This window comes from Mycobacterium sp. (assembly GCF_035274705.1).
Lineage (GTDB): Bacteria > Actinomycetota > Actinomycetes > Mycobacteriales > Mycobacteriaceae > Mycobacterium.
This window is the reverse complement of sequence record NZ_DATENY010000059.1, coordinates 1-56,980: the sequence shown is the minus strand read 5'-3', so window position 1 is coordinate 56,980 and position 56,980 is coordinate 1. Positions and strand designations below refer to the sequence as shown.

The window sequence follows — 56,980 nt, the reverse complement described above, 5'->3', positions numbered from 1 at the left end:
GTCGCTGGCCAGCCAGCACACCGCGTCGGCGATATCCTCGGGCTCGGCCGCCCAGGTGGGAAGAAGCGGTGTGATCATCTGCGCCAGCTGGGGATTGCTCTCGAACGTGCGCCCTATCGCGGCAATCATGTCGCCACCTCCCATCGGGCTGTTGACCGCCCCCGGGTGCACGCTGTTGACGCGGATCGAGTGCTTGCCCAATTCGGCTGCGAATGCACGGGCCATCCCGGTGACCGCGTGCTTGCTAGCGGTGTAGTGAATCATGAACGGCTGCATCTTGATTCCCGCGGCAGAGCTGATCAGGATGATCGACCCGCCGCGGCCGCCGTCGATGATCTGCTGCGCCCCGGCCATGACGGTGTTCCACGTGCCGATCACGTTGATGTCCGTCACATCGCGGAAGTCTTCGGGAGTGATCTCGTTCCAGATCTGGGGAGCGGAGACGCCGGCGTTAGCGACGATGATGTCGAGCCGGCCAAGCTGGGCGACGCCATTGTCGACGGCTTCTCGAAGCCCGTCGAAGTCGCGGGTGTCGACGACGGAGGCAAGGATGCGGCGTCCGGTGGCTTCGACGAGCTGCACTGTTTCGGCGAGGTCTTCGGGAGTGGCTGGATCGTAAGGAACACATGCCGGAAGCTTGCCGGCGATATCGATGGCGATGACGTCGGCACCCTCGTTGGCCATCCGCACGGCATGCGCGCGACCCTGACCCCGCGCCGCCCCGGTGATGAAAGCCACCTTGCCTGTGAGCCGTCCGCTCATTTCTTTGCCGCCTTAACAAGATTCGATCCGATGATGAGCCGCTGGATTTCGCTCGTGCCTTCGTAGAGGCGCAGCAGGCGGACGTCCCGGTAGATCCGCTCGACGGGCACTTCGCGCACGTAGCCGCTGCCGCCGTGGATCTGCACCGCGAGATCGGCTACCTTGCCGGCCATTTCGGTGCAGTACAGCTTGGCGGCCGACGGCGCGATCCTGCGGTCCTCGCCGCTGACCCAGAGCCGTGCGGTGTCGCGGACAAGGGCGCGGCCGGCCAGCACACCGGTCTGCTGATCGGCAAGCATCGCCTGCACGAGTTGGAAGTCGCCGATCGGGATGCCGCCCTGCGTCGCGGTCGCAGCGTACGAGACGGATTCGTCGAGGGCGCGCTGAGCAGTTCCGACGGCCAGTGCAGCGATGTGGACCCGGCCGCGCGCCAGAGAGATCATGGCGGCCCGATAGCCGATGTCTTCGGCACCGCCGATCAGCGCCGCGTCGGGAACGCGGACGTCGTCGAAGCTGACGTCGGAGGTCCATGCCCCTTCCTGGCCCATCTTGGCGTCCTTGACACCGACCGCGACTCCTGCTGTGTCTGCGGGCACGAGGAAAACCGCGATGCCGGGGCCGTTTTCGTCGGCGGGCCGGGTGCGTGCGAACACGATGAACAGGTCGGCGACGGGCGCGTTGGTGATGAACCGCTTCTGCCCGTTGATGATCCAATCACCGCTGTCGCGCACGGCTTTCGTGCGCAGACCCGACGGGTTGGATCCAGCGCCCGGCTCGGTCAGCGCGAAGGATGCGACCACGTCGCCTGACGCCATCGGCTCGAGCCAGCGCGCTTTCTGCTCGTCGGTGCCGAACCCGACGAGCACCTGTCCGGCGATGCCGTTGTTGGTGCCGAACATCGACCGCAGCGCCAGCGACGTATACCCGAGCTCCATCGCCAACTCGACGTCCTGAGCCAGGTTCAGCCCGAGGCCGCCCCAATCCTGAGGGATCGCGTAGCCGAAAAGCCCCATCTTCTTTGCCTGCTCGCGTAGGTCATCGGGAACTCGGTCCTCGGACAAGATTTCCTGTTCACGGGGCACGACCGCAGTGCGGACGAAGTGGCGGGTCTGGCCAAGGATCTCATGGAAGTCGTCGTCGCTGACTTCGGTGGTCATCGCGCTCCTCTTTCAGCGCGAGCAGACGGAAATAGCCCCGACACGCCGCGGAAAGTGGGGCTTTTGTGTCTGCTCGCGAGGCCAACGGTCCGGGAAATCATATATGAAATATGATGTTCGACTGATGGGGCCCCTACCAGGGTCCGACCAGCGAAAAGGGGTGATCAGGTGTCATTGCTGTCCGGTCAGACCGCCGTCGTCACCGGCGGTGCGCAGGGGCTGGGGTTGGCGATCGCGGAGCGGTTCGTCGCCGAGGGCGCGCGGGTGGTTCTGGGCGATTTGGACCTCGGCGCGACGCAGACGGCGGCCAAGCAGCTTGGGGGCGACGAAGTGGCGCTCGCCGTGCGCTGCGACGTGACCAAGGCCGACGAGGTCGAAGCCTTGGTGGGCGCAGCAGTGGAGCGGTTCGGCGGTCTGGACATCATGGTGAACAACGCCGGCATCACACGCGACGCGACGATGCGCAAGATGACCGAAGAACAGTTCGATCTGGTCATCGCCGTGCACCTGAAGGGCACCTGGAACGGGACCAAGGCGGCCGCCGCGATCATGCGCGAGAACAAGCGCGGAGCGATCGTGAACATGTCGTCGATCTCGGGCAAGGTCGGTCTGGTCGGCCAGACGAACTATTCGGCGGCCAAGGCCGGCATCGTCGGCTTGACGAAGGCCGCCGCAAAGGAACTCGCGCACCTCGGGGTGCGGGTCAATGCGATCCAACCCGGATTGATCAGGTCTGCGATGACTGAGGCCATGCCCCAACACATTTGGGATCAGAAGTTGGCCGAGGTGCCGATGGGCCGAGCCGGTGAGCCGGCCGAGGTGGCCAACGTCGCGTTGTTCCTCGCCAGTGATCTGTCGTCGTACATGACGGGAACCGTCCTCGAGGTCACTGGCGGGCGGCACGTATGAGCTTCCGAAGGCGAGCGTGAGTGAGGATCGCAGCGCAGCGAGGACCGGAGCGAGTGGGAGCCGAGGCATGAGTAAGCGTGAAGCCGTTATCTGCGAACCAGTTCGGACACCAATCGGCCGCTACGGCGGAATGTTCAAATCGTTGACCGCCGTCGACCTCGGTGTCGCTGCACTCAAAGGTCTGTTGGAGCGCACCGGAATCGACCCTGCCGCAGTGCAAGACGTGATCCTCGGGCACTGCTATCCCAGCAGCGAGGCGCCTGCGATCGGACGTGTGGTGGCGCTGGATGCCGGGTTGCCGGTGACGGTGCCTGGCATGCAGGTCGACCGCCGCTGCGGATCGGGCCTGCAGGCGGTTATCCAAGCATGTTTGCAGGTTACCAACGGGGACAACGACATTGTGATCGCCGGCGGCGCAGAGAGCATGAGCAACGTCGCCTTCTATTCGACTGATATCCGCTGGGGACCCCCCCGCGACGGTGTGAAGCTCCACGACTCGCTTTCGCGCGGCCGGACCACCGCAGGAGGGCGCCACTATCCCGTACCGGGCGGCATGTTGGAGACCGCCGAGAACCTTCGCAGGCAGTACGGAATCTCACGGTTGGAGCAGGACGAGCTTGCCGTCACGTCGCATCAACGCGCCGTGGCCGCTCAGAAAGACGGAATTCTCGCCGAGGAGATCATTCCGGTCGCGGTACGCACCCGCCAGGGCGAAGAACTGATTGACACCGACGAGCATCCGCGCGCCGACACATCGGTGGAGTCGTTGAGCAAGCTGAAACCGGTCCTGCTCGCTGATGATCCGGATGCGACGGTCACCGCAGGCAATTCCAGCGGGCAGAATGACGCCGCGTCGATGTGTGTGGTGACCACACCGCAGAAGGCCGACGAACTCGGCCTGACACCGCTGGTCCGGCTGGTCTCGTGGGGGTCGGCCGGTGTGGCACCGAACATCATGGGCATCGGTCCGGTGCCGGCAACCGAGGCAGCCCTTGCGAAGGCGGGCCTGAAACTATCCGCTCTCGATCTGATTGAACTCAACGAAGCGTTCGCCGCACAGGCCCTCGCGGTGATGCGGGAGTGGAACTTCACCGCCTCCGATCTCGACCGTACGAACGTGCACGGTTCGGGGATCTCGCTCGGTCACCCGGTCGGCGCAACGGGTGGCCGGATGCTTGCCACGCTTGCGCGCGAACTGAACCGCCGAGGCTGCCGCTACGGATTGGAAACCATGTGCATCGGGGGCGGCCAAGGCCTGGCCGCCGTATTCGAAAGGATCGGCGCATGACCAAGCTCGCCCAGACACTTGGACTCACCGAGTTTCAAACCGAAATCCTAGCCACGGTACGCCAATTCGTCGACAAAGAGGTCATCCCGAACGCACAGAAACTCGAACACGACGACACCTACCCGCAGGCCATCGTCGACGCGATGAAAGAGATGGGCCTGTTCGGGCTGATGATCCCGGAATCGTATGGCGGGCTGGGGGAGTCGCTGCTCACGTATGCGTTGTGTGTCGAGGAACTCGCGCGGGGATGGATGAGCATCTCGGGAGTGCTCAACACCCATTTCATCGTCGCGTACATGCTGCGCCAGCACGGCACCGATGCACAGAAGCAGCATTACCTGACGCGGATGGCGACCGGCGAGACGCGTGGCGCGTTCTCGATGTCGGAACCCGAACTGGGCTCCGACGTCGCGGCGATCCGCACCCGAGCCAAGCGCAACGCCGACGGCATCTACACCATCGATGGTCAGAAGATGTGGCTGACCAACGGAGGCAGCTCGACATTGGTGGCGGTGTTGGTGCGCACCGACGAGGGCGCCGACAAGCCGCACCGCAATCTCACCGCATTTCTCATCGAAAAGCCGGTCGGCTTCGGGGAAGTCGCGCCGGGGCTGACCATCCCGGGCAAGATCGACAAGCTCGGGTACAAGGGCATCGATACCACGGAGCTGATCTTCGACGGCTACGTGGCCCGCACCGAGGACATTCTGGGCGAAGTGGCGGGTCAGGGCTTCTTCCAGATGATGGACGGCATCGAGGTCGGGCGGGTCAACGTGTCCGCCAGAGCGTGCGGGGTGGGCATCCGCGCGTTCGAACTGGCCGTGCGTTACGCGCAGCAGCGTCAGACCTTTGGCAAGCCGATCGCCGAGCATCAGGCGATCGCGTTCCAATTGGCCGAAATGGCAACCAAAGTCGAGGCCGCGCACCTGATGATGGTCAACGCGGCCCGGTTGAAGGACTCGGGTGAGCGCAACGACGTCGCCGCCGGAATGGCCAAGTACCTGGCGAGCGAGTTCTGTTCGGAGGTGACCCAGCAGAGCTTCCGGATTCACGGCGGCTACGGGTACTCGAAGGAATACGAGATCGAGCGGCTGATGCGCGACGCGCCGTTCCTGCTCATCGGCGAGGGCACCAGCGAGATCCAGAAGAACATCATCAGCAAGCGCCTGCTCGCCGACTACCGGATCTGACAATGACCGCACCCGATTTCGCGTTCCGGCCACAGTTGGCCGATGACGTCGCGCGGTACGTGCGCAGGCGGATCTTCGACGGCACCTACACCGCTGGGCAGTACATCCGCCTGGACCAGTTGGCGGTCGAACTCGGTGTGAGTGTCACGCCTGTGCGTGAAGCACTCTTCGTCCTGAGCGCAGAAGGTCTGCTCTCACAGCAGCCGCGGCGCGGCTTCGTAGTCGTTCCGGTGACTGGGCGCGACCTCACCGATGTGTCGAACGTGCAGGCCCATATCGGTGGTGAACTCGCGGCGCGGGCGGCAGCCAACATCACCGACGACCAGTTGCGGGAGCTCGAAAAGATCCAGACCGAACTGGAGGACGCGTACGCCAGCGACGACGACGAGCGCGCGGTGCAGCTCAATCACGAGTTTCACAAGGCGATCAACGTCGCAGCCGATTCACCCAAGCTCGCGCAGTTGATGTCCCAGATCACCCGCTACGCACCGGAATCGGTGTTCCCGACCATTGAAGGCTGGCCCGAGAAGTCTATGGAGCACCATCGACGGCTGTTGGCCGCACTGGAGCAACACGACGAAAACCTGTCCCGCACAGAGATGGCCGAACACCTGGCTGCAGGCGCTGCTCCGCTGATCGACCATCTCAACCGCCTCGGTGTCGTCGAGAACGGTGGGCGCTAATGGGTGTGCTTGACGGCGTTCGCGTTCTCGATTACGGCAGATTCATCGCCGCACCGTGGTGCAGCGCGTTGCTGGCCGACATGGGTGCCGACGTGGTGCGCGTGGAAAAGCGGGAGGGCGGCGAGGACCGCTGGGTGCAGTCGGTCACCGAGAGTGGTGAGGGCGGCACCTTCCTGCAGTGCAACCGCAACAAGCGATCTCTGACTCTGGACTCGACGACGGAGGAGGGCGCGGCGATCACCCGAAAACTGGTGGCGCACTCCGACATCGTCATCGCGAACATGCCGGCCGCCGGGATGCGCGCCAGCGGACTGGATTACGACACGCTGCGCGCTGTCAAGCAGGACATCATCCTCGCGAGCGCCACCGCGTACGGCGAGGGTGGCCCGTACAGCGACCGTATTGGGTTCGACGGCGCCGGCCAGGTGATGTCCGGCGCGGTCTACCGGCAGGGGCTGCCCGACCAGCCGATCCGCACGGTCGTGCCTTACGCGGACTTCGGCACGGCGCTGACCCTGACGATCGGGGTGATGATGGCGCTGTATCACCGCGACAAGACCGGGGAAGGGCAGCATGTGGAGGGCGCGCTGCTGCCCACAGCGATGATGCTTTCGAACGCCTTCCTGATCGAACGCGAGCTGCGCGGCATCGACAAACCGCGGATGGGCAACCGCGGAACGTCGGTGGCGCCGTGCGATTTGTACCGGACAAAAGACGACGGCTGGGTGCTGTTGCAGGTGGCCGGTCAGCCGATGTTCAAGCGGTGGTGCCGCCTGGTTGGGCGTGAGGATTTGTTCGATGATCCGCGGTTTGCCGACGACGATCTGCGGTGGGAGCACGGGGATGTCCTCAACGACATCATGGCCGAATGGTGCGCCGACCAGACCAAGGCCGACGTCCTGCAACGGCTCGAGGCCGCGAAACTGCCTGCAGCGCCCCTGCATTCGACGCAGGATGTGCTCGACGACCCGCACGTGCAGGCGATGGGCTATCTCCAGCGCATGCCGTTTCCTGGGGTTTCCGGCGGGGTGCCGATCATCGAGACGCCGTTTCGCATGTCAGCCACACCCGGCACCATCCGCAGGCGCGCTCCGCTGCTTGGCGAGCACACCGAGGAGATCCTCGGTGAAATCGGCTATGGCTCAGACGAGATCGCCGGGCTGCGGACGCGCGGAATCGTCTGAGGCGAGCATCGCACGAAGGCCGCGCACGTCCACCTTGCCCGTCGGCAGCCGCGGGACGTCATCGTCGGTGTCGAGAAGCAGCCACACCGCAGGCACCTTGAAGGCGCTGAGCAACGATCTTGCCGTCGTGCGCAGCGCTTCGACAGTCGTTCCGCGCTCGCACACGACGGCTGCGCCGACGCGGCCGGAGACGTTGGTGACGAACGCCCCGGTGATGCCGTCGATCGTTCGCAGGGCGTCCTCGACCTCGCGCGGGTACACCGTGGCCCCGCTGACCTTGAACATGTCGTCGGACCTGCCGTGGTAGAACATGAAGCCGTCGGCGTCGAGGTGTCCGAGATCGCCGGTGGGATAGAAGCCGTCGGCCGTGAAGAGCTCCTCGCGGCTGCGCCGGCATACGCCCCGCATCACGTGTGGCCCGCGGATCTGGATCATACCCACTTCGCCTGCCGGTATCGGCTCGCCGCTGTCGGCGTCGACGATCCGAACCTGCATGCCGGGGAACGGTTTTCCGCAGCTTCCCCACGCCGATTCGGGCATGTCGGTGTCGGCAGGATAGCCGCAGTACGGGCCGAAAGACTCTGTCATCCCGAAGAGTGTGGCTCGAGCCCCCGGCCGCGACCGCAGTCTTTCTGGGAGCAGCGCGTCCAGACTGCCTGGCCGTAGGTTCGAAAGGTCGGCACCCACGTCCGCTGCGTGCCGGGCGAGCGCCTCGGCTTGATCGGGCCAGCCGCGGAACAAGGTGACGCGTTCCCGTTCCAGCAGCCGCAGCGTCCCTTCGGGCTGCGGGATGGGTTCGGTCACCAATGTCGCACCGGCCACCAGCGTTGACAGCAGGCCGCCCGCGAATCCGCCTACCCAGAAGAACGGCATCGGCAGGTACAGCCGGGTATCGGCGTCGATCCGGCGAGCCGCCAACCCGGACCGAACAGCGCCCAACGCGTTGCCGTGCGAGTGGATGACGCCCTTGGGTGCGCCACTGCTGCCCGAGGTGAACATCACCGCCAGCGGATCGCTCGGTCGGACGGTGGCCGACAACGCATCTGCCACCTGACCGGCGGCGGCGTTGCCGGCCAGCTGCCAGCCGTCATCGACCACCCACATGTTGCGAAGCGCAGGAAGCTGGTCCCTATCCAGGTCGTCGAGGTACTGATGCCCGCGGAACTCCGGCACCGAGATCAATTGCTGCACAGATGCCGTACGCAGATGTGCAAGCAATTCGCGAGGTTGCAGAAGCGTGCTCAGCGGGACGAGCACCGCGCCAATCCGCACCAGCGCAATGGCGATTCGCACCCACGGGATGCCGTTGGGCACGAGCAGGCCCACCCGTGAGCCCTTGCCGACGCCGGCGCCGACGAACCCGGCAGCCAGTGCGCGACTGCTGGTGTTTAGCTCGCCGTAGGTGATCCGTGCGCTCGGATCGATGACGGCCGGCTTGGCGGAGTGCCGTCCTGCGCAGGTCCGAATCAGATGCGCGACGGTGTCAGGCATCGAAAAGCTTTCGCAGACCGGCCATGTCGATCTTGCCGCTGGACAAGAGCGGCACGTCGGATCGCCGGATCACCGCTAACCGCCTCGGAATCTTGTACGCCGACAGCTCCCGACGCAGAGCCTCGCGGACCTCGGTCTCGTCAACGTGCGTGTCGGCATCGACCGCGACGACGGCGGCCACGAGCTGCCCTCGTTCTGAGTCCGGAAGGCCCAGCACGTGCGCCGTCGCGCCGTAATCGGCAAGGACTTTGGCAAGCACCTTTTCGACCTCGCCGGGCGACACGTTGGCACCCGCGGTTTTGATCATCGATCCCGCGCGACCGACGAAGTAGAAGAATCCGTCGGCATCGGCGCGCACGAGGTCACCGGTGTGGAACCAGCCATCGGCGTCGAAGCATTCCTCGCGGCTACGGCCGTAGTACCTCTGCATCAGGTAAGGCCCGCGGATACACAATTCGCCGACGGCACCCGGCCCCACGTCGCGGCCTGTGTCGGGGTCGACGATCCGTCCTTCGAACCCGGGCGCGAGGCGGCCGTAGGAGCCACGCCGGTGCTCCGGCTGGTCGGTTTCATCGCCGCTGATGAGCAGCACGCTGCCGGCTTCGGTCATGCCCAGCATGTTGTGCCGCAGTTCCGGGTCGGCAGGGCGTGCGACCGGGGCCATGGTCGGATAAAGATTGCCGCGCCGCATCGACGACAGGTCGCGGCGGGCGAAGCTCGGATGCCGGGCAAGATGCGCGATGCCCGCGGCGAAACCGTTGGTGATGGTGGGTTTTTCGGCTTCGAGCAGGTCGAGGGTCTCGCCGGCGTCGGTGGCGTTCGAGCAGATCAGCGTGGAGCCGGCGGCCAGCGTGGCCAACAGCCCGAAAGCGAAGCCGCCGATCCAGAAGAACGGTGAGTTGCTGAACAGCTTGTCTGTCGCCGTCAGGCCGCGAACCTCGTTGAGGTTGCGCTGATGCCCCAGCAAGGAACCGTGGGTGTGGAGCGCCCCTTTCGGGCTTCCCGTCGACCCTGAGGTGTAGATGATCGCCAATGCGTCGCAACCGTCGACGTCGGACTCCATTGCGGCGAGCAACGACTCACTGACGGCATCGGCGCGCCCGCACAGTCCATCGATGTCGAAGACGACGTGGCGCAGCTGCGGGGCGGCCGTGTTGAGCAGAGGTGTAGCGCTATCGAATTCAACGTCAGGCGACAGCGCGTCCGTCAGACGTTGCACGTAGTCATGCGAGCGATACGACGCCGTCGCGAGCAGGATCGTGACGTCGCTGCTGACCAGTTGTTCGCGTAGCTCCGGAGCGGTCGCGAACGTGGAGAAGGGGACGACGACGGCGCCGATGCGCGCCGCCGCAAGCATTCCAACGATGAATGCGGTGCCGTTCGGGTACAGCAAGCCGACGTGTGTGCCCTTCCCGACGCCGAGCGCGATGAGGGCACGGGCCAGCTCCGCGGAGCGCCGCTCGGCGTCGGCATAGCTGATGCGGTCGTGGTCGCAGACGAGGAGCGGATGATCGCCGCGCTGTCTGCGCTCACGAAGCACACCAGCGATCGTCATGTGACTGGTTGTGTGAAATGCTCGCGCACGGCGCCGAGATCGGGTTTGCCGGACGGCGTCCTAGGGATGGTGTCGACGATCGCGATGTCGGTGGGAATTTCGTAGCGCGCCAGCCGGGTTCGCAGGAAGTCGGTGAGCTCGTCGGGCCCGACGGTAGCGTGTGGGCGCAATTCGACCATGGCCACCGGTGTTTCCCCGAGTCGCGCGTCGGGGCGGCCGACAACAGCGGCACCGAGTACCGCGGGATGACTCTCCAGTGCCGTGCGGACGTCGTCGGGCATCACCTTGAAACCACCGCGGATGATCGCCTGGTCGGCCCGCCCCAGGATCCACAGGAACCCGTCGGCGTCGACGCGCGCAATGTCGGTGGTGCGCATCCACTCGGCATCCGGTCCGAGCTGGCCCGGCTTGACCTCCAGCAGCCCTGGCTCGCCGGGGCCGAGAACGTTGCCGTCGTCGTCGACCACGCGCAACTGGGCGCCGGGATTCGCTCTGCCGACACTGCCGCGTTTCGACTGCCAATACTTCTGGTAATCCGCCAGCGTCCAGCTGGCCACGCCGCCACCGAATTCGGTTGCGGCATAGGACGTCAGCACGGGTATTCCGAACTTCTCGGTGAATGCATCGGCGTCCTCGGCGGACAGCGGAGCGGTACCGGAGGTGACTGCTCGGACGCTGCCAAGGTCTTCGCGGGTGAGGTCGGAATGCAGCACCATGCGCAGCGCAGCAGGCACCAAAGACACCGCGCGCGGACGGTGTTCGCGGACCGCATCGGCCCACCGGTCGAGTTCGAACCGCTGCAGCAGGGCGAACGGACGCGCCTCGGCAATGCACAACAACACTCGGAACACCCCGCCGACATGCACCAGCGGCGAGTTCACGATCGCGACACCACGCCGCAGTTCCGTCGGAGCGCGTGAGGAGGCAGGGTCGTCGCCGATCACGCTGTGCGCCAACATGTCATAGGTCAAGTCGACGCGCTTGGGCGGCCCGGTGGTGCCGCTGGTGAGCATCCACACCGCGACGCCGGGCCGGCCTTCGTCGTCGCCTGGTTCGTTCGCAGCCGCGACGTTCGGTTGCCCGCTGAGATCGCCGATCATCACGATCGTGGTGGCGGCCGACGGCGTAACAAGCGATGCGATGTCGTCGGACGAGCCGATGATCAGGGGTAGTTGCAGCGTGGTGATGTCCGCGCGCGTGCGGTCGTCACCACGGGACGGGTTGATGACCACGACCGTCCCACCGGCCAACAACACACCGAGCATCGTCGCGACGTGGATCGGCGTGTTGCGCAGCATGATTCCCACCCGCGGATTCGCACCGTGCTGCGCAACGACTTCGGTGATTCGGCGGGCATACTCGCTGAGCTCGCCCCACGTGGACCATCGCCCCTCGTACTGAATCGCCCGAGCCGCCGGGTCGAGTGCCAAGACATCGGCGATCCTGCGGCGCAGCGGGTGTGTCATCAGCGGATCCTGGGTTTTGCTGACACGCCGTTGCCCCGGGCGGAGAGTTCTGCCTTGCCAAGGGGATTGCCAAGCCGGGTGTAGATCAGGTTCTGCTCGAGTGCCGCGCGATACGGCTTGTCCAGTGACTCCCAGATGGCCTTGACGGTGCCCTGGGTCGCCGACGGTGGTTTGGCCGCGATCGTCGACGCGATCTCGTGGGCGCGCGCCCAGAGCGCGCCCCGGGCGACCACCTCGGTCACCAGCCCCATCCCCAGTGCGGTATCCGCGCTGACGCGTTCGTCATTGCCCATCAACGCGATTCGCAGTGCCTGGCCGAGACCGACCTTGCGCATCAGACCGATCGGCTCAAGCGCGCATACCAGGCCCGCGGTGACATGGGAGTCGAAGAACGTGGCGTCGGTGGAGCAGATGACGACGTCGGCTTCGTTGATGAAGTAGAACGCGCCGGCGGTGCACATGCCCTGGACCGCGCACACGACGGGTTTCCACATCTTCTGCCATTTCGGGCTGAGCTTCTCGCCAGGGTCCTCGTGGTTCCACACGTTGTCGGGTTGTCCGTAAGACGCTTTGATGTCGAGGCCGGCGGAAAACGCGCGATCGCCTGCCGCGCGCAGCACCACCGCGTTCACCGAGTCGTCGAGTTTCACGATGCGCCATACCTCGGCCATCTCCTCGCACATGGTCCGGTTGAACGCGTTGAGCGAGTCCGGCCGGTTCAGTGTGATGGTGGCGACCCGGGCGGCGGCATCGACGTCAAGCAGGATCGTTTCGAAACTCATCGGCATTTCCAATTCGGTGCGCGCTTCTCGACGAAGGCGAGCGGGCCCTCGAGAGCGTCTTCGGTGCGGAGCACCCTTTCGCGGAACGTCTCGGCGAGAATCTCGCCCTCCAGCAGTGGCAGGTCCAGGGTTTTGTGGATAGCCAGCCGGGTGCCTCGGACCGCCAGTGGGGCATTGGAATTCACGATGTCAGCGATCTCATGGGCGCGCTCGAGTAGGCGGTCGTGTTCGACGACCTCGGTGATCATCCCAAGCTCGTAGGCGCGCTGCGCGCTCATCCGCTCGTGCTTGCCCATCAGCGCCATTCGCAACGCGACCGAGCGCGGCAGCGAACGGGCCAGCCGGACCATCTCGCGCGCGGCGACCAGGCCGATGCTGACGTGCGGATCGAAGAACGTGGCGTTGTCCGAGGCGATGGCGATGTCGCCGGTGGTGACCCAGTCCAGGCCCGCGCCGCAGCATATGCCGTTGATCGCCGCCAGAACGGGTTTGGCCATCCGGCGGAACGGAGGGGTGCCTTCCTGCGGTGCCTCCCACTGGTCGTACGTGGACAGGTATGGCCGCTCGTAGATGACCTTTCCGTCCCCGGGGATCTCCTTGACATCGGCTCCCGTACAAAAGGCGCGGCCGATGCCGGTCACGATCATCAGCCACACATTGTCGTCGTTCTCGGCCTCGTCGTAGGCGGCGCGCAACTCCGAGACCATGTGCGGGCTAAGGGCGTTGAGCGCATCCGGGCGGTTCAGAGTGATGGTGGCCTTATGGCCGTCGACTTCGTACTTGATCGTGTCGTACGAGTCAGTGGACATGGGTGTTTCCTTATCGTCGGGATCGTCTGGGTCTCAACGACCATCGAAATCCGGTGAGCGCTTCTCGCGGAATGCCGCGAGACCTTCTTTGAAATCCGCCGTACGGCAGGACATTTCGAGGTCGGAAAGCTCGTGGGTCATCGATTGGCCCAGCGTCGCCTGCAGACCGTAGTGGATGGCCTGCTTGGCCAGCCCGATCGCGACCGTCGGACCCGACGCCAGGTGTGCCAGCAGCGTGTCGGTCGTTGTGTCGAGGTCCTCGAGGTTCACGGCTTGATGGATCAAACCCCAGTCTGCGGCGTCGGCGCCGGACACCTTCTCGCCAAGTAGCAGCATGCGTTTCGCGCGGGTCAGGCCCGCCAGCCGCGGCAGCAGCCAGGTGGCGCCCGAGTCGGGACTGAAGCCGCGGATGACGAACGGTTCCCAGAACGTCGCGCCGCCGTCGGCGATGGTGAAGTCTGCGGCCAGTGCGAGGTTGCAGCCCAGGCCGACCGCCCACCCGCGCACGCTGCATACCACGGGCAGATGGATCGACGCGACCAGCTCGATCACCCTGTTCGCGGTGTGGGGGATGCGCCGCACGAGGTCACCGGTGCGGGGACGTTGTCCTCCGCTGTTGGTGGCGACCCAGTCGGCGCCGGCGCAGAAGTCCTCACCTGCGCCACCGATCCAGATCGCGCGCAGTGAATCGTCGGTGGCGGCGTTGGTCAGGATGGCGACGAAGTCGTCGATCATCTTGTGGCTGAGCGAGTTACGCCGGGACGGGCGGTCAAGAGTGATCTTCAGGACCGCGCCATCCCGGGACGGGATAACCGCGCCGTCGGCGGTGGCGTCGCCTGCCTGGTCACTCATCGCAGCCCCGCCCTTTCCAAAGCAATACGGTTAGCCATACAGTTGGCTATACGATTACTATCCTGTACAAGTTAGCAAGGAAAGCCCTCAGGGGAAAGGATGCGTGAGCATGGCGGATCGGAGTGTGCCGTTGCAGCGCATCCGCCAACCACGGGTCGCCGAGATCGTGGCGTCCCGTCTCCGCGACGACATCCTCGCCGGCCGGCTCAAAGAAGGTGACGTGCTGCCGACCCAGGAGAGCTTGTTCTCCGAGTTCGGCGTCAGCCCGCCCGCTGTGCGCGAAGCAATCCACATCCTGGAGTCCGACGGGCTCATCTCCGTCCGGCGCGGCAACGTCGGCGGTGCGGTCGTACACCTGCCCTCCGCAGAGCGCACCGCACACATGATCAGCATGGTGTTGCAGACGCGCGCTGCGACACCGGCCGACGTCAGTGGCGCGCTGATGCATCTGGAGCCGATCTGCGCCGGCATGTGTGCCGCGCGCGAGGATCGGATGACGGAGGTCGTGCCCTACCTTGAGGCCGAGATCGCGATCCAGACCGAGCAGTTCGACAGCGTGTCGCGATATGTGCCGAACGCAAGGCGGTTTCACGAGGCACTCGTCTCCCGGTGTGGCAATGAGCCGATGATCCTGCTGATCGGGTCTCTCGAGCTGATCTGGTCGGCGCATGAATCGTCGGTGTGGAGCGACGAAGGCGACCCGATGGAGCGCAAGACCATGCGAGCAGCGTTGCGAGACCATCGGCGACTTCTGGATGCCATCCGCGACGGCAACTCGGCACGCGCGGTGCGACTGGCGCAAGACCATCTGGCCGCGGCGCGGCGCAACACCCTGGCTGTCGGCAAGGACAAAACCATTGAGGCCAAACTGATTTCGAATACCAACCATCAGGAGTCCGTGAGATGACAGCGTCAGACGATCGCGTCCTATTCGCAGTGGATCCCGACAAACGGATCGCGACGATCACGTTGAACAACCCCGCACAGCGCAATTCCTACGACGCCGCCATGCGTGACGCGATCGCACGTCATCTGGATCGTGTCGCTGAGGACGACGACATCACTGTCGTGCTGATGCGTGGGGAAGGGGGAGTCTTCAGCACCGGGGCGGATATGAACAACGCCTACGGCTGGTACGGCGAGGGTCGCGACAAACCGGCCAACAGCCGTCCCAGCCAGCGGCGGCGCCTGACAGTGGACCGCAAATCGTTCGGCTTCTATCACAACCTGATGGGCTTCCCGAAGGTCACAGTGGGGGAGATCAGCGGCTACGCACTCGGCGGCGGTTTCGAGATGGCGTTGATGACCGACATCTCCGTCATCGGGCGTGACACGAAGATCGGGATGCCTGCGACGCGGTTCCTCGGGCCGGCGCTCGGAAGCCTGCACATGTTCTTTCACCGCCTTGGCCCGGTGCTGGCGCGTCGACTGCTGCTGACCGGCGACATCATCGAGGCAGGCACGATCGAGCACCTCGGCGTCTTCACCGACACCTGTGATGCCGCATCGGTGCCCGGGAGGGCCAGGTACTGGGCCGAGAAAGCCGCGAAGATGCCGGCGGACGGAGTGGTCATCGCCAAGGAGGCGTTCCGCCTCGTCGAACAGAGCCAGGCGTATCAGGGCGAGGAAGTGGCCAGCTATCTGTTCCACGCCTACGGGACGAACCTGCAGTTCTCGCCCGGCGAGTTCAACTTCGTCAAGACGCGGGCGCAGCACGGAACCAAGGAGGCGTTCCGGCTGCGTGACGAGCACTTCCATGTCCCCGAACCGACGTAATCGCCGTCACCTACTGGCGGCGATACAGTATCTGCTATTTTTGTAACGTCGAACTGTCGAAAATCGAGGTCTAGTTATGCTCACACCCGTCATCGTCGGCGCCACCAGGACAGCGATCGGTCGCTCCTTCAAGGGCACGCTGGTCAACACGCCGCCCGAAACGCTGATCACCACGGTGCTACCCGAAGTGGTTCGCAGAGCAGGCATCGACCCGGGCGCAATCGACGACCTCATCTTCGCCGAATCGCATTATGGTGGTGGCGATCTCGCTCGCTATGCGGCCGATGCCACTGGTATGCAACAGGTACCGGGTCAGTCGGTCAACCGGCACTGCGCGGGCAGCTTGACCGCGATCGGCAACGCCGCCGCGCAGATCGGATCCGGCATGGAGCGCGTGCTCATCGCGGGCGGCGTGCAGTCGCTGTCGATGACACCGTTGACGAACTGGCGCATCCCCGGTCCCGAGCTCAAGTTCGAGGAGCGGTGGATGCCGCCCACCCACGTCGAGACGCCGGACGCGCCGACAAAGGACATGTCGATCACGGTCGGGTGGAACACCGCGCAAGCGGTCGGCATCAGCCGCGAGGAGATGGACGCCTGGGCCGCGCGGTCACATCAGCGTGCGATCGCGGCGATGGACGCCGGCAAGTTCCTCGACGAGATCGTGCCGCTGAAGGTCGAGCAGTTCGACGGTTCGGTGATCGACTTCAGCGTCGACGAGCATCCGCGCCGCGACACCACCGTCGAGAAGCTGGCCGCTCTCAAGCCCCTGCATCCGGAGATCGACGGCTTTTCGATCACCGCCGGCAACAGCAGCGGAACCAACGACGCTGCCGCGGCGGTGGCGCTGGTCGATTACGGCTACGCCGACGCGGAGAACCTGACGAAGCTGGCCACCGTGAAGGCTTGGGCCGCTGCGGGTGTCGCGCCGAAGGACACCGGCCTCGGCGCGGTGAAGGCGATCGGCAAGGTGCTGAAGCGCGCCGGGCTGAAGCCGTCGGACGTCGCGCTGTGGGAGATCAACGAGGCCTTCGCATCCGTGCCGATCGCTGCCTGCCGTGAGTACGGGCTTGATGAGGAGTTGGTCAACTTCTCCGGAAGTGGTTGCAGCCTAGGCCATCCCATCGCCGCATCGGGCGCGCGGATGGTGACGACGCTCATCTACGAGTTGCAGCGGCGCGGCGGCGGCATCGGCGTGGCGGCGATGTGCGCCGGTGGCGGCCAGGGCGGCGCCGTCGTCATCGAGGTCTAGTTCGTAGCGCGAGCAGACGTAAAGGGCCCCATTTTTCAGCGTGTCGGGGGACTTTTGCGTCTGCTCGCCGTGAGTAGTTAGCGCGCGGCGGCCTTGCTTCGTGGGCGTGAGGCCGCTGCCTTGGTCGACTTTCGCGGGGACTTCGCTTGCTTCGCGCCGCCTTCGATGAGCCGGCCCGCATGGTCGAGGATGCACTCGAGCCCGAACTCGAAGTTGTTCTCGTCGGCCGCGCCGACGTGGTGGCCCTTCTCGGTCACCTGAGCCAGCAGTGGCGTGGATTCCGGGTCGATCGTCCACGTTTCGTCGATGTCGCTAGGACCCTCGTCGGCCGCACGGTTCTTCTCCCGAAGCCGCTGCAGCACCACCGATCCGCGGACATGAACCGACACGGCGGAATAGGTGTCGAATGCGTCCTCGGGTGAAAGTCCCGCCTCGACCAGGCTCTCGATCGCCTTCTCCACTTCCTGAACGCCAAGCTTCGCGGCCCGCGGACTCAGCGCCGACCGGATGAGAATCAGGTCGCACAGAATCGGGTTGCCCATGAAGGCCTTTCGCATCGTGCGCGCGTGGTTGCGCAACGTCTCGCGCCAGTCCTTCGCCTCGACGTAGGGCGTCGCGAAGACGTACTGGCGCAGCGCGCGGTCGGTCATCGCGTTGAGCAGATCGTCCTTCTTGCGGAAGTACCAGTAGATGCTCGTGACTCCGACGCCGAGGTGCTTACCGAGCAGCGGCATGCTCAAGTTGTCGATGCCAACCTCTTCTGCGAGCTCGAATGCGCCCTTGATGATGTCGTCGGGATTGATGGACCCGCGTTCGCGTCGCTGACGCTTCTCAGCGGTTGCCTGCTTGGCCACGAAATGGCACCTCCATCAACGTTTGGTGGACTCGAATCTACCGGCAGCTACCGTCTGAACTGCGTCTTCGCATGCGTGTCGCCGCTCGGCCGTTACCGTCAACCTTACCGGGAACCATCCCGTCGGTGGCCCCTCCGCCTTCTCGCTCTTCTACTGTAAGGCCTATAGTAAGCGTTTCTAGCAAAATGTGCGGAAGGTGAAGGGTCAAGGGTGTCGGACGAAATTCTCACGGAGCGCCAAGGGCGCGTGCTTGTCATCACGATCAACCGGCCGGACGCGCGGAACGCGGTAAACCTGGCGGTGAGCCAGGGCCTGGCCGACGCGGTCGATGAACTGGACCAGGACGCGGACCTGTCCGTGGCGGTGATCACCGGCGCGGGCGGCAACTTCTGCGCCGGCATGGACCTGAAGGCCTTCGCCGCGGGTGAGGTAGTGGCGATCCCCGGCCGCGGCATCGGCTTCACCGAACGGCCGCCGCGCAAACCGCTCATCTCCGCCGTCGAGGGCTATGCATTGGCCGGCGGCACCGAGGTCGTGCTGGCCACCGACCTCGTAGTGGCGTCACGCAGCGCCAAGTTCGGCATCCCAGAAGTCAAGCGCGGCCTGGTAGCGGCGGGCGGCGGACTGCTGCGCCTGCAGAAACGAATCCCGTACCAGAAGGCGCTCGAACTCGCGTTGACCGGTGACAGTTTCACCGCGGAGCAAGGCGAGGCGTGGGGCTTCGTCAACGTCGTGACCGAACCCGGCGAGGCGCTGGCCGGGGCGATCGAACTCGCCGAGCGCATCACGGCCAACGGGCCACTGGCGGTCGCGACGACCAAGGAGATCATGCTCAAGTCGGCGGATTGGAGTGAAGCAGAGATGTGGAAGAAGCAGCTCGAACACATCATTCCGATCTTCACATCCAACGACGCCAAAGAGGGCGCCATCGCGTTCGCCGAGAAGCGCCAACCCAAATGGACGGGCACGTAGAGACGCCGCATGGATCTCGGGCTGAGGGAGGCCACCGCTGTCGTCGTCGGCGGCGGTCGCGGCATGGGATTGGCCGCCGCGCGCTGCTTCGCTGAAGACGGCGCGCGAGTGGCCCTTGTCGGCCGCACGAAGGATGTGCTCGAGCAGGCGGCGAAGGAGCTGACGGACCGCGGAAGCCCCGATGCCATTGGCCTGGTGGCCGACACCACCGACGCCGAACACGTGCAGCGGGTGTTCGCCGAGCTGAGCGAGCGTTGGGGCGGCGAGCTCAATGCGCTCGTCAACGCGGTTGGACCGGGCGGTATCGGCACGTTCGAAGACCTCACCGACGACCAGTGGCGGCAGGCCTTCGACGACGGCGTGATGGGCATGGTGCACTGTGTGCGGTCGGCGCTGCCGCTGCTGCGAAAGGCCGAGTGGGCGCGAATCGTCAACTTCTCGGCCCACTCGACCCAGCGTCAGACTGTCATCCTGCCCGCCTACACGGCTGCCAAGGCGGCGCTGACGAGCATCTCCAAGAACTTGTCGCTGCTGTTGGCCAAGGACGAAATCATGGTCAACGTCGTCTCACCGGGCAGCATCGCGTCGGAGGCGCTGGTCGGATGGGCTGCCTCCGTCGGCGTTGACGGCAGCGATCCCTACGCGCTGATGGCCGCGATCGACAAGCATTTCGGGCACCCCGCGCATCTGCCCCGCGCCGGCCTGCCCGACGAAATCGGGCCGGTCGTGGCGTTTCTCGCGTCGCGGCGCAATTCGTACATGACGGGTGCCAACATCAACGTCGACGGTGGTAGTGACTTCACCTAAGGAGTGAATTATGGCGATTGCCAAGGAAGCTCGCGTCTGGGCACGGTCTACGTTGCGCGGAATCGGCAATAGCCTCTACACACCGTTCTGCGGCGATGACGGCGACGACATCGACTGGGACGCCTACCGAACGTTGGTGCGCTACTGCGTCGGCGAGCTACATCACCCGATGCTGTGGTGCACCAGCGGCATAGCCGAGTTCTGGTCGCTGACGCTCGATGAGCGAAAACGCTTGCTGGAAGTGGCGATTGAGGAGGGGCGTGCCGCCAATCCCGATGTCGTCGTGCAGGCGTGCACCGCCGCCATGTCGGCCAAGGATTGCCTGGAGTTGACGCGGCATGCCGAAGAGGCCGGCGCCGATGTCGTATACATCCAGACGCCGATGATGGAGGCCCACGGCGGAATCGGAGTTTTACGATTTTTCCGATACATCGCCGACCGCACCGACATCGCGCTCGGCATGTTCAACTCGCCGTCGTCCGGATACGTGTTGACTCCCGCCGAAAGTGCACGCATCTATGACGAAATCCCTGCCGTCTGTGCGACCAAGGAGGGCGCATTCCGGCCTGCCGCGAGCCGGATGTTGCACGAGCTCGCGCCCGAACTGGTGATCTGGGAGTGCGACACCACCGTCTACCGGGCCGGCTGGCTGCGCGCTGGGATCGTCGGTCCGGCGCAGTTGGGCACTGCCGGCTACCTGTACGAAACCCCGCAGCAGCCAATACTTTCCGAATATTGGGACCTGGTGTGGAGTGACAAGCTGATCGAGGCGATGGACTACGCCGAGAAGTCCGGACTGGACCAGTTCGGTGTCGACATGCGGTCGTGGTTCACTTGCTATCCCGGGCGGCCCGACTACTTCACGCACTGGGGTGGCGCATTCAAATACGCGGCCTCTCTGCTGGGTCTGCCCGTCGGCGATTACCCCCACTCGCGACCCCCGCAAGCAGAGCTGCCCGAGGAGGGACGGGCGCAGATTCGCACCGCTTATCAGCGCCTCGGATTGATCGACGAATAGCGTGGCCACGGCACCGTTCGGGCCATTGCGGAAAACACTACCGATAGATGTACAGTATGGGAATACATCGAGCTCGAAGCCACTCTCGAGGAGGTCTGCTGGGTGAGCGTGCCTGACCGTGTCGCGGAACCCCCAGTGACGTCGGACCCAGTCTTGTACGAGGTCCGCGAGAGCGGTGTGGCGGTGCTGACCCTCAATCGGCCCGAGCGAATGAACGGCTGGGGCGGTGGCCTCGCGACGACGTTCTACTCCCGACTCGACGATGCCGAGGCCGATCCCGACGTGCGGGCGGTCGTGGTCACCGGTACCGGACGTGCGTTCTGCGCGGGAGCGGATATGGGCGACCTGACCACCATCACGAACGCCAGCGTCGATGCCGCCGGTGAGACCGACGTCAGCAAGCTGGTCGGTGCTCGGCATCCGCACCACTTGATGACCATGCGCAAGCCCGTCATCGCCGCGATCAACGGTGCGTGCGCGGGTATGGGGCTGACGATGGCATTGGTCTGCGACGTGCGGTTCGCCGCGGAGGGCGCCAAGTTCACGACGTCATTCGCGCGCCGCGGGCTGATCGCCGAATACGGCATCTCGTGGATCCTGCCGCGCGTCGTCGGCTACGGGACCGCGCTCGACTTGCTGCTGAGCGGCCGGGTTTTCTATGCCGACGAGGCGGCGGCGCTCGGCCTCGTCAAGGAAGTCGTGCCGCCGGAGGAGCTCTTGCCGCGGGCCACCGCCTACGCCGAGGACATCGCCAAAAACTGCGCTCCCAGTTCTCTGGCGGTGATCAAGCAACAGGTGTACGCAGACACCATGCGCGATGTCTTCGAGGCGAGTGCGGTGGCCGAAACGCTTATGCACGAGTCGATGCTGCGCCCTGACTTCATCGAGGGCATCACAAGCTTCTTCGAGAAGCGTCCGCCCAACTTTCCGCCGTTGAAAGGACAGGAAGAATGACTGACACGCGAGAAGCACAGCCGATCGCGCAGACTTTGGACTACAAGGCGATTGACGTCGACAACCATTACTACGAAACGCTGGATGCGCTCACCCGGCATCTACCCAAGGAGTTCAAGCGCCGCGGCGTGCAGATGCTCACCGACGGCAAGCGCACCTGGGCAGTGATGGGCGAGAAGGTCAATCACTTCATTCCCAACCCGACGTTCGATCCGATCATCGAACCGGGCTGCCTGGATCTCTTGTTCCGCGGCGAGATCCCCGAAGGTGTCGACCCTGCGTCGTTGATGAAGGTCGACCGGTTGGCTGAGCATCCGGAGTACCAGAATCGTGACGCGCGAGTGAAGGTCCTCGACCGCCAGAACCTCGAAACGGTGTTCATGCTGCCGACATTCGCGTGCGGCGTCGAGGAGGCGCTCAAAGGTGACATCGAGGCGACGATGGCCTCGGTGCATGCATTCAATCTCTGGCTTGATGAGGACTGGGGATTCGACCGTCCCGACCACCGGTTCATTTCGGCGCCGATCATCTCGCTGGCTGACCCCGACAAGGCCGTCGAGGAAGTCGAGTTCGTGCTGGAGCGCGGCGCCAAGATGGTCCTGGTCCGACCCGCGCCGGTTCCGGGTGTGGTCAAGCCGCGCTCACTGGGCGACCCGCTGCACGATCGGGTGTGGGCGCGGTTGGCCGAGGCTGGGGTTCCGGTCGGCTTCCACCTCTCCGACAGTGGGTATCTCGCGATCGCGGCATTGTGGGGCGGAAAGGCGACATTCGAGGGATTCGGCAAGAAGGATCCCCTTGACCAGGTGCTGCTCGATGACCGCGCCATCCACGACGCGATGGCCTCGATGATCGTCCACCAGGTATTCACCCGGCACCCGAAGCTGAAAGTGGCCAGCATCGAGAACGGCTCGTACTTCGTGTACCGCCTGATCAAGCGCCTGAAGAAGGCCGCCAACACGGCTCCGTACCACTTCAAAGAAGACCCGGTCGAGCAGCTGAAGAACAACGTCTGGATTGCGCCCTACTACGAGGACGACGTGAAGCTGCTTGCCGCCACCATCGGCGTCGACAAGATCCTCTTCGGCTCGGACTGGCCGCACGGCGAGGGTCTCGCAGATCCCATGTCGTTCACCGCCGACATCCCCCAATTCCCGGAGTTCAGCGCTGAAGACACCCGAAAGGTCATGCGGGACAACGCACTTGATCTCCTCGGGGTTAAGGTATCGGCCTAGCCGGCCACGCACATGAGCGAATGGACCATAGGGGCGGTACTCGACGCCATCGCCGAGGCCGTTCCGGACCGGCTGATGACCGTCTGCGGGGACCGCCGGAGCACGTTCGCGCAGTCGGCGGACCGGAGTCGGCGGCTGGCCAACTTCCTTGCCAGCCAAGGGTTCGGCGCTCATCGGGAGCGCGATCAGCTCGAGAACTGGGAATGCGGACAGGATCGCGTCGCGCTGATCATGCACAACGACCTCTATCCCGACACCGTGATCGGTTGTCTCAAGGCGCGAACCGTCCCCGCGAACGTGAACTACAACTACACGCCCCGCGAGGTTGCCGAGCTCCTGGAGTACCTAAAACCGCGCGTCGTCATCTACCACCGGTCCTTCGGCCCGAAGTTCGCCGAAGTATTGCCCTCTGGCACTGCGGAACTGATGATCTCCGTCGACGACGGCAGCGACGTCGGCGAGCTGCCGGGGACGGTCACCCTCGACGATGCGCTGGCCCAAGGAGATACCGACCAGGACATCACGCCCTGGCCGGAAGACCTGATGATGGTATGCACAGGGGGAACGACCGGACGTCCCAAGGGCGTCATGTGGCGACAGAGCGACACCTATGTCGTGTCGATGAACGGCGCCGACCATGCGTCCGCTGACGAGATCCACGAAAAGGTGCGCCACGGCGGCCAGCCGTGGTTTGCGGTGTCGCCGCTGATGCACGCGGCGGGCATGTGGACGGCCTTCGCGGCCATTCTCAACGGGCTGACGGTTGTCTTGTACGACCGAACGAAGTTCGATCCGCCCGCCGTGCTCGAGACCGCGCAGCGCCACAAAGTCGGAATGATGACGATGGTCGGCGACGCCTACGCCGCACCCCTGGTCGAGGAGCTACGACGGGGTTCTTACGACTTGTCTTCGATGTTCGCCATTGGTACCGGGGGAGCGGCGACGAACCCGAAATATCAACGGGCGCTGCTGGAATTGCTGCCGCACATCACCCTGATCAATGGATACGGGTCGTCGGAGACCGGGAACGTGGGATTCGGCCGCAGTCAGCGCGGGACGGAAAAAGACACCTTCGAGCTGCGCGACGGGGCCTTGGTGGTGTCCGAGGATTACAGCCGGTTCCTGCAACCCGGCGAGCGGGAGATCGGTTACGTCGCGCGCGCCGGTCGCATCCCGCTCGGCTACTTCGACGATCCTGTCGCCACCCGCAAGACATTTCCGGTCGTGGACGGGCAGCGTGTGGTGATCTCCGGGGACCGCGGCTCGCTGGGATCCGACGGCACGATGCGCCTGTTCGGCCGAGACTCGCTGGTCGTCAACACCGGAGGAGAGAAGATTTTCGTCGAGGAAGTCGAGGAAGTGCTTCGTGCGCATCCGGCCGTGGCCGACGCGTTGGTGGTCGGCCGGCCAAGTGAGCGGTGGGGCCACGAAGTGGTCGCGCTGATCGCCTTGCGCGACGGAGCCCAGGCTTCCCACGAGCCGCTGCATGCGCATTGCACATCGCAGCTGGCGCGATTCAAAGCCCCGAAAGAGTTCATCGTCGTCGAGCAAGTGCGTCGGCTCGGCAACGGCAAACCGGATTATCGATGGGCGAAAAGCGTTGCGATACAGAAGGCAATGGCATGACAAGAGCAATTGACTGCCTGGTGAATGTGCACTTCGGCGAGACCGAACAACAGCCTTCGTTCATGCTCAAGGTGCGCGACGACTACTTCAAGGGCCCGAAGTCGATGTACGAACCCGTCGATCTGGCCGAACTCATCGACGAGATGGACGAGCAGGGCGTCCGCAAAGCCATCCTGATGGACAACGTGGCCAAACCATCGGTGACCGCGCGCAAGTTCGTCGAGGCGAAGCCGGAGCGGTTCGCGCTGGCGATGGGCGGTATCAACCTGCTCAAGCCGATGCCCTCACTGCGGGAGCTGACCGCGATCGTCAACGATCTGCCGGTGGCCTACGCTGTTGTGGGACCGAGCTTTTGGGGTGACGGCCAGTATCCGCCCAGCGATGCCGTCTACTACCCGCTCTACACCAAATGCGCCGAGATCGAGCTGCCGCTCTGCATCAATACGGGCATTCCCGGGCCGCCGATTCCCGGCGAGGTGCAGAACCCGATTCATCTCGACCGGGTGTGCGTGCGCTTCCCCGAGCTGAAGTTGTGCATGATCCACGGGGCTGACCCGTGGTGGGATGTCGCGATCCGGCTGATGATCAAATACCAGAACCTGCGCCTGATGACGTCGGCTTGGTCACCCAAGCGGCTGCCCGAGACGCTTCTGCACTACATGCGGACTCGTGGGCCGAACAAGGTGATCTACGCCTCGGACTGGCCGGTGTTGCGGATGCGACGCGTCGTGCCCGAGGCGCTCGCACTGGACCTGCCTGACGACGTGCTCGACAACTACCTCTACAACAACGCACACGAATTCTTCTTCGGGGGCGAAGGACAGGAGAACTGACGATGGATCGGTACGAACTGCGCAGGCTCGACTACAGCCTCACCGAAGATCACGAAGCACTGCAGGCCGCATACAAGGACTTCTTCAAGACACACTGCTCGATCGAGACTGTACGGGCTGCCGAGGCGTCCGGGTTCGACAAGAGCCTGTGGGAGCGGCTGTGTGCGATGGGTGCGACGACGATGGCGCTACCGGAATCGGTTGGGGGAGACGGCGCGACGTTGGTCGACCTGACGCTGGTGGCGGAGGAGATCGGCCGGTCGCTTGCGCCTGTGCCGTGGATCGACCATGTCGTCGCGGCACGTCTACTCGCCAGACTCGGCGCACTCGACTCCGATGTGGTCAACGGCAAGCAGCTTGTCGGGCTGGATCCGCAACAGGAAAGTGTGTCCGGCATCAGGTTGATTCCGGTGGGATCGATCGCCGACAACATGGTCGTGCGCGACGGCCACGACGTCGTACGGCTGACATTCGCCACCCGGCCGGCCACGATCGACAACATCGGCCGGCTGCCGATGGCGTGGGTCGATCCCAGCGCTGCCGACAGCCGGACGGTCGTGGCCAGCGGTTCTCAGGCGCTCGCGGAATATCAACGCGCGCTTGATGAATGGCGGCTGTTGACCGGCGCGGCTCTGGTGGGACTCGTCGCGGAGACGATGACCATCGCGGCGGAGTTCGCGAAGACCCGCTACACCCTCGGCGTGCCGATATCGACGTTGCAGGCGATCTCGCATCCGTTGGCCAACATCGCGATCACCGTCCAGGGCGGGCGCGCCCTTGCCCGGCGTGCGGCGTGGTTCCTCGACAACGAGCCCGACGAGCGACCCGAATTGGCGCCGTCGGCGTTCGTGTTCATGGCCGAGGAAGCATCCAAAGCCGCGACGATGTGTGTACACATCCAAGGTGGGCTGGGTGTTTCCGCCGAAGCGGCCGCCACCGCGTACTTGGTGCGTGCGCGCGGGTGGGCGTTGGCCGGCGGCGATCCAGGATCCAGCGCCAAATATATCGCCGAGATCGTCGCGGCCCGCGAGAGCGCACAGGTTTAGGAGCGAATTGATGGACTTCTCACGAGTCGAACTGTCCGACGACGACGCGGCGTTTCTCACCGAAGCGCGGGCGTTTCTGAAAACCCATGTGACCGAAGAGGTCATGCGCCGTGATCGTGAAACCGGCGACAACTTCGACGAAGGCGTGCACTTGGCGTTGGGCGCCGCTGGATACCTGGAGAAGGAGTGGAAGCCGGAATCCGACGGCGGCTTCAGCCGGGTGCGGCGTCGCATCTGGGAGCTGGAGAAGCGACGCGCGCATGTGCCGTGGGTGACATGGGGGACCACGGCGATGGTGGCGCGGTCGGTCGCATCGTTCGGCTCGCAGCAGTTGAAAGACGAGGTGCTGCCGGGAGTCTTCAGCGGTCACGTCCGGCTGTGCCTGGGCTACACGGAGCCCGAAGGCGGCTCGGACATCGCGACCTGCAAGACGCGCGCGGTGCGCGACGGTGACAGCTGGGTCATAAACGGGTCGAAGATGTTCACCACCGGTGCCCACAACTGCCGCTACGTCTTCCTGATCACCAACACGGACCCTGAGGCGCCAAAGCACAAGAGCCTCACCATGTTTCTGGTGCCGCTCGATTCGCTCGGGATCGAGATCCAGGGCATCCGCACCGTCGACGGCGATCGGACCAACATCGTCTACTACAGCGATGTCCGCGTCGACGACAAGTATCGACTGGGTGACGTCAACGGCGGCTGGACAGTTCTGCGTGAGCCGCTCAATACGGAGCACGGCGCGGTGGCGTCGGCTCCGGACGGCCTGCAGGACGTGTCGATCATGATGCATCAGGCCGGGTTCATGGCATATGCGGTCGACAAGGCCGCTGAAAAGGTCGCGCAGAAGGATCCGAACGGCCGCAGACTCGTTGACGACCAGTCGGTGTCGTATCGGTTGGGGCGCAGCGTCGCTCGCTTGGAAGCGGCGTTGAGTGCGCCGAGCATCTTCGGCCGGGTCGCGCTCGCACAGACCATGCGTGACATCTCTCCGGATCTGATGGACATTCTCGGTACGGCGGCGACGCTGCCGATCGGCACCGATGGCGCCGCGGACGACGGTGCGGCCGAGTACGTCTACCGCTTCGCACCGTTGGTCGGCATCTACGGCGGCACACTGGAGGTGTTCCGCAACATGATCGGGCAGCATGTGCTCGGCCTGGGCAAGCCGAACTACTCGCCGCCGGTCAAGAAGGCCTCCTAAATCGGCGAGCGTGCGTGTTCCCCACGCAAGCGGTGGGCCCAGCGGGCGACACGCCGCGCAATTACGCGAGTTTGCGCACGCTCGCGCTGCTTAGGCGGTGGCTAGTGCCGGCGGTTTAACGGCGTTCGGGTCCGGATTGGCGATCGGTAGGCCCATGAACCGGCGCGCGTTGTCACCCATGAAGTCATACGTGCGGCGCTCGTCCATACCCTCGGCGTACTTCCAGAAGCCCTTGGGTTCGGCGAGTCCCTCGGGATGCGGATAGTCGGAGCCGAACAGCACGCGATCCCAGCCGACGGTGTCCACGACCTCGGCGACGCAGCCCTCCCAGAACGGGCTGACCCAGATGTTGCGCCGGAACACGTCGTGCGGGTGTTCGGGGAAGTTCTGCGGCATCTTCTTGTAGAGATCTTCGAAATCGTGGAACAGCGGATAGATCCATGAGCTGCCGTTCTCGACACTGGCGATCCGCAGCTTCGGGAATCGGGTCAGCGTGCCGTGGCAGATCAGGCTTGTGATCATGTCGGCAATCTCGCGATGGCCCAAGACCATCCATCGGAAGGCGCTCTGCGCCATGAAGTTCTGGGTGTGCGGTGGTTCCCACTTGGCGACATAATCGTCGAGCGGGGGATAGCTGGCGTGCAGCACGATCGGCAGACCGGCGGCCTCGACGTCACGCCAGAACGGGTCGAACTCGGGCAGCGCAGGTGACCGCCAGCCGCGGATCCCCTTGACGGGCCCAGGTTTGATCAGTGCGACCTTGACGTCGTTGTCCAGAAGGTATTCGAGTTCGCGCTGGGCGCCGTCTACCTCGGAGAGGTTGATGATCGGCGTCGAGAACACCCGGTCCTGGTAGTTGTAGCTCCAGTGCTCGAGCATCCATTGATTGAGCGTATGGATGAGTGCCAGGGTGAGCTCGGGATCGTCGGCTGTGGCGTGCTCTATCAGACTGGCCAGCGTCGGGTAGTTCAGTGCCTCCGCCACGCCCTGGCGGTCGAGTTCCTTGACGCGATCGACGGGGTTACGCGTCGCGGCGGGTGCTTCGATGGCGGGTCCTTGCATCTCGCGCAGCGTGAGACCCTCGGTGTTCTCGCCTGCGAAGAACTTCTCGTGTGCACCCGGTGCCGCCACGCGCTCGAACGTCGGGTTGGGGATGAAATCGTTGACCCTGTTGTTGATGACGATGCGCGTCTGCCTGCCGAACTGCGCGAATTGTACGGCGCGCGAGTAATTCTCGGGAAGATACTTCGTCAGCGACTCGGCCGTCTCGTACATGTGCTGATCGGCGTCGAAGATCGGCGCCTCGGTGAAATGCGTCATCATTACCTCGTCAGGATCGTGGCGGCGGCGGTGCCTGGTGCGCCGTACAGCTGAGTGAAACCGACCTTGGGTTCGCCGGGCACCTGGCGATCGCCCGCTTCTCCGCGGAGTTGCCGGACGATCTCGTGGATCTGCCGCAGCCCGGAGGCGCCGATCGGTTCGCCGTTGGCGATCAGCCCGCCGTCGGTGTTGATCGGCAGTGAGCCGTTGATTTCGGTGGCGCCATCGGCCAGTAGCTTCTCCTGCTCGCCGTCGACGCAGAATCCGCACTCGGCCATGTGGATGATCTCGGCGCCGGCGTCGGTGTCCTGCAGCTGGATGACGTCGACGTCTTCCGGTGCCACGCCGGCTTTTTCGAAGGCCGCCCGTGCCGCGTACACCGTCGGCGCGACGTCCTCCTCGACGGGGGCGAACGTCGTGTTGACCTCATACGCGCCGTAGCGGCGGGTGCGGACCTCGACCGCCCGCAGATACACCGGCTTGTCGGTGTACCGATGCGCGATGTCGGCACGGCACATGACGACCGCCGCGGCGCCCTCGTCTGGTGCGCAGAACATGTATTGGGTGAGCGGGTAGTTCAGCATCGTCGAGTTGAGAATGTCTTCCTCGGGGATGGGCTTGCGCCGGAACGCGTTCGGGTTCCGCGCGCCGTTGCGGAAGTTCTTGGCCGCGACCTTGGCCAGCGTCTCCTGCGAGATGCCGTGGTCGTGCAGGTAGCGGTTGGCTTTCATCCCGAAGAACTGGGTGGTCAGATACTGCCCGTTCTCGGCATACCAGCTCGGCATGCCGACCAGGGCGGGGTCTTCGGTGAACGCGCCGTGCGGGTGCTTGTCCAGGCCGATGGCGATGCCGATGTCGTAGTCGCCCAATCGAATCCCGTCGGCACATACCTTTGCGGCACTGGCCGCGGTGGCGCAAGCGTTGAAGACGTTGGTGAAGGGAATCCCGGACAGCCCCACCATGCCGACGATCGCGTCTGGGTTGGCGACGGTCCAGCTGCCGCCGGTGGCGAACTGGATGTCCTTCCACTCGACGCCGGCGTCGCCGACCGCCGAGAAGATGGCGTCGACGCCCATCTCCATGGCCGACTTGCCTTCGAACCGGCCGAACGGATGCAGGCCCACGCCGATGATCGCGACGTCGTTCGTCATGTGCGGGATCCTCTCTAGACCGGTTGGAAGGCGAACGTGACGATCTCGTTGCCCTCGTCGTCGGTCGCGAAGGGCACCATGGTGAGCTCGACCTCCATGCCGAACTGGAGCTTGGCGGGATCGTTTTCGGTGAGGCGGCCTTCGACGCGGATCACGTCGTCGAGTTGCACCAGACCGACACCGAACGGGACGAAGTCTTTGCCCACGGGGCCTTTGTAGGGCGGCCCCGGCGGGAATCCCTGCGTCGTCCACGCCACGACCGTTCCGCGGCGTGGTAGCAGCACCTCGGACATCTCGCCGCGGCTGCACTTCGGGCAGCGCTGTTGAGCAGGAAACACCGTCGCACCGCAAGCCCCGCATGTACTGCCGATCAGCTGCGGGTTCGCATCGGGCCAGGTCGAGATCTCGGGTGCCAGCGCCTTCTGCATTGAGCGATCCTTTCCGTAATCGGGCGAAAGCATATAGCAACTGTAACGCTTACAGTAATCTTGTCCTGGTGATCGAGCACAAGCCGACGTTCTGCCGGATCTGCGAGCCGCTGTGCGGCATGGTGGCCACCGTCGACGACGGCCGACTCGTCGCGCTACGGCCCGATAAAGACCATCCGCTGTCATCGGGTTTCGCCTGCCAGAAGGGCATCGCATTCACCGAGGTGGTCAACGATCCCGACCGTGTCATCACGCCTCTGCGCCGCGGAGCCGACGGCTTCGAACCGGTCGGCTGGGAAGAGGCGCTGACTGATATCGCGGCGAAGCTGTCGGCGATCCACCGTCGTCACGGCTCCGGCGCAATCGGCTGGTACATGGGCAATCCGGCCGCCTTCAGCTACTCCCATCTGTTCGGCGTGATGGCGTTCATCAAGGGTGTGGGGCGGGACTCGCACTACTTCACCGCTTCGTCGCAAGACACGAGCAACAGGCTCGCCGCGAGCCAGTTCCTGTACGGGTCGCCGATGGCGGTTCCCATACCTGATCTGCTGCGCACCGATCTGCTGGTCATGATGGGCGCGAATCCCGTGGTGTCGCACGGCAGTTTCCTGACTGCACCGCGAATCAAGGATCGCATGCACGACATCGTCAAGCGTGGTGGGCGGGTCGTGGTCGTCGACCCGCGCAAGACCGAGACCGCCGCGGCGTTCGAGTGGATGGGCATCGTGCCCGACGGCGACGCCTACTTCCTGCTGTCGCTGCTGCAGGTGATGTTCGACGAAGGCCTCGTCGACCGGGGCCGCGTCGAAGCCCAGGCGACGGGCCTGGACTGGCTGCAACAACAGGCCACGCGGTTCAGCCCCGAGGCCACGGCCGAGCTGACCGGCATCGAGCCCGATGCCGTGCGCGCTCTCGCGCGTGACCTGGTGACGACGCCGCGCGCAGCCGTCTACGGCCGCTTCGGCACCTGCGTCGGACAAAACGGCACCCTGACCGCGTATCTGATCGATGCCGTCAATCTGATCGCGGGCAAGCTCGATGCTCCCGGCGGCAGCGTCTTCAGCACGCTCGGCATGCCGGGCCAACGATGGGTGACAACCCTGACGGGCGCCGGCGCGCGCCGCGCGTACCAGCGCAAGCGCTCCCGCATCGGGGGATTCCGGCCCGTCGCGGCCGCCGAGCCCGCCGCGTTGATGGCCAAGGAGATCTCGACTCCGGGGGATCGGCAGATCAAGGCGCTGTTCGTCAGTGCGGGCAACCCGGTGCTGTCGGTACCCAACGGTGACGAGTTGGAGGCCGCGGTCGCCGGCCTGGAACTGATGGTCGGGCTGGACTTCTACGTCACCGAGACGACCGCGCACTGCGACTACATCCTGCCGGTCACCACGATGTACGAACGCGACGACTTCGCGGTGACCTTCCAGACGTTCCAGGCGACGCCGTTTCGGCAAGCCACGGAGGCGGTCGTTGCGCCGGTCGGCCAGGCCCGTACGGAGTGGGAGATCATCGACGAGTTGATGAAGCGGACGGCGATCCGCGCTCCCGCCTTCGCTGTTCTGTCCGGTGCGCGAAAGCTGTTGGGCGCCTTCGGTGCACGGCTGCATCCCCGCCCAGTGATCGACATGATGATCCGCATGTCCGACGGTGGCAACCGGTTTGGCCTACGCCGCGGTGGACTGACGTTCGGCCGACTGACCCGGGAGCATCCGCACGGGGTTGTCGTTTCGCCGCACATCCGGACGGGCGTGCTGGGAGAGGTGGTGGCCTACCGCGGCAGCCGTGTCCGGCTGGAACACGAGGACATCGCCAGCGAGGTCGCCAACCTGTCGAAGCGCAACAACCCCCCGGATTATCCGATGCGAATGATCGGCATGCGTGAACCGCGCTCGGAGAACTCCTGGATGCACAATGCACCACTTCTGATGCGCGGCAACCGGGTTCATCGCGCGCTCATGCACACCAACGACGCATCTCAACGGCGCATCGCCGAGGGTGATGAGGTCACGGTTCGCTCGCCCTACGGTCAGATCGCGCTACCCGTGTCGTTGACCGCCGACATCGTCCCGGGCACGATCGCCGTCCCGCACGGCTGGGGCCATAAGGGCACCGGCGGCTGGCGGTTGGCCAACCGCGCAGGCGGTGCGAACGTGAACCAGCTGATGTCGAGCGATCCGCGCGACGTGGAGGCGCTGGCCGGAATGTCGTGGCTGACGGGTGTGCCCGTCGAGGTCGAACGCGTCTGAAACCTGACTCGCGAGGTGGGGGAGGTCACGCGATCGCGCCGGCCTCCTTGAGTTCCTCGATGCGATCCCAGTCCATGCCGAGCTCCATCAGCACGATCTCGGTGTGCTCGGACGCCTGCGGGGCCCGCGTGGTCTCGAGAGGTTCGTGGTTGAACTGGACCGGTCCGCGAACGACTTGGAACGGCTTACCGCCGTCGCGCGCCTCGACCTCGACGATCATGTCGTTTGCGATCGCCTGGTCGTCCCTGGCGAGATCGATGAAGCTCTGGAACGGCGCCCACTGGCCCTTCATTGTCTTGAGGTGCTCGCGCCAGTACACGAACGGCTTGCTTCGGATTGCCTCTTTGACGAGTTCGACTGCTGCTTCGGCGTTCTCGATGAGTGGTAGCACATCGGAAAAACGCGGATCGTCAGCCAACTCCGGCAGCCCCAAATGCTCGAACGCGTCGCGAATGTAGCCGGTCGGGCTGACGATGCACAGGTTGATCGTGCCGCCATCGGACGTCAAGTAGTTGGCCATGAACGGGTTCACACTCGGGCCCGTTGAATCCGGCATTGACGAACGCATCGTCTCGCCTGTCTCCATGCCCTGGGTCACGCTTGCGCCGCCCGCCCACCACGCCGTGCTCAGCAGCGACACATCCAGCTCGACGGCCTCGCCAGTGCGTTCGCGATGGAACAACGCGGCCGATATCCCGCCCGCGATGTTCATGCCGCCGATCGAATCGCCGAACGCCGGAATGCCTTGCGATAACGCGCCGCCCAGTTCTTCGGGTGTCAGCGCATGGCCAACTCCGCTGCGCGTCCAGAATGCGGTGCCATCGAATCCGCCGGTATCACGTTCGGGTCCCTTGTCTCCGTATGCGCTGCCGCGGGCGTAGATGATGTTCGGGTTCGCCGCGCGAATGTGTTCGATGTCGAACTTGTTCTTCTGACGTTGCGCAGGCATGTAATTGGTCAGGAAGACATCGGCGGTTTTGGCGATCTCGTACAGCACCTCCTGCCCGCCGGGCGTGGACACATCGATGCCGACGCTGCGCTTACCGCGGTTGGGGTGCTCGATCAGCGGGTGCCGGTCCGGGTTGAGCTGGAAGCCACCCATGTTGACGAAGCCCCGCTGGGTGTCGCCGCGCACGGGATGCTCCACCTTGATGACATCCGCACCCCAGTCGGCGAGGATGGCTCCCGCGGCCGGGACAAACGTGAACTGTGCAACCTCGAGGACCCGAACGCCCTCCATCACCTTGATCAATGCAGGTCTCCTGACGCTGTGTCCACCCGTTGAAATCAATTACTGTAATGTTTACAGTTGATCGTCCGGCAATAACCATTCTAATGAGGTGCAGTGAGCGACGTCGCCGAGGATCAATCGACCACAAGCGTCGAGTTGGGCCGGCAGGCCGCGAAGCGGGCCGAAACCAGGCTGCTCATCGACGGCCAACTCGTCGCGGCGTCATCCGGCGCCGAGTTCGACAACGTCAGCCCCGCCACCGGACTGGTGCTGGGAAGCACAGCGGCCGCGCAGGCCGAGGACATGGAACGTGCCATCGCGGCCGCGCGCCGCGCCTTCGACGACACCGACTGGTCGACCAACCGTGCACTGCGTAAGCGCTGCCTCGAACAGCTGCAGTCGGCGATCGAGGCCGAGCATGACGATCTGCGCGACGAACTCATCGCCGAGGTCGGCTGCCCCGAAATGACAACCCAATCCGCGCAACTCGACTGGCCGCTGGCGGACGGACTGCGTTATCCGGCCCGGCTCATCGACGAGTTCGAATGGGAACGAAAGCTCGACGGCGGCGGCTTGTTCGGCGAGCGCAACGTGCGCACCGTCGTCAAAGAGCCGGTCGGTGTCGTCGCCGCGATCACCCCATCCAACTTCCCGATCGAGGTCATCCTCAACAAGCTCGGGCCGGCGCTGGCGACCGGCAACACCGTCGTCCTCAAGCCCGATCCAAACACGCCGTGGAACGCGACTCGGCTGGGCCGGCTCATCGCCGAGCACACCGACATCCCCGCCGGAGTGGTGAACGTCGTGACGACTCCGTCCAACGAGGTCGCAGGAATCCTGGGTACCGACCCGCGTGTCGACGCGATCTCGTTCACCGGATCCACCGCCGTCGGCAAGCTGCTGATGCGGCAGGGCGCCGACACGATGAAGCGAATGTTCCTGGAACTGGGCGGGAAATCGGTCGCGATCGTATTGGACGACGCCAACCCCGCGGCGATCATCCCCACCGCGATCGGGGTCTGCGTGCACGCCGGACAGGCATGCGCGGCGACCACGAGGATGCTGATCCACCGCTCGCTGTACGACGAGGCGGTCACCAACATCACTGCGACGTATGCATCGATACCCGTCGGTGATCCGGTGCGACCCGATGTCCTTGTGGGACCGGTGATCAGCGCGGCGCAGAAAGACCGGGTGCTTAGCGCCATCGAGCAGGCGCGCCGCGACGGCGCATCGATCACCACCGGGGGAGGGCAGGTCGAGAACCTGCCCGACCACCTGTCCGGCGGTCACTATGTCGCGCCCACCGTCGTGGTCGGCGTCGACAACAGTGCGGCTATCGCGCAGCAGGAGGTGTTCGGCCCGGTGCTGATCGTCATGCCGTTCGACGACGACGACGAAGCGGTAGGCATCGCCAACGACAGTGCCTATGGCCTCGCCGGTGCGGTCATGTCGAGGTCGATGGATCGCGGCATGAACATCGCCCGCCGTATCCGCACGGGCTCGTTCGGGGTCAATGGCGGAATGTTCTACGGCGCCGACGCGCCCTTCGGCGGCTACAAGAACAGCGGTGTCGGCCGGCAGTGCGGCATCGAAGGCTTCCAGCAGTATCTCGAAACGAAGACGATCGGCCTCCGGGTTCCCCGGCAGAGCTAAGACAGAAAGGCGCCCGAATGGGAAAGTTGGACAACAAGGTCGCAGTCGTATCGGGTGCGGCGCGTGGCCAAGGCCGTTCTCACGCAGTCAATCTCGCGGCTGAGGGTGCGAGCATCATCGCACTCGACATCTGCGCCGACCTGGAGGGCAACACCTACCCGCTCTCGCGTCCCGAGGACCTGGAAGAGACAGCGCGGCTGGTTGAAAAGGAAGCCGTGCGCTGTCATACGGCGATCGTCGACGTGCGTGAGCGCAGCGCCGTGTGGAAGGCGATCGCCGACGGCGTCGACGAGTTGGGCCGCCTCGACATCGTCGTGGCCAATGCAGGAATCTGTGCGATGGGCAAGGGCCAGACCATTCAGTCGTGGTCCGACACCATCGACACCGATCTGGTTGGCGTGTTCAACGTGATTCAGGCCAGCTTGCCGCATGTGAACGACGGCGCCTCGATCATCGCGACGGGTTCGCTGGCCGCGCAGCTGGGCAGCGCGACGAACCAGGGTCCCGGCGGTTCTGCCTACAGCCTTGCCAAGCAGATGGTGGCCCGCTACGTCAACGACCTGTCAATTCAAATGGCCAAGAGGATGATTCGGGTCAACGCCGTGCATCCTACGAACGTCAACACCGACATGCTGCACAACGAGGGCATGTACAAAGTGTTCCGTCCGGACAAGGATTCACCGACGCGCGAAGACGCCGAAGCGTCCTTCCCGATGATGCAGGCGATGCCCGTGCCCTACATCGAACCGCAGGACGTCTCCAATACCGTCGTCTTCCTCGCCAGCGATGATTCGCGCTACATCACGGGCACCCAGCTGCGGGTGGACGCCGGTGGGTTCGTCAAGGCAAAACCCTTCAAGGGTTGAGCGGCACTACGTTCCCAGAGCGTCAACATATGTGGCTCTTGTGCCACATATGATGACGCCCGCCAAAATGGTAGCCGTTTGCAGAGGAACGGGCGCCGGAGGCTACGCCGCCTCGATGAGTGTCTCGGCGTGATCGAGAATGCTGTCGAGGATGTAGTCGTAGTCGACATCGTCGGCGAACCCGATATAGCGGCTCCCGCCATCACGTTGCGCGAGAAAGCCTTCGGTCTTTTCCTGCAGACGTTGCATCACCGCCGTCGCGCGGATGTGCACCGAAATCGCCCCGTAGGTTTCGACGGCCTGCGCAGGCGTTAGACCCGCCTCCACCAGCGCCGTGACGGGTTGTTCGATCTGCTGCAGCGCACCGTGCACCGCGCGACCGCCGAATCGTCCGCGAATGAGGACGAGGTCACACAGGATGGGATTCTCGCGGTACTCCTGGCGCATCGTGCGCGCGTGATTGCGTAAAGACTCACGCCAATTCGACGCATCGATGGACGGGACGGTGAACTCGAATCGCTCCAGCGCCCGGTCGGTCATCGCGTTGAGGAGATCGGCCTTGCGCCGGAAATACCAATAGATGCTCGTGACACCGACACCCAGGTGCTTCGCCAGAAGCGGCATGCTGAGGTTGTCGATCGACACCTCGGCCGCGACTTCGAATGCACCATTGATGATTTCGTCGCCGCTGATCGAGCCACGGTCCCTCCGCCGACGTATCTGTGCGGTCACCGCTCACCTCACGGCGTCGAACGTCACCGGAATCGCCGTCGGTGAACGGAAGGGTTGTCCCCAGATGTGGGGATTGTCGTCGGTGACGAGCGCAATGTTGGTCAGTCGAGTAAGCAGACACTCGACCGCTACGCGAGTTTCCATCCGGGCCAGGTGAAGACCCATGCAGGTGTGCTCGCCGGCCGCGAAGGACAGGTGCGGCACGCGTTTACGGAAGATGTCGAATTCTTCCGAGCGTTCCCAACGGTGCTCGTCGCGGTTGGCCGAACCGATGCAGACGTCGATCACCGACCCCGCCGGAATCTGGACCCCTTCGAGTTCGCAGTCTTCGGTCGCATACCGCTGCACGGTGGTCAGCGGCGTCTCGTACCGGAGTCCCTCCTCGATAGCGGCCGAAATCAACTCGTGGTCGGCCTGCACCGCTTTGAACTGCTCGGGGTGTGTGAGCAGCAGGTACAGCAGATTTCCCGACGACCGGTAGGTGGTTTCCAGTCCGGCGGGCAGCAGCAGCCGAAGGAACGAGAAGATGGCTTCGTCGCTGAGCCGCTCGCCGTCGATCTCCGCTGTCACCAGATCACCGATGATGTCGTCGGTCGGCTTGGATCTGCGCTTGTCGATCTGTTGCAGGAAGTAATCTTTCAGCGCCGCGGATGCCTCGAAGGCGCGCTTGTACTTGACGGTGTAACTGATGAGTTCGACCGCTCGTTTACGGAACCACGGAAGGTCGTCCTCGGGCAGCCCCAGCAGCTTCGAGATGACGCGAGTCGGGAACTCGAATGTGAAGTCGCGCACCAGATCGGCCTCACCGGCGTCGATGAACTCGTCGATCAGCGCATTGACGACAGGACGTACGATCTCCGGCTCCCACCGCGCCAATGACTTCGACTTGAACGCAGCGGACACGAGATTGCGGTGTTCCCAATGCTTCTTGCCCTCCATTGCCAGGATGGTCGGACCGATGAAGAGGCCGATGGTGCTGTCGTAGATCTGGGAGTTGAATACCTTCCCGTCGCGGAATACCCGGTTGACCGCGTCGAAGGACACCGCGGCGTAGAGGTTTTCGGGAAGCATGGACTGCGGCGTCTTGGACCAGTCCATGACGCTGCCCTTGAAGACGCCTGACTCCCGCCGCTTCTGCGCAAACAGGGGATACGGGTCGCGATGGAGGTCGAAGTTCTTGTCGACCGTGACGTCCTGCACGGGGCTCTCCACGGCTGGTCTCCAGCATCTCTCAACGGACAGGCATCCTGCGATAGGTACTGTAAATATTACAGTATAGGGATACGTCCTGGTAGTGACGCCTAGAGTTGGATGGGCGCCCCGGCCGTCATCGAGTTGATGAAACCCGCATCGACCTGGATGTCCTGGCCGTTGATCCACTGTGCGTCGGTCGAGCCGAGGAACGCGATGACCGGCACGATGTCATCGACGGTGCCGTGTCTGCCGACCGTCGAGCGGACCATGTCCAGGAGGTCCTTGCCCATCGTCTGCTCGAAATCGGTGAGTATCGGGGTTTCGACCGGCCCCGGGCTGACCGTGTTGATGCGCACGCCGTACTTGGCCAACGCCTGACCGGCCAGTCGCTTGGCGTACAGAATCACCGCCTGCTTCGAGGTGGTGTACACCGGAAACGCCGGATCCTGACCGGCTTGCCAGTCTTCCACGGCTTGCGCATCGGTCGCGTCGAGCAGGCCGGAGATGATGTCGACGCGCTGCTCCCAGCCGAGCGCGGCCGTCGACGCGACGGCCACCACCGACCCGCCCTGGCGCAGCAGCGGCAGCATCCCTTCGGTCATCAGCCGCATCCCGAGGTAGTTCACCTTCAGGACGTCGGCGGCGGGCGCCGTGCCGGGAATTCCCGCGACGTGGGCCAGCATGTCCCAGCCGGAACCGATCTGATCCAGCAGCTCGCGAATGCTGTGCGCATCACGCAGATCGCATTGCGCGTATTCCGACGCGGGAGTCTGGTGAGCCCGCACATCGACCGCCAGCACGTGGTCACCGTGGTTGTGGAAGTGCGCCGCGAGGGCGGCGCCGATGCCGGATCCCGCACCGACAACCACGACCTTGCGTCTCTGGTCACTCATATGCACCAAACCCTTCCCACCGCGCCTGATCGTCGTCGTATCATCGAATGGACGACAGTAAGGTCGACAGTAAACAATTCTGGTCCGCCAGACAATCACTCCGGACGGGTTGACGATGAGCACAACGCACGAGCGAGTCGACGTCGACGTCCAGCTCGAGGAGTTGCGTGTGACCCTCGAGCGGCAGCGGAATGCGTTCATGGCCGACGGTCCACCGAGTGTGGCGGTCCGGCGAAACCGCATCGACCGGCTGCTCGCGCTCGTGTTGGACAACACCGAAGCATTCGTCGATGCCATGTCGGACGACTTCGGCACCAGGCCGAAGACGGGATCGCTGTTCACCGAGATTCTCGGCATGATCTCGGTGATCGAACACACCAGATCGAATGTGCCGCAATGGATGCGGGCCACGAAACTGATGGGTGCCGCACGACTGTTCGGCCTGAAGGCCGAGGTCCAGCCCTCTCCGCTGGGCGTCGTCGGGATCATCGGCCCGTGGAACTTCCCGCTGAACCTCGTCGTGCTCCCGGCTACGGCGGCGTTCGCGGCGGGCAACCGCGTGATCATCAAGATGTCCGAGATCACGCCTCGCACAGCGGAGCTCTTGAAGGCCGCAGCGCCGAAGTACTTCGACTCCTCCGAACTCGACGTCGTCACCGGCGGCCCCGACGTGGCGGCGGCCTTCTCGGCGCTGCCGTTCGACCACCTCTTCTTCACCGGTTCACCGTCGGTCGGCGCGCTGGTGCAACGGGCCGCCGCACAGAATCTGGTTCCGGTGACGTTGGAACTGGGCGGCAAGAATCCCGTCGTCGTCTCGCCGGACGCTGACCTCAAACGATCCGCAACGCGAATCGCCCAGGCCCGCATGATCAACGGCGGGCAGGTGTGCGTGTGTCCCGATTACGTGTTCGTCCCCGACGACCGCGTGGACGCATTCGTCGACGTCGCGCGGGAGACCTTCCGCGGTATGTTTCCGTCGATCGTCTCCAACGACGACTACTGCTCGTCGGTGAACGAGGCCAACTTCGATCGGGTGGTCGGATTGATCGACGATGCCCGGGCCCACGGCGCCAGCGTCGAAACCATCGCCCCCGCAGGCGAATCCCTGCCTGACCGCGGTTCGTGCAAGATCGCACCGACCATCGTGCGCGACATCGACGAGCGCATGAGGATCGCCAGCGAGGAGATCTTCGGTCCCGTCCTAGCGGTCCGGCCGTATTCGCAACTGACAGAGGCCATCGACTACATCAATCAGCGTCCCGCCCCGCTCGTGGCGTACTGGTACGGGCCCGACAACGACGACTTCCGGCGCTTCGTCCGCAACACGCGTAGTGGCGGGGTGGCGCGCAACGACTTTGCGGCCCAGATGATTCCCTCCGCCGCGCCGTTCGGCGGTGTAGGCCGCAGCGGCATGGGCGCCTACCACGGCAAGGCGGGGTTCGACGCGTTCAGCCACTACCGAACGATCGTCGGCACGGATCTGCCGTTTTCCATCACCGGACGCGCCGCGCCACCGTTCAAGCCGTCGATGCGGGCCGGCGCGGACTTCGCCCTACGGATGGCGCGCCGCCGCACGCGCCGTCGTCTCAAGCGCCGCCGCTGATCGCCTGTTCGCGGGCCCACCGATAGTCGGCCTTACCCGCTGGACTGCGCTCGATGACCGGCCGGAACACGATCGCCTTGGGCAGCTTGTAACGGGCGATGTCCCCGGCAGCGTGGTTGATCAGCTCCTGAGCGTCAACGCTGGCACCGTCGACGAGCGCGACGATCGCGACGACTTCCTGCCCCCATCGCTCGCTGGGGCGACCAGACACCACCACGTCGGCGACGGCGGGATGCGACGCGATCGCGGTCTCGACCTCCTCGACGAAGATCTTCTCGCCGCCGGAGTTGACGGTGACCGAATCACGGCCGAGCAACTCGATGGAGCCGTCCTCGAGGTGGCGCGCACGGTCGCCAGGCACCGCATAGCGCACGCCGTCGATGACCGGGAACGTCCCCGCGGTCTTGGCCGCATCTCCCTTGTACCCCAACGGAACATACCCCCGCTGGGCCAGCCAGCCCATGCCGTCGTGGCCCGGTTCAAGTATCGCGCTGAGGTCCTCGGCCGCAACGAAAGTGTCCGGGCCGGCGTTGAAATTGCCTGTCGCAACTGCGCCCGACGCCGACATGTGCGTCATCTGCGCGCCGGTCTCCGAGGATCCGACACCGTCGGCGACGATCAGGCCGGGTTTGGCGTCGATGAGGCGTTGTTTGGCCGTCGGCGTCAGCAGCGCCCCGCCGTTGGCCACCACCGCCAACGACGACAGGTCGGCGGTGCCGCTTTCGATGGCTGCGGCGAGTGGTCGGGCCATCGCGTCACCGACGACGGTCACCGCCATGACCTTTTCCCGCTCGATCGTATGGACGACCTCGTCCGCGTCGAACCGGCTTGTGACCGTTGAGAACACCACTGACTGGCCGGTGGTCATTGCCGTCATGACCGCCCACTGCGCCGCCCCGTGCATCAAGGGCGGCAGAACCATCAGCCGGGATTCCGGTGCGTCCGCAACGCGTTTTGCGATCTCCTCATAGGAGTTGGCCAGCTCGCCGGTGTAGAGGCTGCGTCCGCCGAACGATGTCATGAAGATGTCGTGCTGGCGCCACAGCACGCCCTTCGGCATGCCTGTCGTGCCGCCGGTATAGAGCACATACAGGTCATCAGGTGACGGCTCCATCGGCGGCAGGACAGCTGTGCTCGACCCTACGGTCGATTCGTAATCGACAGCGCCATGGACCAGATCGTTGCCCGACTCGTCGGCGATCTGGATCAGCACTCGCAGGCGTGGAAGTTGGGGGAGTACGTCAGCGACTCGCGGTGCGAACGACGCGTGGTAGACCAGCGCGGTGGCACCCGAATCGGCGAGAAGGTAGTGCAGTTCGTTCTTGACGTAGCGATAGTTGACGTTGAACGGCGCCACTCGCGCTCGCCAGGAGCCGAGCATCGCCTCGACGTACTCGGGTCCGTTGTATGCGTAGATGCCCAGCAGGTCCTGGCCGACCTCGTGGCCGCCGAGTTCCGAGCGTTCTGTGTGACAGCCCAATCCCCGCGCGTGCAGGTAGGCGGCAAGCCGGTTGGCGCGCTCGGTGATCTGCGTGTATGTGAAGCGGCGATCGCCCTGGATGATGAAATCCCGATCGCCGATCGCGGCCGCGACGGTGTCGGCGGCGGCCGGAACGGTGAATTGGGTAGCGGAGTCGGACATGGGGCCTCTCAGGGCTGGTGGGGCAGCAGCTTGATCATCAGACCGTTGGCCTCGGATAGTACGTTGCCGTCCGAGTCGGTCATGGCCGCCTTGACGAAGATTTTTCGCCCGTCGACGGAGTCGATCCACGCTCGCGCCGCCAGCGGCTGGTCTGTGGGCGTGACCTTGCGGTAGTCCACATGTAGGTACGCGGTCCTGCTGTCGGGACGACCCGCCGCGGAAACGACCATGCCGAAGTGCCAGTCGTAGAAGAGCGGAATCACGCCGCCGTGGACTGCGCCGTTGCCGCCGACATGGAAGCGGCTGAAGTGGCCCTGCATCGTGACGCTGTCAGGTCCCGAGTCGGTGATCGTCCACGGCGGCACCAGGGGATGCCCGAGTCCGGGCAGGTGACGGGCCCGTCCGGCAGGGGCCACACCCGCGGGCGCTTTGTGCTCCTCCAGACGCGCGCAGACGTCCTCCACGAGCTCGGCCGTGTCGTCCCACAGCGTGGGGTCGGGATTCGTCGACACGACGATGTCCTGCAGCCGCCGCATCGCCGTCATGAATCGAGCCATTTCCGGTGATGCCTCGGCCGGTTCGACCCTTGCGAATTCCCGGATTTCGTTGTCGGTGTCGGTCACGTCGCGGCTACTTCCACGCCTCGATGAGCTCGTCGGTGGTCGTGATCGTGGCCAGCAGTGACATCGTGTTGTCGATGACGACGTTGGCGTAGTCGGTCGGAATGCCGGCGACCGCATCCCTCGGCACGACCACGCGGTAGGCCAAGTTGACGGCGTCCATGACGAGGTTGGTGATCGCCACGTTCACCGAGACGCCGACGGCGACGATGGTCGAGACGCCGAGGTTGCGGAGGGTCGGGTCGAGGTCGGTGCCGCCCATCGGTCCGATGCCATGCGACCGGCGAAGCACGATATCGCTTGGGGCAGGCCCGAGTTCGGGTAAGAGCTCCGCACCTGGAGTGCCCTGCTCGATGGCGACGTTTCCGCCGATTGCGAAGATCTTCGCATTGTGGTTGCCGCCGAGGCCGTCGGGTCGCCGCTGCACAAGGCAGTGCACCACTTTGACTCCGGCATCACGGCCCACGGGTAGCAGGCGCTCGATGTTGGGCACGGCTTCACGGCGCGCCTCCTCGGCGAGAGCCTTCAGCCCGGCGTCGGGGCCGACCACCGCGCCCTGGCACTCCTGCGTGACGATCGCGGTGTGCCCGGGCGCCACAAGGTCGGCGAGATCGACCTTCACGCCGAGACGACCGCGCCTGTAGGAGGAACCTCATAGAACTGTGTGGCCCACTTCCGCATGGCCATATAGGGTTTCGCATCGATCTTCGCCAGCGCCGGGCGTTCGATGTACTCCTGATAGCGCCAGATGTCGAGGTCTTCCCACACCGTGCCGAGGAACTGGCGCTCGACCTGCTCGCGCACGCTGTCGGGTGGCACGTCGGAGCCCTCGCCCGGTAGGCGCGGCCACCAGATCGAATAGAACATGTCGGAATATCCGTCCTCGACCGGCGTGCAAGCGAAGATCAGGCGGTGGTTCGATGAACCCTCGAATGCACTGATCGCGAACCCGAGGCCGGAGAAGTGGCTATGGATCCGCAGCGCCATCTTGTTCGGATCTTCACTGCGCGCGTCCGGCCAGCCGGTCACGAACCGCCATTCCTCGTCGACGGCTTCCCAGTTCAAGCACACCGGCGTCACGGTGGCGCCGTGCACGTAGTGGAAGTGCGCGCTGTCGGGCCCGTTTTCGGCGACGATCTGCGGGTGCACCGGCTCACGCTCAGCGCGACGTGAAAACTCCGGGTAGGGGCGGTAATACGCGTCCGGGTCGGTGGCAAACTGCGGGAACTTGCGGAACAGATCAGGCAGTTCCCATTGCGGTTCCTTGCCGTCGGGTTGATGCCACATGAACACGCAGCCGTACTGTTCCCGCACGGGGAACACCCGCAGCCGCAGTGCGCGGTTAGGCCGGTCCGGCTGATACGGGATGTAGCGGTTGGTACCGTCGGGCCCCCATCGCCATCCGTGGAACGGGCACTCGACGCAGTCACCGACCACCTTGCCCCTGTGGCCGATGTGAGCACCGAGGTGGCGGCAATGCCCGGACAGCAGGTGCAGGTCACCGGACTCGTCGCGGTAGGCGACGAGATCCTCTCCGATGTACCGAAGGGGGCGCACCTCGCCGCCGGGGAACTCTGCCGACCAGCCGATCATGAACCAGCCGGTGACCTTCCACGTGAACGGGACTTTCACGCCAGCCGCCTCTTGAGTCGATGGATACTAAATCGATTACAGTATAGATTTCCGCAAAGGGCAAGATCCGGAGGCGGCGACTCAGGCGATCACCTCGCTGGTCGCCTTCGCCGCAGGTAACGCCATGGTGCGATGTAGGTCGATCTGTCGCCTTCGCGTTACAACCGACGCGAAACAGGCTGTCAGTCAGTCAATTTGAACTCGCCGCCGCGTCGCAATGTGCGGGCACCCCGGGGGACCGTCAAGTAGCGCTTGATTTTCCGTAAACCTACGGTAGCGTAGGTTACGCAGCCGTAGGTCAGGGACGGAGAGTCGCGATGACGACAACCCAAGAGGCATTGCTCACTGAGCTGGAACCAGTGGTAGAGGCCAACCTGAACAGGCACCTTGAGAAGGCGAAGCCCTGGAATCCGCACGACTACATTCCCTGGAGCCGCGGGCGCGACTTCGCGTTGTTGGGTGGCCAGGACTGGACCCCGGCGGATTCCCAGCTCGACGAGGTTTCCAAGGCCGCGATGATCGTGAACCTTCTCACCGAGGACAACCTGCCGTCCTACCATCGCGAAATCGCGACCCGTTTCGGGCGTGATGGCGCCTGGGGGCAATGGGTCGGCCAGTGGACAGCCGAAGAGGGGCGTCACAGCATCGCGATCCGCGATTATCTCGTCGTCACTCGCGGCGTCGACCCCGTAGCCCTTGAGCGTGGTCGCATGGTGCACATGGCGGCGGCTACGACTCGGGCGACAAGTCGATGTTGGAGGCCTTGGCCTACGTGTCCTTCCAGGAACTGGCGACGCGGATCAGCCACCGCAACACCGGGCGAGCATCTGGGTGTCCTATCGCCGAACAACTCCTCACCCGGATAGCAACCGACGAGAACCTGCACATGGTCTTCTATCGGAACCTGGTGAACGCTGCGCTCGATATCGCGCCGAACGCGACAATGAAGGCGATCGCTCGCGAAGTGATCAACTTCCAGATGCCGGGAAGCACCATGCCAGGGTTCGCGGAGAATGCTCTGATGATCGCCAAGGCCGGTATCTACGATCTGCGTTCGCATTTGGACGATGTCGCGCGTCCGGTGTTGCGGTTCTGGGGAGTGTTCGAGCGCGAGGATTTCGATGGCGAAGGAGCTCGCGCGCGAGACGAACTGGCGGCTTTTCTCGATCTGGTGGAAGAAAAGGCCTCGTACTACGACCAACGTCGCGAAGAACGACTGGCCACCTCGGCACGGTAGATCGCGGTAGATCGCCCGGTCACTCTACTGTCGCCGCTCTGGAGCAGCATGTGGAATGGATCGGCGACGGCATCGCCTATCTGCGTACCCACGGCTACCGCACCATCGAGGCGCTACCCGAGTCGCAGCGCGAGTGGATCGAGCACACCACATCGCTCGTCGCGCCCACCGTTCTGGTCCACTCAACATGCAACTCCTGGTACAACGGCGGAAACGTCCCCGGCAAGAAACGGATGTACATGGGCTACACGGCAGGCATCCCGGAATACCGTCGTCGCTGTGACGACATCGCCGACGCCGGCTACACCGGCTTCAAGCTCGCATAAGCGATGCGACCAGCGGAACGCGCGTGGCGAATCGGCCGGGACTTCGCCGGTGTGCTGCCGCGGGCCCAGGCAGCGTTGCGACAATCGGGTGATTGGAATGCCTTCTCGCCACACGGTATTCGCGTGCTGGGCGAGGTCCTGTTCGACGAGTTGGCCCTGACGAGTATGACGCTGACGGCTCCTCCGCCGAAGTTGGAGCGTCCGCTGGACTCCTGCGCGGCCGCGGCCGCCGAGTTGTCGGTACTCGGGGTGGCGCGGGCGCACACCGAGCCAGAACCTTTGCGCGTCAAGATGCTTCGTCGGCAGCGATTCGGGCGGCTGGTGTACCAGCGGCTGAGTTTCGACCACGACCCGCGGCTTCCGCGGCCATTGGAGTCCGAAGGTTTCGGCGGGCCGGCAACCGCGGCCGTTCATCTGTGTCGAACAGAGGGGCCCGACAGGCCATGGCTGGTGTGGGTGCACGGAGCCGGGCAGGGACAACCCCTCGACCTACTTTTCTCTCGCGCCCGTCGGGTCCAGCGAGATCTGGGTTTCAACATCGCGTTGCCGGTGCAGCCCGGCCATGGTGTGCGGCGCAACGCGTGGCCGACCTATCCGAACATGGATCCGCTCAACAATGTCGCGGGAATGATGCGCGCCGTCTCGGAGGTTCGCGCCCTCGTGCGATGGCTGCGACCACAATCCACTGCGATCGCGATATCCGGTGTGTCGCTGGGTAGTCCGGTTGCCGCCCTGGTGTCCCATCTGGAGAAGGTCGACGCGATCGCGGTGTACACGCCGATCGTCGGACTCAACTCGATGATCTCGCAGCATCTTGGCCGGTGGGGACCTTCCGTGGAGTACACCCGCGAGCTGTTGCGGTCAGATGCCGTCTCGGCGGCGGCGTCAGTTGTTGACCACCTCGGGGTCGAACCATCACCGCCACCAGAGCGTCGGCTCATCGTCGGGGCCTGGCATGACCGGATGGCGCTGCGCGAGCCTGCTCTTGCGCTCCATGCGCGGTGGGGTGGCGAGCTGTTTTGGCATGACGGAAGCCATGCGGGGCACCTGTTTTCCCGACGGGTGCAGGTGGTGACGGAGCGCCTTCTTACTGCCCTCTCCGAGCACGCTTCGAGCCGTAGTCCCGAATGAGCCGGGCCCGCACATACTCCATCTCTTGGGCCATGTCGTATGGGTACGCCTGCATGATCCATTGGTACGCAGTACCGAGAACGGCCGCGCCGAAGTCGTTGACCGCCCGGTCAACGTCGATGTCCGGCCGCACGGACCCATCTGCGATGCCGTTTCGCAGTCCTGCCTCGACGGTGTGTGCCGCTCGCTCCAGCCACATCCGTATGCGGGAACCTGCCGGCGACGTCGCCTTGGCCGCCTCAAAAGTCAACACGAATATCGCCCGCGCCAAATCGGGATCCTCGGCGTAGAGCTCCGTGATCCGATCGACGTGCGCGAGCGCTTGCTGCAGGCCGCTTGACTCAGGGTCTAGAGCCGGGCTGAGTTTCCTCTCGTATTCGGTGGCGAACAAGGTCTCGAGGATGACGTCCTTACTGCCGTACCGGGCGTGGACCATGGCGCGGCTGTATCCGGCTCGGCGGCCGATTTCGGCTGCAGTCGTTGCCTCCCAGCCCTTTTCGGCGATCAACTCCACCGCGGCCTCGAGCAGAAGGCGACCCGATATCTCGAGGCGTTGCGGCTGGGTGAGGCCGCGGGTCGGAGAAGGCACCCTTGCATATTAAACGCTCGACAACTAAGTTAGTTGCGCAGCGTCAAATATCTAGGAGGTCGATGGTGACTTCGGGAACGGCGGCAGAGGTGCCGTCGACGATCGACGACCTCGACGCCGAATGGATGACCGCCGTGCTTCGCGGCGACGACACGATTCCCGACACTGCGACCGTCCGCGACATCGCTGTCGAGCAGATTGCGCTCGACAGCGGGTTCTCATCGCGGCTATATCGGGCGTATCTGGATGGCGACGGAGTGCCGGGCAGCGTGATCGTCAAGCTTCCGGCCGAGTCAGAGGCTGGGCAAGCCATGGTGATGATGGGCGGCTATGCCCGCGAGGTCGCGTTCTACCGGCGCGTTGTCGGCCATGCGCCCATTGGAACTCCGCACGTGTACGCGGCTCGGATGGCGGAGAACAACGCGGATTTCGTGCTGGTGCTGGAGGACTTGCGCGATTGGGACAACGCCGATCATCTCGCGGGTCTGTCGCTGGACCGCGCCCGCACGTGTATGGCGCAGTTGGCCGGCCTTCATGCGTGGTCAATGGACCCGGCGAATGTCGATGTCCTAGAGGTGTTTCCGAGTCTCGACATGCCGGTAACGCGTGACCTGTTGCCCGCCGCGTTCGCTCCAGCCTGGAGCGTGTACTGCGATAAGACGAGCGCGGCCATCCCGCCCTCCGTCGCACGCTTTGCCGAACGGTTCGCCGAACTCGCCCCAACGGCCATAGGGGCACTGAGCGAGCGTTCGATGCTGGTGCACGGTGACATCCGGGCCGACAACATGTTCTTTTCGGGCGACCGACTGAAGGTGGTCGACTTCCAGCTTGTGGCCAAGGGCGGCGGCGCCAACGATATCGGTTATCTCGTCAGCCAGGGTCTGCCCACCGAGGTGCGTCGCGGGAGAGACGAAGCGTTGGTTCGCGAGTACCTCGACCGACTCGGCGAGCATGGTGTCACCGACTACAGCTTCGACGAGGCTTGGCGGGACTACCGTTTTTCGGTTGCATACTGGCTGGTGCTACCGGCCATGCCTCTGCTCAGTTGGGATGCTCTGCCCGAGCGATCGCGCCAACTGTGTATGCGGCTCGTCGAGCGAGCGGTGGCCACCATCGATGACATCGACGCATCGGAGGTATTCGAATGAGCCGCACCGCCCGTGAGGTGGTGGAGCTGTACAACCTCGTGGTCTGGAACGAACGCAATTTCGAGCTGGCCGATGAGTTGTTCGGCGACACCGTTATCCGCCACGACGTGGAAGCGGTGACGACCCTGACCCACGAACAGGCGGTCCAGCGGGTCAAGGACAACTGGGCGATGTTCGACAAGCTGCACTTCGATCTCCCAGTCGTGGTGGCCGGCGACGACGGGGAACATGTCGCGATCGTCTACCAGATGACCGGGACGACGCCCGGAGGTGACGACGTCCCCATCGCCAGCATCGAGGTGTTCCATGTCGTCGACGGCAAGATCGTCGAAGTGTGGAACTGCGGCCACAAACCGGGGTATTGGAAATGACCGAATTGCCGGCTCAGCCGGAGGTGAGCGCCCGCACGCTCGACGAACTCGGCTACTACCTGCTCGCCGGTGCTGGGGGCGAAGGACCGGCGACGCTGATGGACGAGGCGCGCCGCGGCGAGGAGATGGGGTTCGGCACCGCATTCATTTCCGAACGCTGGAATGTCAAGGAGGCCTCCTCGCTCGTCGGTGCCGCGTGCGCGGTCACCAGCCGTATGCAGATCGCCACCGCCGCAACGAATCACAACACCAGACACCCGTTGATCACCGGCTCGTGGGCCACGACCATGCACCGGCTTTCCGGTGGCCGATTCACCCTCGGCATCGGCAGGGGAGTGGCGGCGATGTACGCAGCGTTCGGCGTGCCGTCGGTGACCACCGCGCAGATGGAGGACTTCGCCCAGGTGATGCGCCGGCTCTGGCACGGCGAGGTGATCTTCAACCACGACGGGCCGATCGGCAAGTATCAGGTTCTGTTTCTCGATCCCGACTTCAAGGAAGACATCCGATTGGCGCTCGTGGCGTTCGGGCCCAACACCCTGGCATTAGGCGGCCGCGCGTTCGATGACGTCATCCTGCATACCTATTTCACGCCAGAAACCCTGCAGCGCAGCGTCAAGACCGTCAAGGACGCCGCCGAGAAGGCGGGCCGTGATCCCGACAGCGTGCGGGTGTGGTCGTGTTTCGCCACGGTCGGCGACCACCTACCCGAGGAGCTGCGGCTGAAGAAGACCGTCGCCCGTCTGGCCACCTACTTGCAGGGCTATGGAGATCTGATGGTCAAGACGAACAACTGGGATCCCGCAGTCCTGCAACGGTTTCGGGCGGACGCGGTCGTCACCTCGATCCCGGGTGGAATAGACCACAAGGCCACACCCGAGCAGATCCAGCACATCGCGACGCTGATCCCCGATGATTGGTTGGAGCCCTCGGCCACCGGCTCTGCACAACAGTGCGTCGACCGCATTCGCAAGGAGTTCGACTACGGGGCCGACGCGGTGATCATGCACGGCGCCACGCCCGACGAATTGACGCCAATCGTCACGGCCTACCGCGCGAGTAGGTAGTGCCAGCGTTTCGCGTGGGGTTGATGGACTCCGTGTTGGCGGCACGCCCGACGGTCGACGCGTTCAGCCGGGCCAACTACCTTGCCGCGGTGGCGAACCGGGTGGACTCCTACTGGGTGCCCGACCACATCAACGGTCAGACCCCGCGGCCACTGTGGGATCCGCGATACACCACGGCGGCCCGGCTCCTGCGATCGCCCGATGCCGCTATGGAAGCGTGGACGCTGCTCGGAAGCCTCGCGGCGCGAAGGCGATTCAACCGCGTGCGCCTCGGCATCGGCGTCACAGACACGGGTAAACGGCACCCGGCCGTCACTGCACAGGCCGCCGCCACCTTGAACCTTATGACGCGGGGCCGGGCGATACTCGGCATCGGCCCCGGCGAGCGAGTCGGCAATGAGCCCTACGGCGTCGACTGGTCCAAGCCGGTGGCGCGGTTCGAAGAGGCGCTGGCGACGATCCGCGCGCTGTGGGATTCCAAAGGTGAGCTTGTCAACCGTGATTCGCCTTTCTTTCCGCTGCGCGACGCCATCTTCGATCTGCCGCCGTACAAGGGCAGGTGGCCCGAAATCTGGATCGCTGCGCACGGGCCGCGCATGCTGCGGGCAACCGGACGCTATGGCGACGCGTGGTTCCCCGGATTCGCGCACCGCCCCCGGGACTATGCGCAGCGGTTGGAGGTTATCCGGTCGGCTGCCTCCGATGCTGGGCGTGATCCGACGTCGATCACGCCGGCGTTGTGGTTGCCGGTTATCGCGGCCCCGAGCCGAGACGCCGTCGACGCCGCACTGAACTCCACCGTCGTCAAGGCGTGGGCGCTCAACGGCCCAGCCGAGTTCTATGGCCACCACGGCGCCCAGCACCCGATGGGAACTGATTACACGGGCATGCAGGACCACGTCGCATTCACCATGGACGAGCAGACGATTCGCGAAAAGGCAGCGCAGGTCCCGCTCTCGGTGGTGAGGGGCATGGTGCTGAATGGCACGGTCGACGACGTGCTCGAGCAGGCGGCCGAATGGCGCGACCACGGCGTGCGCTACATCGTGGTGGTCAACTTCGGCCCGATGCCGCCGAGTCTACGGACCGGTCTGGCCACGCTGATGCCCTTCAACAAAGTGGTTCGCGGGCTCAAGCGACTGTGAAAGCTACCGCCGAGCAGACGCAAAGTGCACCATTTTCGCGGCGTGTCGGGGACCTTTGCGTCTGCTCGCGCAGGAAGGCTAAGGCGTGATGACGGTGCGGCTCACCGGTTCTGCGGCGGCCTGCCGGCTGTAGAGGCCACGTTCCAGCGCATGCAGCAGCGCGTTGCGTGTCTCCTCCGGATGGATGAGGTCGTCAAATCCGAGGTGGCTTGCCGATCGGAATGACGCTTCTACCTCCATCTTTCGCAGCTTGGATTCGACGTCTTCGGCTGCGTGAGAGGCGCGGCTCAGCGCGGCCGCGCTCATCGCGCCCATCGTCGCGCCAGGAAATGCGAACGTGGCGCTTTGGTTGTCGAAACCGAGCAGGGACATCACCATCGACCCGAATCCATAGGCCTTGCGCAGCGTCACATGCAGCTTCAACGTGGTCGCCGCGGTCTGCGCGGCGAACATCCGCGCGCCGCTGCGCAGCACACCGGTCTTCTCTGACCGGCTGCCGGGCAGCATGCCAGGATTGTCAGCAAGGAAGACGATCGGCAAGTGGAACGAGTCGGCGACCGTGATGAAATGTGCGGCCTTGTCAGCCGCATCGGCGTCGATGGAGCCCGCGAGCACCTTCGGCTGATTGGCCACCACTGCCACGGGATGGCCGCCAAGGTGGGCCAGCGCGCAGATGATCGCCGTGCCGAATCTCGGTTGCACCTCGAACCAGTCCCGTCGGTCGAACACCACGTCGAGCACGGCGCGTATGTCGTACACCTGGCGGTTGCCGCGGGGCACGATTCCAAGCAGTTCGGGAGTGGGCCGCGGCGCAGAGGCCTCGTCGGGTGGCAGCGACGACGGATACGACCACGCGCTTGCGGGGAAGTACGACAGGTACCGGCGGATGTCGTCGAGCACCGCTTCGTCGTCCTCCGCGACGTTATGGATCACTCCGCTGGCCAGGGCGACGCCGGGCCCGCCGAGATCCTCCTTCGAGATGTCTTCTCCTGTGGACTCTTTCACGACAGGAGGGCCGGCCGTGAAGATCGCGCCCTGGCGGCTCATGATCGTCCAGTCGCACACCGGCGCAACCAAAGCGCCGTGGCCGGCCGACGGGCCGAGCAGCCCGCCCACCATCGGCACCTTGCCCGAGCACTGCGCCTGCGCGAGCAGATCGGTGGGGGTGCGGCCGTAATGCTCACCGCTAGGCCGGAAGCCGGCACCTTCGAGGAGCATCACCAGCGGAACCCGGTCACGCAACGCCAACTCGGCGAGCCGGTAGCGCTTGGCGTTGCCGCCCGGCCCGATGCTGCCGGCCAGCGTGGTGAAATCCTCGGCGCCCACCATCACTGGTGAGCCGTCGATCAGACCGGAGCCCGCGACGATTCCGTCGGCCGCGATGTCGCCGCCGACGAGCGTGCCGAACTCGCGGAACGTGCCCTTGTCGAGAAGGTGCTCGAGGCGGGCGCGGGCGTCGAGCTTGCCCTTGCCGTGGTGTTTCGCGAGTCGCTCCTGACCACCCATCGCCTGCGCGTGTTCGCGTCGACGATCGAGTTCGTCGAGCGTCTCACCCCAGTCCTCGGCTTTCGTCATGCGTCTTTCCTATCGTCAAGAGGCGATCGTCGCACCGGTGTGTTCACGTTGACCATACTGAATTGCTTACTGTAGCGTCCTCCCTTATGGTCAGCGACGACGGCAACCTCAAGGTCGATGGGGCCGTTTCCAGCCAACTCGCCAACGTCGCACAGGCGGCGAGCACACTGGAACGACGAGGCTACGACTGCTGCTGGACAGCCGAAATCAACCACGATCCCTTCCTGCCGCTCGTCCTTGCCGCCGAGCACACCACGACCATCGAACTGGGCACCAGCATCGCCGTGGCCTTCGCGCGCAATCCGATGACTGTCGCCAACGTCGGCTGGGACCTGCAGGCGTACTCGCGGGGCCGGTTCATCCTCGGCTTGGGCTCACAGGTGCAAGCGCACATCGAGAAGCGGTTCAGCATGCCGTGGAGTCAGCCGGTGCGTCGCATGCGGGAATTCGTGGTGGCTCTGCGCGAGATCTGGTCATGCTGGCAAGACGGGACGAAACTTCGCTTCGAGGGCGACTTCTACACCCACAAGCTCATGACGCCGATGTTCACTCCGGAACGACAGCCGCACGCGTTTCCAAAGGTCTTTGTGGCCGCGGTCGGCGAGGCGATGACCGAGATGTGCGGCGAGGTCGCCGACGGCATGCTCGCCCACGCGTTCACCACGAAGCGCTACTTCGAAGAGGTCACCACTCCCGCACTGCTTCGCGGGATGAGCAAATCGGGACGTGAGCGAAGCGAATTCCAGCTGTCAGCACCGGTGTTTGTCGTCACCGGGGAGCGGGAGGACGAGTTGGCGGACGCGGCGGTCGCTACGCGCAAGCAGATCGCCTTCTACGGCTCAACTCCCGCGTACCGCAAGGTTCTGGAGCTGCACGGCTGGGGCGACCTGCACACCGAGTTGCACCGCCTGAGTCTGGCCGGGGAGTGGGACACGATGGGCTCACTCATCGACGACGAGGTCCTCAACGCGTTCGCGGTCGTCGCCCCGCTCGAAGAGGTGGCTGGCGCTCTGCGCAAGCGGTGCGACGGCGTGATCGACCGTGTGCTGGTGGGTTTTCCGTCGTCGGTCAGCGACGACACTGTCGCGTCCCTACTTGAAGACCTACGTCGAGCACCGGATGCATCAATGAGGAGCCGCCGATGAGCACGCCGATGATGGATGAGGCCGCCAAGGTATTCGCCGACCCGAAGGCCTACACCGACGAGACGAAACTACATGCGGCACTGGCACATCTGCGCGCCAATGCTCCGGTATCGTGGGTGGACGTGCCGTCCTATCGGCCGTTTTGGGCGATCACCAAGCACGCCGACATCATGGACATCGAACGCGCGAACACGTTGTTCACCAACTCACCGCGACCCGTTCTGGTGACCGCCGAGGGCGACGAGCAGCAGGCAGCCGTCGGGGTGCACACCCTGATCCACATGGACGACCCGGAACATCGGGTGGTGCGCGCCATCGGCGCAGACTGGTTCCGACCGAAGGCCATGCGCGCGTTGAAGGTTCGCATCGACGAACTCGCCAAGATCCATGTGGACAAGATGATGGCGATCGGGCCGGAATGCGACTTCGTTCAGCAGGTCGCGGTCAATTACCCGCTGTACGTGATCATGTCGCTACTCGGTGTGCCGGAGTCCGACTTCCCGTTGATGCTCAGGCTCACCCAGGAACTGTTCGGCAGTGACGACGACGAGTACAAACGTGGAGCCGACATGCAAGAGCAGATGTCGGCGCTTCTGGAGATGTTCCAGTACTTCACGGCGTTGACCGCGTCGCGGCGCGAAAACCCCACCGAAGACCTTGCGTCGGCCATCTCGAACGCGCGGATAGACGGTGAGCCGTTGTCCGACATCCAGACGGTGTCCTACTACGCGATCATCGCCGCGGCGGGCCACGACACCACGAGCGCAACCATTTCGGGCGGCATGCATGCCCTGATCGAGCACCCCGACCAGCTTCAGAAACTGCGTGCCGACCTCGGGCTGATGCCCTTGGCCGCCGAGGAGATGATCCGCTGGGTCACGCCGGTCAAGGAGTTCATGCGCACGGCGCAGGAAGACACCACGATTCGCGGCGTGCCGATCGCCGCGGGCGATTCGGTGCTGCTGTCCTACGTGTCGGGTAACCGGGACGAGGACGTGTTCGAGGACCCGTTCCGATTCGACATCGCTCGAGACCCCAACAAGCACATCGCCTTTGGCTATGGCGTGCACTTCTGCTTAGGTGCGGCGTTGGCCCGGATGGAGGTCAACAGTTTCTTCACCGAGCTGCTGCCAAGACTGCAGTCGGTCGAGCTCGCGGGGCGAGCCCAACACATGGCGACAACCTTTGTCGGCGGTCTCAAGCACCTGCCGATCCGCTACTCGTTCAAGTGAGTTGACACGGCGGACGGCCGCCTCAGCACATCCGAGGCGGCCGTCCTTCCGTCAAGTCATACGGGCAGCGGAATCCAGATCCCGAAGAACCAGAAGCCCCATTGGTTGTAACCGGGGTCCCACACTGGTTGCTCGTTGAAGCCCCAGTAGTTGATCGGCGCTGGCGGCGGTCCCCATGCCGGTGGCAGCGGTCCATCCCACGCCGGCGGCGGCGGTGCGCCCCAACCCCACGGCGCCGCTCCGTCACCCCACGGGGCACCGTGGAACCGACCGCGCCAGTCGTTATCGCCCGGGTTCCACGGTGGCCGCCAATCGTGGTTGTCGGGTCCACGGAAGTCGTTGGGCGGCGGACCAACCGGACCGCCCTGCGGCGGGCCGCCGGGTCCCCGGAAGTCGCCCTGCGGCGGGCCGCCGGGATCTCGGAAGTCGCCCTGCGGCGGGCCACCGGGACCTCGGAAGTCGCCCTGCGGCGGGCCACCCGGATCGCCTTGCGGCGGTGGCCCACCGGGTCCCCGTTGTGTAGGCGAGGGTCCGCTCGGACCACCGGGTCCACACTGAACCTGCGGGGACGCAGGGTTGCACTGCGGCGCGGCGTTGGCCACACCTGACGCCACGCCGATGCCGGTCGCGCCGAGCGCGCAGCCGATCACCGTGGCGGCGACCGCTTGTTTGAGTTTCATAACCAGGCCTTCCCGCGTCGATAGACGCCCCAACCCGAAGCCGAGGTTATGTAGACACCCTACGAGTGAGCTATGTCCTGAGTAGCAAGGTGCTGTCAGGCCGCGAACGAGCGTCGCCGTTGCCAGCAATTGGCAAGGCGGTCACCGGAACTACTCGCTGGAGTTCCCCCGCGCGGCCGCGTGCAGTGCGTCTCCTCGCGTGCCCTTCTCGTGGTGTGACAGCGCTTTGATGGAGACGTCATGGCCCTCAGCGGCCTTCCTCAATGCGCCGATGGTGGCCTGCTCACGGGTGATGTGGGTGAACGGATCCCAGTGGTACCAGCGCATGGCGTTTTCGAAGGTCATCTTGTTGACCTCGTCATCAGGCACCTGATTCTTGGTCAGCACCTCGTGCAGCTGCTCGGGGGCTCCGGGCCACATC

At 64.7% G+C, this 56,980-nt stretch carries 51 protein-coding genes and 3 pseudogenes (1 of these 54 cut by a window edge); 30 read left to right on the top strand and 24 right to left on the bottom strand.

The features are described from left to right. Nucleotides 1-762: the 5' portion of a mycofactocin-coupled SDR family oxidoreductase gene (locus VJV41_RS13820; protein WP_325334598.1), read on the bottom strand. The gene continues 60 nt to the left of window position 1, outside the view; only the first 762 of its 822 coding nucleotides appear in the window; its start codon is at nucleotides 760-762; its stop codon lies beyond the left edge, outside the window. Then, a complete protein-coding gene (locus VJV41_RS13815; RefSeq protein WP_325334596.1) occupies nucleotides 759-1,919 on the bottom strand; it encodes an acyl-CoA dehydrogenase family protein in 1,161 nt (386 codons plus the stop codon). The genes VJV41_RS13820 and VJV41_RS13815 overlap by 4 nt, the downstream gene beginning before the upstream one ends. A gap of 168 nt (nucleotides 1,920-2,087) precedes the next feature. Here VJV41_RS13815 and fabG point away from each other — a divergent pair, with 168 nt between their 5' ends. The 5 genes from fabG to VJV41_RS13790 all read left to right on the top strand — a co-directional run bounded on the left by fabG (nucleotide 2,088) and on the right by VJV41_RS13790 (nucleotide 7,173). Next, nucleotides 2,088-2,828 carry a 3-oxoacyl-ACP reductase FabG gene (gene fabG, locus VJV41_RS13810; RefSeq protein WP_325334594.1) on the top strand — a complete coding sequence of 247 codons (741 nt, stop codon included), beginning with the start codon at nucleotides 2,088-2,090 and terminating at the stop codon, nucleotides 2,826-2,828. Between the two features lie 67 nt (nucleotides 2,829-2,895). Next, nucleotides 2,896-4,116, top strand: coding sequence for an acetyl-CoA C-acetyltransferase (locus VJV41_RS13805; RefSeq protein WP_325334592.1), 1,221 nt, complete (start codon nucleotides 2,896-2,898; stop codon nucleotides 4,114-4,116). After that, nucleotides 4,113-5,306: an acyl-CoA dehydrogenase family protein gene (locus tag VJV41_RS13800; protein WP_325334590.1), complete on the top strand. Its 1,194-nt coding sequence runs from the start codon at nucleotides 4,113-4,115 to the stop codon at nucleotides 5,304-5,306. Before VJV41_RS13805 ends, VJV41_RS13800 begins: the two co-directional genes overlap by 4 nt. Nucleotides 5,307-5,308: 2 nt before the next feature. Next, nucleotides 5,309-5,989 (top strand): GntR family transcriptional regulator, encoded by a 681-nt coding sequence (locus VJV41_RS13795; RefSeq protein WP_325334588.1) that lies wholly within the window; start codon nucleotides 5,309-5,311, stop codon nucleotides 5,987-5,989. Continuing rightward, nucleotides 5,989-7,173 carry a CoA transferase gene (locus VJV41_RS13790; RefSeq protein ID WP_325334586.1) on the top strand — a complete coding sequence of 395 codons (1,185 nt, stop codon included), beginning with the start codon at nucleotides 5,989-5,991 and terminating at the stop codon, nucleotides 7,171-7,173. The genes VJV41_RS13795 and VJV41_RS13790 overlap by 1 nt, the downstream gene beginning before the upstream one ends. Here VJV41_RS13790 and VJV41_RS13785 read toward each other — a convergent pair. From VJV41_RS13785 to VJV41_RS13760, 6 genes are read right to left on the bottom strand one after another with little or no spacing between them, the layout of a single operon-like run. Then, a complete protein-coding gene (locus VJV41_RS13785; protein ID WP_325334584.1) occupies nucleotides 7,132-8,664 on the bottom strand; it encodes a class I adenylate-forming enzyme family protein in 1,533 nt (510 codons plus the stop codon). The two genes, VJV41_RS13790 and VJV41_RS13785, sit on opposite strands and share 42 nt — an antisense overlap. Beyond that, nucleotides 8,657-10,219, bottom strand: coding sequence for a class I adenylate-forming enzyme family protein (locus VJV41_RS13780; protein WP_325334582.1), 1,563 nt, complete (start codon nucleotides 10,217-10,219; stop codon nucleotides 8,657-8,659). Before VJV41_RS13780 ends, VJV41_RS13785 begins: the two co-directional genes overlap by 8 nt. After that, the gene (locus VJV41_RS13775; RefSeq protein ID WP_325334580.1) at nucleotides 10,216-11,685 is read right to left on the bottom strand and encodes a class I adenylate-forming enzyme family protein; all 1,470 of its coding nucleotides are present in this window, start codon (nucleotides 11,683-11,685) and stop codon (nucleotides 10,216-10,218) included. Before VJV41_RS13775 ends, VJV41_RS13780 begins: the two co-directional genes overlap by 4 nt. After that, the gene (locus VJV41_RS13770; protein WP_325334578.1) at nucleotides 11,685-12,467 is read right to left on the bottom strand and encodes an enoyl-CoA hydratase/isomerase family protein; all 783 of its coding nucleotides are present in this window, start codon (nucleotides 12,465-12,467) and stop codon (nucleotides 11,685-11,687) included. The genes VJV41_RS13775 and VJV41_RS13770 overlap by 1 nt, the downstream gene beginning before the upstream one ends. After that, entirely contained in the window at nucleotides 12,464-13,276 is an 813-nt protein-coding gene (locus tag VJV41_RS13765) for an enoyl-CoA hydratase/isomerase family protein (protein ID WP_325334576.1), read from the bottom strand. The genes VJV41_RS13770 and VJV41_RS13765 overlap by 4 nt, the downstream gene beginning before the upstream one ends. 33 nt (nucleotides 13,277-13,309) lie before the next feature. Beyond that, nucleotides 13,310-14,128: an enoyl-CoA hydratase/isomerase family protein gene (locus VJV41_RS13760; RefSeq protein WP_325334574.1), complete on the bottom strand. Its 819-nt coding sequence runs from the start codon at nucleotides 14,126-14,128 to the stop codon at nucleotides 13,310-13,312. Between the two features lie 109 nt (nucleotides 14,129-14,237). Here VJV41_RS13760 and VJV41_RS13755 point away from each other — a divergent pair, with 109 nt between their 5' ends. The 3 genes from VJV41_RS13755 (at nucleotide 14,238) to VJV41_RS13745 (ending at nucleotide 17,156) form a co-directional block, all read left to right on the top strand. Then, nucleotides 14,238-15,035: a FadR/GntR family transcriptional regulator gene (locus VJV41_RS13755; protein WP_325334572.1), complete on the top strand. Its 798-nt coding sequence runs from the start codon at nucleotides 14,238-14,240 to the stop codon at nucleotides 15,033-15,035. Further along, entirely contained in the window at nucleotides 15,032-15,904 is an 873-nt protein-coding gene (locus VJV41_RS13750; protein WP_325334570.1) for an enoyl-CoA hydratase/isomerase family protein, read from the top strand. The genes VJV41_RS13755 and VJV41_RS13750 overlap by 4 nt, the downstream gene beginning before the upstream one ends. 76 nt (nucleotides 15,905-15,980) lie before the next feature. Continuing rightward, nucleotides 15,981-17,156 carry a thiolase family protein gene (locus VJV41_RS13745; RefSeq protein WP_325334568.1) on the top strand — a complete coding sequence of 392 codons (1,176 nt, stop codon included), beginning with the start codon at nucleotides 15,981-15,983 and terminating at the stop codon, nucleotides 17,154-17,156. 77 nt (nucleotides 17,157-17,233) lie between these two features. Here the strand turns inward: VJV41_RS13745 and VJV41_RS13740 are convergent, their stop codons facing one another. Beyond that, on the bottom strand, nucleotides 17,234-18,010 hold the full coding sequence (locus VJV41_RS13740; RefSeq protein WP_325334566.1) for a TetR/AcrR family transcriptional regulator: 777 nt from the start codon (nucleotides 18,008-18,010) through the stop codon (nucleotides 17,234-17,236). A 210-nt stretch (nucleotides 18,011-18,220) separates the two neighbouring features. On the opposite strand from VJV41_RS13740, the gene VJV41_RS13735 reads away from it, so the two are divergent. The 9 genes from VJV41_RS13735 (at nucleotide 18,221) to VJV41_RS13695 (ending at nucleotide 27,702) form a co-directional block, all read left to right on the top strand. After that, on the top strand, nucleotides 18,221-18,982 hold the full coding sequence (locus VJV41_RS13735) for a crotonase/enoyl-CoA hydratase family protein (protein ID WP_325334564.1): 762 nt from the start codon (nucleotides 18,221-18,223) through the stop codon (nucleotides 18,980-18,982). Between the two features lie 9 nt (nucleotides 18,983-18,991). Further along, nucleotides 18,992-19,789: an SDR family NAD(P)-dependent oxidoreductase gene (locus VJV41_RS13730; protein ID WP_325334562.1), complete on the top strand. Its 798-nt coding sequence runs from the start codon at nucleotides 18,992-18,994 to the stop codon at nucleotides 19,787-19,789. Between the two features lie 10 nt (nucleotides 19,790-19,799). Beyond that, the gene (locus VJV41_RS13725; protein ID WP_325334560.1) at nucleotides 19,800-20,807 is read left to right on the top strand and encodes a dihydrodipicolinate synthase family protein; all 1,008 of its coding nucleotides are present in this window, start codon (nucleotides 19,800-19,802) and stop codon (nucleotides 20,805-20,807) included. A gap of 102 nt (nucleotides 20,808-20,909) precedes the next feature. Next, the gene (locus VJV41_RS13720; protein WP_325334558.1) at nucleotides 20,910-21,761 is read left to right on the top strand and encodes an enoyl-CoA hydratase; all 852 of its coding nucleotides are present in this window, start codon (nucleotides 20,910-20,912) and stop codon (nucleotides 21,759-21,761) included. After that, nucleotides 21,758-22,993, top strand: coding sequence for an amidohydrolase family protein (locus VJV41_RS13715; RefSeq protein ID WP_325334556.1), 1,236 nt, complete (start codon nucleotides 21,758-21,760; stop codon nucleotides 22,991-22,993). The genes VJV41_RS13720 and VJV41_RS13715 overlap by 4 nt, the downstream gene beginning before the upstream one ends. 12 nt (nucleotides 22,994-23,005) lie before the next feature. Further along, on the top strand, nucleotides 23,006-24,619 hold the full coding sequence (locus VJV41_RS13710) for an acyl-CoA synthetase (RefSeq protein WP_325334554.1): 1,614 nt from the start codon (nucleotides 23,006-23,008) through the stop codon (nucleotides 24,617-24,619). Beyond that, nucleotides 24,616-25,452, top strand: a complete 837-nt coding sequence (locus VJV41_RS13705) for an amidohydrolase family protein (protein ID WP_325334552.1) — start codon at nucleotides 24,616-24,618, stop codon at nucleotides 25,450-25,452. The genes VJV41_RS13710 and VJV41_RS13705 overlap by 4 nt, the downstream gene beginning before the upstream one ends. A gap of 2 nt (nucleotides 25,453-25,454) precedes the next feature. Further along, nucleotides 25,455-26,498 (top strand): acyl-CoA dehydrogenase family protein, encoded by a 1,044-nt coding sequence (locus VJV41_RS13700; RefSeq protein WP_325334550.1) that lies wholly within the window; start codon nucleotides 25,455-25,457, stop codon nucleotides 26,496-26,498. A 10-nt stretch (nucleotides 26,499-26,508) separates the two neighbouring features. Then, nucleotides 26,509-27,702 (top strand): acyl-CoA dehydrogenase family protein, encoded by a 1,194-nt coding sequence (locus tag VJV41_RS13695; protein ID WP_325334548.1) that lies wholly within the window; start codon nucleotides 26,509-26,511, stop codon nucleotides 27,700-27,702. A 90-nt stretch (nucleotides 27,703-27,792) separates the two neighbouring features. Here VJV41_RS13695 and VJV41_RS13690 read toward each other — a convergent pair whose 3' ends face one another. Genes VJV41_RS13690 through VJV41_RS13680 form a run of 3 tightly spaced genes read right to left on the bottom strand, consistent with a single transcriptional unit; the run spans nucleotide 27,793 to nucleotide 30,601 of the window. Continuing rightward, nucleotides 27,793-29,022: an amidohydrolase family protein gene (locus tag VJV41_RS13690; RefSeq protein ID WP_325334546.1), complete on the bottom strand. Its 1,230-nt coding sequence runs from the start codon at nucleotides 29,020-29,022 to the stop codon at nucleotides 27,793-27,795. 2 nt (nucleotides 29,023-29,024) lie between these two features. Further along, nucleotides 29,025-30,173 carry a thiolase family protein gene (locus tag VJV41_RS13685; RefSeq protein WP_325334545.1) on the bottom strand — a complete coding sequence of 383 codons (1,149 nt, stop codon included), beginning with the start codon at nucleotides 30,171-30,173 and terminating at the stop codon, nucleotides 29,025-29,027. Between the two features lie 14 nt (nucleotides 30,174-30,187). Beyond that, nucleotides 30,188-30,601: a Zn-ribbon domain-containing OB-fold protein gene (locus tag VJV41_RS13680; protein WP_325334543.1), complete on the bottom strand. Its 414-nt coding sequence runs from the start codon at nucleotides 30,599-30,601 to the stop codon at nucleotides 30,188-30,190. A gap of 65 nt (nucleotides 30,602-30,666) precedes the next feature. Here VJV41_RS13680 and VJV41_RS13675 point away from each other — a divergent pair, with 65 nt between their 5' ends. Continuing rightward, complete coding sequence (locus VJV41_RS13675; protein WP_325334724.1) at nucleotides 30,667-32,844, top strand: molybdopterin-containing oxidoreductase family protein; 2,178 nt, start codon at nucleotides 30,667-30,669, stop codon at nucleotides 32,842-32,844. A 25-nt stretch (nucleotides 32,845-32,869) separates the two neighbouring features. On the opposite strand, the gene VJV41_RS13670 is transcribed toward VJV41_RS13675, so the two are convergent. Then, a complete protein-coding gene (locus VJV41_RS13670; RefSeq protein ID WP_325334722.1) occupies nucleotides 32,870-34,084 on the bottom strand; it encodes a CaiB/BaiF CoA-transferase family protein in 1,215 nt (404 codons plus the stop codon). Between the two features lie 105 nt (nucleotides 34,085-34,189). On the opposite strand from VJV41_RS13670, the gene VJV41_RS13665 reads away from it, so the two are divergent. Next, a complete protein-coding gene (locus VJV41_RS13665) occupies nucleotides 34,190-35,731 on the top strand; it encodes an aldehyde dehydrogenase family protein (protein WP_325334541.1) in 1,542 nt (513 codons plus the stop codon). A 17-nt stretch (nucleotides 35,732-35,748) separates the two neighbouring features. Then, entirely contained in the window at nucleotides 35,749-36,597 is an 849-nt protein-coding gene (locus VJV41_RS13660; RefSeq protein ID WP_325334539.1) for a mycofactocin-coupled SDR family oxidoreductase, read from the top strand. A gap of 102 nt (nucleotides 36,598-36,699) precedes the next feature. Here VJV41_RS13660 and VJV41_RS13655 read toward each other — a convergent pair whose 3' ends face one another. From VJV41_RS13655 to VJV41_RS13645, 3 genes are all read right to left on the bottom strand, one after another. Continuing rightward, nucleotides 36,700-37,329 (bottom strand): TetR family transcriptional regulator, encoded by a 630-nt coding sequence (locus tag VJV41_RS13655; RefSeq protein ID WP_325334537.1) that lies wholly within the window; start codon nucleotides 37,327-37,329, stop codon nucleotides 36,700-36,702. Between the two features lie 3 nt (nucleotides 37,330-37,332). Continuing rightward, nucleotides 37,333-38,541 (bottom strand): cytochrome P450, encoded by a 1,209-nt coding sequence (locus VJV41_RS13650; RefSeq protein WP_325334535.1) that lies wholly within the window; start codon nucleotides 38,539-38,541, stop codon nucleotides 37,333-37,335. An 89-nt stretch (nucleotides 38,542-38,630) separates the two neighbouring features. Next, nucleotides 38,631-39,416: a coniferyl-alcohol dehydrogenase gene (locus tag VJV41_RS13645; protein ID WP_325334533.1), complete on the bottom strand. Its 786-nt coding sequence runs from the start codon at nucleotides 39,414-39,416 to the stop codon at nucleotides 38,631-38,633. A 115-nt stretch (nucleotides 39,417-39,531) separates the two neighbouring features. Between VJV41_RS13645 and VJV41_RS13640 the strand changes: the two genes are divergently transcribed. Beyond that, the gene (locus tag VJV41_RS13640) at nucleotides 39,532-41,019 is read left to right on the top strand and encodes a coniferyl aldehyde dehydrogenase (protein ID WP_325334531.1); all 1,488 of its coding nucleotides are present in this window, start codon (nucleotides 39,532-39,534) and stop codon (nucleotides 41,017-41,019) included. On the opposite strand, the gene VJV41_RS13635 is transcribed toward VJV41_RS13640, so the two are convergent. Genes VJV41_RS13635 through VJV41_RS13620 form a run of 4 tightly spaced genes read right to left on the bottom strand, consistent with a single transcriptional unit; the run spans nucleotide 41,003 to nucleotide 44,913 of the window. Continuing rightward, nucleotides 41,003-42,661, bottom strand: a complete 1,659-nt coding sequence (locus VJV41_RS13635) for an acyl-CoA synthetase (protein ID WP_325334529.1) — start codon at nucleotides 42,659-42,661, stop codon at nucleotides 41,003-41,005. The genes VJV41_RS13640 and VJV41_RS13635 overlap by 17 nt on opposite strands. Nucleotides 42,662-42,669: 8 nt before the next feature. Further along, nucleotides 42,670-43,284: a PaaI family thioesterase gene (locus VJV41_RS13630; protein ID WP_325334527.1), complete on the bottom strand. Its 615-nt coding sequence runs from the start codon at nucleotides 43,282-43,284 to the stop codon at nucleotides 42,670-42,672. 7 nt (nucleotides 43,285-43,291) lie between these two features. Further along, nucleotides 43,292-43,903, bottom strand: coding sequence for a cysteine hydrolase (locus tag VJV41_RS13625; protein ID WP_325334524.1), 612 nt, complete (start codon nucleotides 43,901-43,903; stop codon nucleotides 43,292-43,294). Beyond that, the gene (locus VJV41_RS13620; RefSeq protein WP_325334522.1) at nucleotides 43,900-44,913 is read right to left on the bottom strand and encodes an aromatic ring-hydroxylating oxygenase subunit alpha; all 1,014 of its coding nucleotides are present in this window, start codon (nucleotides 44,911-44,913) and stop codon (nucleotides 43,900-43,902) included. The genes VJV41_RS13625 and VJV41_RS13620 overlap by 4 nt, the downstream gene beginning before the upstream one ends. Nucleotides 44,914-45,230: 317 nt before the next feature. On the opposite strand from VJV41_RS13620, the pseudogene VJV41_RS13615 reads away from it, so the two are divergent. The 3 genes and pseudogenes from VJV41_RS13615 (at nucleotide 45,231) to VJV41_RS13605 (ending at nucleotide 47,607) form a co-directional block, all read left to right on the top strand. After that, nucleotides 45,231-46,150: pseudogene (locus tag VJV41_RS13615) on the top strand (acyl-ACP desaturase). Nucleotides 46,151-46,176: 26 nt separating this feature from the next. Next, nucleotides 46,177-46,476: pseudogene (locus VJV41_RS13610) on the top strand (cyclohexanone monooxygenase); the annotation flags it as partial. A 3-nt stretch (nucleotides 46,477-46,479) separates the two neighbouring features. After that, on the top strand, nucleotides 46,480-47,607 hold the full coding sequence (locus tag VJV41_RS13605; RefSeq protein WP_325334520.1) for an alpha/beta hydrolase: 1,128 nt from the start codon (nucleotides 46,480-46,482) through the stop codon (nucleotides 47,605-47,607). Here the strand turns inward: VJV41_RS13605 and VJV41_RS13600 are convergent. Continuing rightward, a complete protein-coding gene (locus VJV41_RS13600) occupies nucleotides 47,564-48,196 on the bottom strand; it encodes a helix-turn-helix domain-containing protein (protein WP_325334518.1) in 633 nt (210 codons plus the stop codon). The genes VJV41_RS13605 and VJV41_RS13600 overlap by 44 nt on opposite strands. Nucleotides 48,197-48,258: 62 nt before the next feature. Between VJV41_RS13600 and VJV41_RS13595 the strand changes: the two genes are divergently transcribed. From VJV41_RS13595 to VJV41_RS13580, 4 genes are read left to right on the top strand one after another with little or no spacing between them, the layout of a single operon-like run. Then, nucleotides 48,259-49,344, top strand: coding sequence for a phosphotransferase (locus VJV41_RS13595; RefSeq protein WP_325334516.1), 1,086 nt, complete (start codon nucleotides 48,259-48,261; stop codon nucleotides 49,342-49,344). Beyond that, nucleotides 49,341-49,715 (top strand): nuclear transport factor 2 family protein, encoded by a 375-nt coding sequence (locus VJV41_RS13590; protein ID WP_414684949.1) that lies wholly within the window; start codon nucleotides 49,341-49,343, stop codon nucleotides 49,713-49,715. Before VJV41_RS13595 ends, VJV41_RS13590 begins: the two co-directional genes overlap by 4 nt. 23 nt (nucleotides 49,716-49,738) lie before the next feature. Next, nucleotides 49,739-50,782 (top strand): TIGR03857 family LLM class F420-dependent oxidoreductase, encoded by a 1,044-nt coding sequence (locus tag VJV41_RS13585; protein ID WP_325334718.1) that lies wholly within the window; start codon nucleotides 49,739-49,741, stop codon nucleotides 50,780-50,782. Beyond that, nucleotides 50,782-51,927: an LLM class flavin-dependent oxidoreductase gene (locus VJV41_RS13580; RefSeq protein ID WP_325334514.1), complete on the top strand. Its 1,146-nt coding sequence runs from the start codon at nucleotides 50,782-50,784 to the stop codon at nucleotides 51,925-51,927. The genes VJV41_RS13585 and VJV41_RS13580 overlap by 1 nt, the downstream gene beginning before the upstream one ends. Nucleotides 51,928-52,005: 78 nt before the next feature. Here VJV41_RS13580 and VJV41_RS13575 read toward each other — a convergent pair whose 3' ends face one another. Then, entirely contained in the window at nucleotides 52,006-53,502 is a 1,497-nt protein-coding gene (locus tag VJV41_RS13575; protein WP_325334512.1) for an acyl-CoA carboxylase subunit beta, read from the bottom strand. Between the two features lie 86 nt (nucleotides 53,503-53,588). On the opposite strand from VJV41_RS13575, the gene VJV41_RS13570 reads away from it, so the two are divergent. Next, complete coding sequence (locus tag VJV41_RS13570) at nucleotides 53,589-54,647, top strand: LLM class F420-dependent oxidoreductase (RefSeq protein WP_325334510.1); 1,059 nt, start codon at nucleotides 53,589-53,591, stop codon at nucleotides 54,645-54,647. An 11-nt stretch (nucleotides 54,648-54,658) separates the two neighbouring features. Then, a complete protein-coding gene (locus VJV41_RS13565) occupies nucleotides 54,659-55,879 on the top strand; it encodes a cytochrome P450 (RefSeq protein ID WP_325334716.1) in 1,221 nt (406 codons plus the stop codon). A 56-nt stretch (nucleotides 55,880-55,935) separates the two neighbouring features. Here VJV41_RS13565 and VJV41_RS13560 read toward each other — a convergent pair whose 3' ends face one another. Next, nucleotides 55,936-56,559: a chitin-binding protein gene (locus VJV41_RS13560; protein ID WP_325334507.1), complete on the bottom strand. Its 624-nt coding sequence runs from the start codon at nucleotides 56,557-56,559 to the stop codon at nucleotides 55,936-55,938. Between the two features lie 150 nt (nucleotides 56,560-56,709). Continuing rightward, nucleotides 56,710-56,980: pseudogene (locus VJV41_RS13555) on the bottom strand (amidohydrolase); the annotation flags it as partial.

Excerpts from the sequence above, each read along its gene's own strand:
- VJV41_RS13645 (WP_325334533.1), bottom strand. The coding sequence starts at position 39,416 with ATGAGTGACCAGAGACGCAAGGTCGTGGTTGTCGGTGCGGGATCCGGC.
- VJV41_RS13760 (WP_325334574.1), bottom strand. The coding sequence starts at position 14,128 with ATGAGTGACCAGGCAGGCGACGCCACCGCCGACGGCGCGGTTATCCCG.
- VJV41_RS13595 (WP_325334516.1), top strand. The coding sequence starts at position 48,259 with ATGGTGACTTCGGGAACGGCGGCAGAGGTGCCGTCGACGATCGACGAC.
- VJV41_RS13575 (WP_325334512.1), bottom strand. The coding sequence starts at position 53,502 with ATGACGAAAGCCGAGGACTGGGGTGAGACGCTCGACGAACTCGATCGT.
- VJV41_RS13800 (WP_325334590.1), top strand. The coding sequence starts at position 4,113 with ATGACCAAGCTCGCCCAGACACTTGGACTCACCGAGTTTCAAACCGAA.
- VJV41_RS13570 (WP_325334510.1), top strand. The coding sequence starts at position 53,589 with ATGGTCAGCGACGACGGCAACCTCAAGGTCGATGGGGCCGTTTCCAGC.
- VJV41_RS13660 (WP_325334539.1), top strand. The coding sequence starts at position 35,749 with ATGGGAAAGTTGGACAACAAGGTCGCAGTCGTATCGGGTGCGGCGCGT.
- VJV41_RS13805 (WP_325334592.1), top strand. The coding sequence starts at position 2,896 with ATGAGTAAGCGTGAAGCCGTTATCTGCGAACCAGTTCGGACACCAATC.
- VJV41_RS13730 (WP_325334562.1), top strand. The coding sequence starts at position 18,992 with ATGGATCTCGGGCTGAGGGAGGCCACCGCTGTCGTCGTCGGCGGCGGT.
- VJV41_RS13710 (WP_325334554.1), top strand. The coding sequence starts at position 23,006 with ATGAGCGAATGGACCATAGGGGCGGTACTCGACGCCATCGCCGAGGCC.
- VJV41_RS13690 (WP_325334546.1), bottom strand. The coding sequence starts at position 29,022 with ATGACGCATTTCACCGAGGCGCCGATCTTCGACGCCGATCAGCACATG.
- VJV41_RS13785 (WP_325334584.1), bottom strand. The coding sequence starts at position 8,664 with ATGCCTGACACCGTCGCGCATCTGATTCGGACCTGCGCAGGACGGCAC.
- VJV41_RS13590 (WP_414684949.1), top strand. The coding sequence starts at position 49,341 with ATGAGCCGCACCGCCCGTGAGGTGGTGGAGCTGTACAACCTCGTGGTC.
- VJV41_RS13780 (WP_325334582.1), bottom strand. The coding sequence starts at position 10,219 with ATGACGATCGCTGGTGTGCTTCGTGAGCGCAGACAGCGCGGCGATCAT.
- VJV41_RS13605 (WP_325334520.1), top strand. The coding sequence starts at position 46,480 with ATGCGACCAGCGGAACGCGCGTGGCGAATCGGCCGGGACTTCGCCGGT.
- VJV41_RS13815 (WP_325334596.1), bottom strand. The coding sequence starts at position 1,919 with ATGACCACCGAAGTCAGCGACGACGACTTCCATGAGATCCTTGGCCAG.
- VJV41_RS13640 (WP_325334531.1), top strand. The coding sequence starts at position 39,532 with ATGAGCACAACGCACGAGCGAGTCGACGTCGACGTCCAGCTCGAGGAG.
- VJV41_RS13670 (WP_325334722.1), bottom strand. The coding sequence starts at position 34,084 with ATGGAGGGCGTTCGGGTCCTCGAGGTTGCACAGTTCACGTTTGTCCCG.
- VJV41_RS13790 (WP_325334586.1), top strand. The coding sequence starts at position 5,989 with ATGGGTGTGCTTGACGGCGTTCGCGTTCTCGATTACGGCAGATTCATC.
- VJV41_RS13750 (WP_325334570.1), top strand. The coding sequence starts at position 15,032 with ATGACAGCGTCAGACGATCGCGTCCTATTCGCAGTGGATCCCGACAAA.
- VJV41_RS13765 (WP_325334576.1), bottom strand. The coding sequence starts at position 13,276 with ATGTCCACTGACTCGTACGACACGATCAAGTACGAAGTCGACGGCCAT.
- VJV41_RS13795 (WP_325334588.1), top strand. The coding sequence starts at position 5,309 with ATGACCGCACCCGATTTCGCGTTCCGGCCACAGTTGGCCGATGACGTC.
- VJV41_RS13775 (WP_325334580.1), bottom strand. The coding sequence starts at position 11,685 with ATGACACACCCGCTGCGCCGCAGGATCGCCGATGTCTTGGCACTCGAC.
- VJV41_RS13770 (WP_325334578.1), bottom strand. The coding sequence starts at position 12,467 with ATGAGTTTCGAAACGATCCTGCTTGACGTCGATGCCGCCGCCCGGGTC.
- VJV41_RS13635 (WP_325334529.1), bottom strand. The coding sequence starts at position 42,661 with ATGTCCGACTCCGCTACCCAATTCACCGTTCCGGCCGCCGCCGACACC.
- VJV41_RS13685 (WP_325334545.1), bottom strand. The coding sequence starts at position 30,173 with ATGACGAACGACGTCGCGATCATCGGCGTGGGCCTGCATCCGTTCGGC.
- VJV41_RS13695 (WP_325334548.1), top strand. The coding sequence starts at position 26,509 with ATGGACTTCTCACGAGTCGAACTGTCCGACGACGACGCGGCGTTTCTC.
- VJV41_RS13745 (WP_325334568.1), top strand. The coding sequence starts at position 15,981 with ATGCTCACACCCGTCATCGTCGGCGCCACCAGGACAGCGATCGGTCGC.
- VJV41_RS13725 (WP_325334560.1), top strand. The coding sequence starts at position 19,800 with ATGGCGATTGCCAAGGAAGCTCGCGTCTGGGCACGGTCTACGTTGCGC.
- VJV41_RS13755 (WP_325334572.1), top strand. The coding sequence starts at position 14,238 with ATGGCGGATCGGAGTGTGCCGTTGCAGCGCATCCGCCAACCACGGGTC.
- VJV41_RS13560 (WP_325334507.1), bottom strand. The coding sequence starts at position 56,559 with ATGAAACTCAAACAAGCGGTCGCCGCCACGGTGATCGGCTGCGCGCTC.
- VJV41_RS13565 (WP_325334716.1), top strand. The coding sequence starts at position 54,659 with ATGGATGAGGCCGCCAAGGTATTCGCCGACCCGAAGGCCTACACCGAC.
- VJV41_RS13705 (WP_325334552.1), top strand. The coding sequence starts at position 24,616 with ATGACAAGAGCAATTGACTGCCTGGTGAATGTGCACTTCGGCGAGACC.
- VJV41_RS13680 (WP_325334543.1), bottom strand. The coding sequence starts at position 30,601 with ATGCAGAAGGCGCTGGCACCCGAGATCTCGACCTGGCCCGATGCGAAC.
- VJV41_RS13700 (WP_325334550.1), top strand. The coding sequence starts at position 25,455 with ATGGATCGGTACGAACTGCGCAGGCTCGACTACAGCCTCACCGAAGAT.
- VJV41_RS13715 (WP_325334556.1), top strand. The coding sequence starts at position 21,758 with ATGACTGACACGCGAGAAGCACAGCCGATCGCGCAGACTTTGGACTAC.